General features: G+C 66.6%; 58 protein-coding genes, 2 tRNA genes and 1 pseudogene (1 of these 61 cut by a window edge). 38 read left to right on the forward strand and 23 right to left on the reverse strand.

Going from position 1 to position 55,461, the window contains the following annotated elements; translation table 11 throughout:
• From BACI71_RS10920 to aat, 4 genes are all read left to right on the forward strand, one after another.
• Positions 1-600: the 3' portion of a Y-family DNA polymerase gene (locus BACI71_RS10920; RefSeq protein ID WP_159758530.1), read on the forward strand. Its footprint begins 684 nt before the window's first position; the window shows 600 of its 1,284 coding nt (coding positions 685-1,284); its start codon lies beyond the left edge, outside the window; its stop codon occupies positions 598-600.
• Positions 601-671: 71 nt separating this feature from the next.
• Positions 672-1,058, forward strand: a complete 387-nt coding sequence (locus BACI71_RS10925) for a hypothetical protein (protein ID WP_159758532.1) — start codon at positions 672-674, stop codon at positions 1,056-1,058.
• Positions 1,059-1,270: 212 nt separating this feature from the next.
• Positions 1,271-1,978 carry a ParA family protein gene (locus BACI71_RS10930; RefSeq protein ID WP_159758534.1) on the forward strand — a complete coding sequence of 236 codons (708 nt, stop codon included), beginning with the start codon at positions 1,271-1,273 and terminating at the stop codon, positions 1,976-1,978.
• Entirely contained in the window at positions 1,975-2,700 is a 726-nt protein-coding gene (gene aat, locus BACI71_RS10935) for a leucyl/phenylalanyl-tRNA--protein transferase (protein ID WP_159758536.1), read from the forward strand. The genes BACI71_RS10930 and aat overlap by 4 nt, the downstream gene beginning before the upstream one ends.
• Positions 2,701-2,735: 35 nt before the next feature.
• Here the strand turns inward: aat and BACI71_RS17940 are convergent.
• The 4 genes and pseudogenes from BACI71_RS17940 to BACI71_RS10955 all read right to left on the reverse strand — a co-directional run.
• A pseudogene (locus tag BACI71_RS17940) lies at positions 2,736-3,086 on the reverse strand (DUF2155 domain-containing protein); the annotation flags it as partial.
• A 101-nt stretch (positions 3,087-3,187) separates the two neighbouring features.
• Entirely contained in the window at positions 3,188-3,583 is a 396-nt protein-coding gene (locus BACI71_RS10945) for an NADH:ubiquinone oxidoreductase subunit NDUFA12 (RefSeq protein ID WP_159758538.1), read from the reverse strand.
• 59 nt (positions 3,584-3,642) lie between these two features.
• Complete coding sequence (locus tag BACI71_RS10950) at positions 3,643-4,224, reverse strand: cold shock domain-containing protein (RefSeq protein ID WP_236552956.1); 582 nt, start codon at positions 4,222-4,224, stop codon at positions 3,643-3,645.
• 75 nt (positions 4,225-4,299) lie between these two features.
• Complete coding sequence (locus BACI71_RS10955; RefSeq protein ID WP_159758542.1) at positions 4,300-4,842, reverse strand: regulatory protein RecX; 543 nt, start codon at positions 4,840-4,842, stop codon at positions 4,300-4,302.
• 120 nt (positions 4,843-4,962) lie between these two features.
• On the opposite strand from BACI71_RS10955, the gene BACI71_RS10960 reads away from it, so the two are divergent.
• The 6 genes from BACI71_RS10960 to nusG all read left to right on the forward strand — a co-directional run bounded on the left by BACI71_RS10960 (position 4,963) and on the right by nusG (position 10,862).
• Positions 4,963-6,726, forward strand: a complete 1,764-nt coding sequence (locus tag BACI71_RS10960; RefSeq protein WP_159758544.1) for a fatty acyl-AMP ligase — start codon at positions 4,963-4,965, stop codon at positions 6,724-6,726.
• 276 nt (positions 6,727-7,002) lie between these two features.
• Positions 7,003-9,354 carry a putative bifunctional diguanylate cyclase/phosphodiesterase gene (locus tag BACI71_RS10965; protein ID WP_159758546.1) on the forward strand — a complete coding sequence of 784 codons (2,352 nt, stop codon included), beginning with the start codon at positions 7,003-7,005 and terminating at the stop codon, positions 9,352-9,354.
• Between the two features lie 60 nt (positions 9,355-9,414).
• Positions 9,415-9,490, forward strand: a tRNA-Trp gene (locus tag BACI71_RS10970).
• A gap of 100 nt (positions 9,491-9,590) precedes the next feature.
• The gene (locus BACI71_RS10975; RefSeq protein ID WP_159758548.1) at positions 9,591-9,830 is read left to right on the forward strand and encodes a hypothetical protein; all 240 of its coding nucleotides are present in this window, start codon (positions 9,591-9,593) and stop codon (positions 9,828-9,830) included.
• Between the two features lie 280 nt (positions 9,831-10,110).
• Positions 10,111-10,308 carry a preprotein translocase subunit SecE gene (gene secE, locus BACI71_RS10980; protein ID WP_159758550.1) on the forward strand — a complete coding sequence of 66 codons (198 nt, stop codon included), beginning with the start codon at positions 10,111-10,113 and terminating at the stop codon, positions 10,306-10,308.
• A gap of 17 nt (positions 10,309-10,325) precedes the next feature.
• Positions 10,326-10,862 carry a transcription termination/antitermination protein NusG gene (nusG, locus tag BACI71_RS10985; RefSeq protein WP_022687599.1) on the forward strand — a complete coding sequence of 179 codons (537 nt, stop codon included), beginning with the start codon at positions 10,326-10,328 and terminating at the stop codon, positions 10,860-10,862.
• Between the two features lie 156 nt (positions 10,863-11,018).
• On the opposite strand, the gene BACI71_RS10990 is transcribed toward nusG, so the two are convergent.
• Positions 11,019-11,963, reverse strand: a complete 945-nt coding sequence (locus BACI71_RS10990) for an AraC family transcriptional regulator (RefSeq protein WP_159758552.1) — start codon at positions 11,961-11,963, stop codon at positions 11,019-11,021.
• Between the two features lie 264 nt (positions 11,964-12,227).
• Here BACI71_RS10990 and rplK point away from each other — a divergent pair, with 264 nt between their 5' ends.
• From rplK to dapF, 5 genes are all read left to right on the forward strand, one after another.
• Complete coding sequence (gene rplK, locus BACI71_RS10995) at positions 12,228-12,659, forward strand: 50S ribosomal protein L11 (protein WP_159758554.1); 432 nt, start codon at positions 12,228-12,230, stop codon at positions 12,657-12,659.
• A 1-nt stretch (position 12,660) separates the two neighbouring features.
• Complete coding sequence (rplA, locus tag BACI71_RS11000; RefSeq protein ID WP_159761126.1) at positions 12,661-13,353, forward strand: 50S ribosomal protein L1; 693 nt, start codon at positions 12,661-12,663, stop codon at positions 13,351-13,353.
• A 352-nt stretch (positions 13,354-13,705) separates the two neighbouring features.
• Positions 13,706-14,869 carry an alpha-hydroxy-acid oxidizing protein gene (locus BACI71_RS11005; protein WP_159758556.1) on the forward strand — a complete coding sequence of 388 codons (1,164 nt, stop codon included), beginning with the start codon at positions 13,706-13,708 and terminating at the stop codon, positions 14,867-14,869.
• 65 nt (positions 14,870-14,934) lie between these two features.
• A complete protein-coding gene (locus BACI71_RS11010) occupies positions 14,935-15,390 on the forward strand; it encodes a DUF6456 domain-containing protein (protein ID WP_159758558.1) in 456 nt (151 codons plus the stop codon).
• Positions 15,391-15,430: 40 nt separating this feature from the next.
• On the forward strand, positions 15,431-16,375 hold the full coding sequence (gene dapF / locus BACI71_RS11015; RefSeq protein WP_159758560.1) for a diaminopimelate epimerase: 945 nt from the start codon (positions 15,431-15,433) through the stop codon (positions 16,373-16,375).
• Positions 16,376-16,681: 306 nt separating this feature from the next.
• On the opposite strand, the gene BACI71_RS11020 is transcribed toward dapF, so the two are convergent.
• Together BACI71_RS11020 and BACI71_RS11025 are read right to left on the reverse strand one after the other, a co-directional pair.
• Positions 16,682-17,779, reverse strand: coding sequence for a GGDEF domain-containing protein (locus BACI71_RS11020; protein ID WP_159758564.1), 1,098 nt, complete (start codon positions 17,777-17,779; stop codon positions 16,682-16,684).
• Positions 17,776-19,056, reverse strand: a complete 1,281-nt coding sequence (locus BACI71_RS11025) for an HD-GYP domain-containing protein (protein ID WP_159758566.1) — start codon at positions 19,054-19,056, stop codon at positions 17,776-17,778. Before BACI71_RS11025 ends, BACI71_RS11020 begins: the two co-directional genes overlap by 4 nt.
• 477 nt (positions 19,057-19,533) lie before the next feature.
• Here BACI71_RS11025 and BACI71_RS11030 point away from each other — a divergent pair, with 477 nt between their 5' ends.
• The 6 genes from BACI71_RS11030 to BACI71_RS11055 all read left to right on the forward strand — a co-directional run bounded on the left by BACI71_RS11030 (position 19,534) and on the right by BACI71_RS11055 (position 22,569).
• Complete coding sequence (locus tag BACI71_RS11030; protein WP_159758568.1) at positions 19,534-20,397, forward strand: DUF535 family protein; 864 nt, start codon at positions 19,534-19,536, stop codon at positions 20,395-20,397.
• Between the two features lie 374 nt (positions 20,398-20,771).
• The gene (locus BACI71_RS11035; RefSeq protein ID WP_159758570.1) at positions 20,772-21,143 is read left to right on the forward strand and encodes a helix-turn-helix domain-containing protein; all 372 of its coding nucleotides are present in this window, start codon (positions 20,772-20,774) and stop codon (positions 21,141-21,143) included.
• 98 nt (positions 21,144-21,241) lie between these two features.
• A complete protein-coding gene (locus tag BACI71_RS11040) occupies positions 21,242-21,568 on the forward strand; it encodes an HIRAN domain-containing protein (protein ID WP_159758572.1) in 327 nt (108 codons plus the stop codon).
• A 148-nt stretch (positions 21,569-21,716) separates the two neighbouring features.
• Entirely contained in the window at positions 21,717-21,968 is a 252-nt protein-coding gene (locus tag BACI71_RS11045) for a BrnT family toxin (RefSeq protein ID WP_159758574.1), read from the forward strand.
• Complete coding sequence (locus BACI71_RS11050; protein ID WP_201297358.1) at positions 21,958-22,242, forward strand: BrnA antitoxin family protein; 285 nt, start codon at positions 21,958-21,960, stop codon at positions 22,240-22,242. Before BACI71_RS11045 ends, BACI71_RS11050 begins: the two co-directional genes overlap by 11 nt.
• Before the next feature lie 30 nt (positions 22,243-22,272).
• On the forward strand, positions 22,273-22,569 hold the full coding sequence (locus BACI71_RS11055) for a helix-turn-helix domain-containing transcriptional regulator (RefSeq protein WP_159758578.1): 297 nt from the start codon (positions 22,273-22,275) through the stop codon (positions 22,567-22,569).
• Positions 22,570-22,705: 136 nt separating this feature from the next.
• Here the strand turns inward: BACI71_RS11055 and BACI71_RS11060 are convergent, their stop codons facing one another.
• Positions 22,706-24,073 (reverse strand): GGDEF domain-containing protein, encoded by a 1,368-nt coding sequence (locus BACI71_RS11060; protein WP_236552957.1) that lies wholly within the window; start codon positions 24,071-24,073, stop codon positions 22,706-22,708.
• 403 nt (positions 24,074-24,476) lie between these two features.
• On the reverse strand, positions 24,477-25,397 hold the full coding sequence (locus BACI71_RS11065) for a GAF domain-containing protein (protein ID WP_159758582.1): 921 nt from the start codon (positions 25,395-25,397) through the stop codon (positions 24,477-24,479).
• Between the two features lie 453 nt (positions 25,398-25,850).
• Between BACI71_RS11065 and BACI71_RS11070 the strand changes: the two genes are divergently transcribed.
• The gene (locus BACI71_RS11070) at positions 25,851-26,390 is read left to right on the forward strand and encodes a GNAT family N-acetyltransferase (protein WP_159758584.1); all 540 of its coding nucleotides are present in this window, start codon (positions 25,851-25,853) and stop codon (positions 26,388-26,390) included.
• 467 nt (positions 26,391-26,857) lie between these two features.
• On the opposite strand, the gene BACI71_RS11075 is transcribed toward BACI71_RS11070, so the two are convergent.
• Together BACI71_RS11075 and BACI71_RS11080 are read right to left on the reverse strand one after the other, a co-directional pair.
• Positions 26,858-27,499 (reverse strand): PEPxxWA-CTERM sorting domain-containing protein, encoded by a 642-nt coding sequence (locus BACI71_RS11075; protein WP_159758586.1) that lies wholly within the window; start codon positions 27,497-27,499, stop codon positions 26,858-26,860.
• 349 nt (positions 27,500-27,848) lie between these two features.
• Positions 27,849-28,451, reverse strand: coding sequence for an SOS response-associated peptidase (locus BACI71_RS11080; RefSeq protein ID WP_159758588.1), 603 nt, complete (start codon positions 28,449-28,451; stop codon positions 27,849-27,851).
• Between the two features lie 60 nt (positions 28,452-28,511).
• On the opposite strand from BACI71_RS11080, the gene BACI71_RS11085 reads away from it, so the two are divergent.
• Positions 28,512-29,546 (forward strand): IS110 family transposase, encoded by a 1,035-nt coding sequence (locus BACI71_RS11085; protein WP_159758590.1) that lies wholly within the window; start codon positions 28,512-28,514, stop codon positions 29,544-29,546.
• Between the two features lie 888 nt (positions 29,547-30,434).
• A complete protein-coding gene (locus BACI71_RS11090) occupies positions 30,435-31,631 on the forward strand; it encodes a tyrosine-type recombinase/integrase (RefSeq protein ID WP_159758592.1) in 1,197 nt (398 codons plus the stop codon).
• A 191-nt stretch (positions 31,632-31,822) separates the two neighbouring features.
• Here BACI71_RS11090 and BACI71_RS11095 read toward each other — a convergent pair whose 3' ends face one another.
• From BACI71_RS11095 to BACI71_RS11105, 3 genes are all read right to left on the reverse strand, one after another.
• Positions 31,823-32,560, reverse strand: a complete 738-nt coding sequence (locus tag BACI71_RS11095; RefSeq protein ID WP_159758594.1) for a hypothetical protein — start codon at positions 32,558-32,560, stop codon at positions 31,823-31,825.
• Between the two features lie 31 nt (positions 32,561-32,591).
• Positions 32,592-33,860 (reverse strand): tyrosine-type recombinase/integrase, encoded by a 1,269-nt coding sequence (locus BACI71_RS11100; RefSeq protein ID WP_159758596.1) that lies wholly within the window; start codon positions 33,858-33,860, stop codon positions 32,592-32,594.
• A 160-nt stretch (positions 33,861-34,020) separates the two neighbouring features.
• Positions 34,021-34,106, reverse strand: a tRNA-Tyr gene (locus BACI71_RS11105).
• A gap of 218 nt (positions 34,107-34,324) precedes the next feature.
• Between BACI71_RS11105 and rlmB the strand changes: the two genes are divergently transcribed.
• Positions 34,325-35,092, forward strand: coding sequence for a 23S rRNA (guanosine(2251)-2'-O)-methyltransferase RlmB (gene rlmB, locus BACI71_RS11110; protein WP_159758598.1), 768 nt, complete (start codon positions 34,325-34,327; stop codon positions 35,090-35,092).
• 45 nt (positions 35,093-35,137) lie between these two features.
• On the opposite strand, the gene BACI71_RS11115 is transcribed toward rlmB, so the two are convergent.
• Positions 35,138-35,455 carry a 2Fe-2S iron-sulfur cluster-binding protein gene (locus BACI71_RS11115; protein ID WP_159758600.1) on the reverse strand — a complete coding sequence of 106 codons (318 nt, stop codon included), beginning with the start codon at positions 35,453-35,455 and terminating at the stop codon, positions 35,138-35,140.
• 53 nt (positions 35,456-35,508) lie between these two features.
• Between BACI71_RS11115 and BACI71_RS11120 the strand changes: the two genes are divergently transcribed.
• The gene (locus tag BACI71_RS11120) at positions 35,509-36,135 is read left to right on the forward strand and encodes a DNA-3-methyladenine glycosylase family protein (protein WP_159758602.1); all 627 of its coding nucleotides are present in this window, start codon (positions 35,509-35,511) and stop codon (positions 36,133-36,135) included.
• Between the two features lie 74 nt (positions 36,136-36,209).
• Positions 36,210-37,157 carry a GGDEF domain-containing protein gene (locus BACI71_RS11125; protein ID WP_159758604.1) on the forward strand — a complete coding sequence of 316 codons (948 nt, stop codon included), beginning with the start codon at positions 36,210-36,212 and terminating at the stop codon, positions 37,155-37,157.
• Positions 37,158-37,164: 7 nt separating this feature from the next.
• Here the strand turns inward: BACI71_RS11125 and BACI71_RS11130 are convergent, their stop codons facing one another.
• From BACI71_RS11130 to BACI71_RS11140, 3 genes are all read right to left on the reverse strand, one after another.
• Positions 37,165-37,575: a type II toxin-antitoxin system death-on-curing family toxin gene (locus tag BACI71_RS11130; protein ID WP_159758606.1), complete on the reverse strand. Its 411-nt coding sequence runs from the start codon at positions 37,573-37,575 to the stop codon at positions 37,165-37,167.
• The gene (locus BACI71_RS11135; protein ID WP_159758608.1) at positions 37,565-37,708 is read right to left on the reverse strand and encodes a hypothetical protein; all 144 of its coding nucleotides are present in this window, start codon (positions 37,706-37,708) and stop codon (positions 37,565-37,567) included. Before BACI71_RS11135 ends, BACI71_RS11130 begins: the two co-directional genes overlap by 11 nt.
• 75 nt (positions 37,709-37,783) lie before the next feature.
• On the reverse strand, positions 37,784-38,203 hold the full coding sequence (locus BACI71_RS11140; protein WP_159758610.1) for a DUF2147 domain-containing protein: 420 nt from the start codon (positions 38,201-38,203) through the stop codon (positions 37,784-37,786).
• Positions 38,204-38,227: 24 nt separating this feature from the next.
• Here BACI71_RS11140 and BACI71_RS11145 point away from each other — a divergent pair, with 24 nt between their 5' ends.
• The 3 genes from BACI71_RS11145 (at position 38,228) to ychF (ending at position 41,897) form a co-directional block, all read left to right on the forward strand.
• Entirely contained in the window at positions 38,228-39,118 is an 891-nt protein-coding gene (locus BACI71_RS11145) for a phosphorylase family protein (protein WP_159758612.1), read from the forward strand.
• Positions 39,119-39,424: 306 nt separating this feature from the next.
• Entirely contained in the window at positions 39,425-40,726 is a 1,302-nt protein-coding gene (locus BACI71_RS11150; protein ID WP_159758614.1) for an Nramp family divalent metal transporter, read from the forward strand.
• Positions 40,727-40,796: 70 nt separating this feature from the next.
• Positions 40,797-41,897 carry a redox-regulated ATPase YchF gene (gene ychF / locus BACI71_RS11155; RefSeq protein ID WP_159758616.1) on the forward strand — a complete coding sequence of 367 codons (1,101 nt, stop codon included), beginning with the start codon at positions 40,797-40,799 and terminating at the stop codon, positions 41,895-41,897.
• A 128-nt stretch (positions 41,898-42,025) separates the two neighbouring features.
• Here the strand turns inward: ychF and BACI71_RS11160 are convergent, their stop codons facing one another.
• Entirely contained in the window at positions 42,026-42,283 is a 258-nt protein-coding gene (locus BACI71_RS11160) for a hypothetical protein (RefSeq protein WP_159758618.1), read from the reverse strand.
• 79 nt (positions 42,284-42,362) lie between these two features.
• On the opposite strand from BACI71_RS11160, the gene BACI71_RS11165 reads away from it, so the two are divergent.
• From BACI71_RS11165 to BACI71_RS18150, 8 genes are all read left to right on the forward strand, one after another.
• Complete coding sequence (locus BACI71_RS11165) at positions 42,363-43,709, forward strand: alkaline phosphatase family protein (RefSeq protein ID WP_159758620.1); 1,347 nt, start codon at positions 42,363-42,365, stop codon at positions 43,707-43,709.
• On the forward strand, positions 43,706-44,026 hold the full coding sequence (locus BACI71_RS11170; RefSeq protein WP_159758622.1) for an ArsC/Spx/MgsR family protein: 321 nt from the start codon (positions 43,706-43,708) through the stop codon (positions 44,024-44,026). Before BACI71_RS11165 ends, BACI71_RS11170 begins: the two co-directional genes overlap by 4 nt.
• Complete coding sequence (locus BACI71_RS11175; protein ID WP_236552958.1) at positions 44,023-45,447, forward strand: phospholipase D-like domain-containing protein; 1,425 nt, start codon at positions 44,023-44,025, stop codon at positions 45,445-45,447. The genes BACI71_RS11170 and BACI71_RS11175 overlap by 4 nt, the downstream gene beginning before the upstream one ends.
• A gap of 456 nt (positions 45,448-45,903) precedes the next feature.
• Positions 45,904-48,120, forward strand: coding sequence for a phosphoribosylformylglycinamidine synthase subunit PurL (gene purL / locus BACI71_RS11180; protein WP_159758624.1), 2,217 nt, complete (start codon positions 45,904-45,906; stop codon positions 48,118-48,120).
• A 53-nt stretch (positions 48,121-48,173) separates the two neighbouring features.
• On the forward strand, positions 48,174-49,355 hold the full coding sequence (locus tag BACI71_RS11185) for a DUF418 domain-containing protein (protein WP_159758626.1): 1,182 nt from the start codon (positions 48,174-48,176) through the stop codon (positions 49,353-49,355).
• Positions 49,356-49,407: 52 nt separating this feature from the next.
• Positions 49,408-49,578 carry a (2Fe-2S)-binding protein gene (locus BACI71_RS17945; RefSeq protein ID WP_159758628.1) on the forward strand — a complete coding sequence of 57 codons (171 nt, stop codon included), beginning with the start codon at positions 49,408-49,410 and terminating at the stop codon, positions 49,576-49,578.
• Positions 49,579-49,667: 89 nt separating this feature from the next.
• Positions 49,668-50,183 carry a bacterioferritin gene (gene bfr / locus BACI71_RS11190; protein ID WP_159758630.1) on the forward strand — a complete coding sequence of 172 codons (516 nt, stop codon included), beginning with the start codon at positions 49,668-49,670 and terminating at the stop codon, positions 50,181-50,183.
• Positions 50,184-50,342: 159 nt separating this feature from the next.
• A complete protein-coding gene (locus BACI71_RS18150) occupies positions 50,343-51,236 on the forward strand; it encodes a CatB-related O-acetyltransferase (RefSeq protein ID WP_328804031.1) in 894 nt (297 codons plus the stop codon).
• Between the two features lie 13 nt (positions 51,237-51,249).
• Here the strand turns inward: BACI71_RS18150 and BACI71_RS11200 are convergent, their stop codons facing one another.
• The 4 genes from BACI71_RS11200 to BACI71_RS11215 form a co-directional block, all read right to left on the reverse strand.
• On the reverse strand, positions 51,250-51,735 hold the full coding sequence (locus BACI71_RS11200) for an Hpt domain-containing protein (RefSeq protein WP_201297359.1): 486 nt from the start codon (positions 51,733-51,735) through the stop codon (positions 51,250-51,252).
• Positions 51,736-51,815: 80 nt separating this feature from the next.
• Positions 51,816-53,180 (reverse strand): ribosome biogenesis GTPase Der, encoded by a 1,365-nt coding sequence (der, locus tag BACI71_RS11205; protein WP_159758634.1) that lies wholly within the window; start codon positions 53,178-53,180, stop codon positions 51,816-51,818.
• Positions 53,181-53,389: 209 nt separating this feature from the next.
• Entirely contained in the window at positions 53,390-54,715 is a 1,326-nt protein-coding gene (locus BACI71_RS11210; protein ID WP_159758636.1) for a PQQ-like beta-propeller repeat protein, read from the reverse strand.
• Positions 54,712-55,449 carry a tetratricopeptide repeat protein gene (locus tag BACI71_RS11215; RefSeq protein ID WP_159758638.1) on the reverse strand — a complete coding sequence of 246 codons (738 nt, stop codon included), beginning with the start codon at positions 55,447-55,449 and terminating at the stop codon, positions 54,712-54,714. The genes BACI71_RS11210 and BACI71_RS11215 overlap by 4 nt, the downstream gene beginning before the upstream one ends.
• Positions 55,450-55,461: the final 12 nt, after the last annotated feature.

A 55,461-nucleotide genomic window follows, 5' to 3' on the forward strand; every position in this document is an offset into this window, starting at 1 on the left:
GGCGACCGGCTCTGGTATCTGCTCCACGGTGTCGATCTGGCCGAGAAGGCGACACAGAGCCGCACGATCGGGCACAGCCACGTCCTGTCGCCCGGCAAGCGCGGCTATGGCGCGGTGCGGCTCACCGCGCGGCGGCTGGCGCTCAAGGCCGCGAGCCGGCTGCGCCGCAAGGCGTATCGGGCGCGGCTGCTGGTCCTCCATGCGCGGTTCGAGGATGACAAGAGCGTGTGGCGCACCTCCGCGAAGCTACCGGCGACGCAGGACAGTTTCGCCGTATTGTCGGCGCTGGACACGCTGCTGCCACGATTGCGCGCGCAGGAATTGGTGCATCGCAGCGGTTGCCGGATGATCGGCGTGACGCTGGCGGAAATCGAGCCCGTCACCGCCGAGCAGCATTCGCTGTTCGCGCATCTGCCCGCCGACGATCCGCTGGCGCGCGAGACGCGCGGACTGGCGCTGAGCCGCGCGATGGACCGTATCAACGAGCGATTCGGCCGCCATGCGGTGTCAGTCGGCGCGATGCACGGAGGTCGGCTTGATCGCGTGGGTACGAAAATTGCGTTTGGACGCATCCCGGACAGGGATGAATTCCACGAATGACCCAAAGTCTGATGCACCGCAACAAACCGTGACTTGACGGAGTAAAGCGCATCGGCGAAGCGGCACATACTATGCAGAAGCTTTTCCCCCTCTCGGTGGCCGCCGCCCTGCTGGCGCTGTCGGCCTGCAACTCCGAACCGTCCTCGCCGCAGGTGCTGGACAGCAATCCCGATCCGATGGCCTCGGCACTCGCCAATGCTAAGCCGGTCGAGCTGCCGCCCGCGATCAAGGCCGACAAGACCATGCGCTGCAAGGACCAGAGCCTGGCGTACGTCACCTTCTTCGACGGCGACAAGCAGGCAGTGGTCCGCACTGAAAAGGGCGGCGCCGCCACCACGCTGAAGGCCGAAAAGGCCGGCGATCCGCTGACCGCCGAAGGCGGCTGGAAAATGACTGGCAACACCAGCGAGGTAAAGCTGACGCGTCCGGGCAAGTCCGAGCTGGTCTGCCACTCGTAACGTTCTGATCGGCAGGCTGCGATCGGCCTGCCGTTTTTTGTCGTGCCGGACTTGATCCGGGATGACGGGCGCCAGTGGATCGGCCTGGCGTTTGCGGTCGCAGGCCGTCCCGTGTGACGGTCCTTCGCCGCCTGACCCGCGATGGCGCGGGACGCGTACAATCTACATCATCTTCCTTGCCCTGCGTCCGGCCTGACCGTAGCGTCGCGCGCATGACGACGGTGGCAGTCTACAGCGTTAAGGGCGGGGTCGGCAAAACGACGCTGGCGATCAATCTCGCCTGGTGCGCGGCGACGTTGTCGTCGCGGCGCACGTTGCTCTGGGATCTTGATCCGCAGGGCTCGGCGACCTGGGCGCTCGGCGACGGGCGCGCGCACGATCGGGCCGGGGCGCTGTTCGCCAAGGGCGTCGCCCCCGCCAAGTTGATTGCGAAGACCGCGTTCGATCGGCTCGACCTGCTTCCCGCCGACGCCTCGTTGCGCGACCTCAACCACCAATTGCGCGAACTCGACAAGAAGCGGCGGCTGCGCAAGCTGGTCGCCGAGCTGGGCGATCACGATACGGTGGTGCTCGATTGCCCGCCCGGGCTGACCGAGACCGCCGATCAGGTAGTGCGCGCCGCCGATCTGCTGGTGGTGCCAGTCGTCCCCTCCGCCTTCTCGCAACAGGCATTCGCGACGCTCGATCGCGAGTTCGGCGGGCAGGTCCCGATGCTGCCGGTGCACATGATGGTCGACCGCCGCCGCGCGCTTCATGCCGAGGCGATCGCGCGGCATCCCGACTGGCCGGTCATTCCGATGGCAAGCGCGGTCGAGAATGCGACGGCGCAACGGCTGCCGACCGGTGTCGCGTCACCACGCAGTGCCGCCGCCACCGCCTTTGCGCAGCTGTGGCGGACGATCGAGCTGCGGCGGGCTTGACCGGCCCCGGAACACTCGACCCGGGGCTGTTGCTCGGCGCCTATTCGGTCGGGGTGTTCCCGATGGCCGACAGCCGGGACGCGGCGAGCATCTATTGGGTGGAGCCGCGCCGCCGCGCGATCCTGCCGCTCGACGGCTTCCATCTCTCGCGCTCGCTGCGCCGCGTGATCGTCGCCGACCGCTTCCGCGTGACGGTCGACCGCGCGTTCGGGCACGTCATCGCGCTATGCGCCGAGTCCGCCGACGATCGTCCCGAAACGTGGATCAATGCGATGATCGAGGACGCGTTCGTGCGGCTCCACGCCCTGGGCCATGCGCATTCAGTCGAATGCTGGGACGGCGACCGGCTGGTCGGAGGGCTCTACGGGTTGGCGGTCGGGCGGGCGTTCTTCGGAGAAAGCATGGTCAGTCGCGCGCCCAATGCCTCGAAGGTCGCGATCGCGTCGCTGGTCGCGCGGCTGCACGCGGGGGGCTATTCGCTGCTCGACTGCCAGTTCATGACCGCGCACCTCGCCTCGCTCGGCGCGCAGGAAATCGACCGCGCCGATTACATGGCGTTGCTGGGCGCGGCGCTTTCCTCGACCGGTTCATCGGCGGCATCTTCGTCGACGGCGCCGGCGGAGGCCGGCGGCGGAGACTTCTTCGCGCTCGACGGCGAAGCGGGGGCGGACGGCGCCGTGCCGGGGAAAGTGGTGGCGCAGCTTCTCGGCCAGACGTCATAAACCGGGTGAAGCACGACATTGAGCGCCGGACGCTCCTTGTAGAGCCACCCCGAGAACGCCCGCCGCCAGTGTCCGTCGATTCCGCGCACGTCGAGCTGGACGAACGCCCCGGTCAACTGCTCGGGCTCCCACGGCGCCGTCTTCTCGCAGGCGCGGAGCCGCACGATCACGTCGCCGACCCGCCCCGCCTGACCGGGGCGCAGCGTCAGCGCGCGGCTGACGCCGTTCCGCTTGTTGAGCAACCCCAGCACCGCGACGCGCTGCGCCATCGGGGTGGTGCCGGCGTCGACCGGTATATCCTGCGCGTCGGCACGCACCTCGTCGGCCGCAGGGGGCGAGCCGGCGTCGGGCAGCGTCTCCGGGATCGCCTTGCTCACGATCGGCATGTCCGGCGCCGGCGTGCGGGCACCGGGACGCAGACCCAGCCCCGCCCAGGTCACCCCCGCTGCCGCCACGACCACCAGCCCGCCGATCGCGAGCGGACGCTTCACGCGTCGGGGCTCCACGCCTCGTAATCGCCGGTCGCTGCGGCACGATGACCGCCCTTCTCCAGCGCACCCTGTGGGCGATAGGCGAACGCGGTGCCGGTCATGTTCGGCACGGCCGGCTTCTCCCATTCGCGCGGCGGAGGCAGCACCTCGGTCGGGACGCCGTCCACCTGACGGTGGAGCCAGCTGAACCATTCCGGCGGCACGCGGCTGACGTCGTTGGCGCCTGCATAGATCACCCAGCGGCGCGGCTCGCCCGCGGTATCGCGACCGCCCAGCCAATAGGTGTTGCCGAGATAATCCTCGCCCACCTGACGCTTGCCGCGCAGGCCGTAAAGGATGGTGCCCCAGCTTGCGCCGTTCCACCAGGTGAAGGGGTTGAGATTGATGCCCATCGTGGCGCCTCGCTTACCCGCGTGCGCTCGCCCGTTCAATGCCCCGTCGCACGCGAGAGTCACTCGGGCGCGGCGACCCCGACCGCAAGCGGCCCCTTGCGCCCCTGCACCACCCGCGCGCGCAGCCGTTGTTCGGGCTCGACATCCGCAATCCCGGCGCGGCGCAGCGTCTCCATGTGGACGAAGATGTCGCCGGGACGCGCCAGCGCGACGAGGAAGCCGTAGCCCTTGATCCGGTTGAACCATTTGACGCTGACGTCCTCCCACTCCGCCTGCGCCGCGGCATCGTCGGCGGTGATTTCGGGGGACAGTCGCTCGCGATCGCGGTCGCGTACCGTTTCGGTCGCAGCGGCGAGGTCGAGCGCGGAAATTTCCACCGCCTGCCAGCCGCGCGGCCCCTGCGCCGCCAGCCCCTGCAGGCGCGTTCCTTCGGGCAAGGTTCGGCGACCATAGGCCTGCAACACGCTGAAGTGGAGCAGCACGTCACCCATCGCCGAATCGTCGGGGACGATGAACCCGAAACCGCGCGTGGCATCGAACCATTTGAGCACGCCCGACAGGGCGACCGACGCCGTGACGTCATCGGTCGCTCCGGCGCGAAGTTCCGCGCCCCCGGTCGGTGTGCCAGGCCCGTCGTGCACGTCGCGTCCCGCCCCTTTTTCATCCCCGGTTAACATCGGTGCACTGCACCATGAGCGAAAGCAAGAAGGGATATGTCAGTCTAATGCCGGAATCTCGCCGGGCGCGCTGTCCACCACCCGCCGGGCGATCGTCATGGCGTGCCCGGCACGCAGCAACGCGGCCAGCTGCCGCTCACGAACACGCGGGTCGGCGCGCGCCACGGCGAACGGCCCGATGCGCTTGCGCCGCGCCAGCCGCAAGGCACTTTCCAGCGCCGTCGCGTGCGCCTCATCGATCACCGGAGCACGATCCTCCTCGTCCAGCCCGGCAGCACGCAGCGTCTCGGCGACGCGCCGCGCGCCATAGCCGCGCCGCGCCAATGCCGCGCCTTTCTGCTCGGCGAAGCTGCGATCGTCGACATAGCCGGCATCGGCCATCCGCTGTGCCACGTCGCGCGGGTCGGCGGGCGCGCCGTCCCAGCCACGCTCGCGGATCTTGCGGGCCAGATAGTCGGCCAGCTTGCCACGCGACGTCGCGAACCGCTCGACATAGCGGAGCGCCAGCCGCTCCAGCGCCGCCGCGTCGAGCGGCGGCGGGATGCGACGCGGCGTGCGCGCGGAGGGGGGTGTCGGAGCCACGCCTTGATTGTGCCACACTGACCGTGGATTCTAACGCTCAAAATTTTAACACATCCGGCAAACCGCCATTTTTGCCGGTCAACCATTGCGCACGCGTGACAGGTGCGACAGGAACACAGGATGACGATCGACCCCGCCACGATGACCGCTCCCGCGACGGTTGCGCCGACGGCCACCCCGACCGAGGATCGGCTGCCGCGCCGCTTCTCGGATTTCACGACGCTGGGCGAGGCACTTGATTACGCCGCATCAGGCGTTCGCGGACTGAACTTTCACGACGCGCGCGGCATGCTGGTGCGCGGCTATCCCTTCGTGCAGCTGCGCGCCGACGCGCACGATGCCGCGCTGCGGCTGATCGCCGCCGGGGTCGCGCCGGGTGATCGCGTCGCGCTGGTCGCCGAGACGAGTGCCGAATTCGGCGCGCTGTTCTTTGGCGCGGTGCTGGCGGGCGCGTGGCCGGTGCCGCTGCCGCTGCCGACCTCGTTCGGCGGGCGCGAGTCCTATATCGACCAGCTCCGCGTCCAGCTCGCGAGCTGCGACCCGACGATGCTGATCTATCCGGGCGAGCTGGCGCAGCTGGCCGGTGCCGCCGCCGAGGCGTCCGGGGTGACCGGGGTCGACTGGGCCGAGTTCGCGACGCGCCCTGCCCCGCGCGCGGACCTGCCTGCCGCCGACGCCGACGACGTCTGCTACCTGCAATATTCCAGCGGCTCGACACGCTTCCCGCATGGCGTGGCAGTGACGCACCGCGCGCTGCTCAGCAACCTCGCCGCGCATGCCCACGGGATGGAGATCGTCGAGACCGATCGCTGCGTATCGTGGCTGCCGTGGTATCACGACATGGGTCTGGTCGGCTGCTTCCTGTCGCCGCTCGCCAACCAGGTATCGGTCGATTATCTGAAGACCGAGGACTTCGCGCGCCGCCCGCTGTCGTGGCTCGACCTGATCAGCCGCAACACCGGTACGACGCTCAGCTACTCGCCGACCTTCGGCTACGACATCTGCGCGCGGCGTATCTCCAGCCAGACCAAGGCGTCGGATCGCTTCGACCTGTCGCGCTGGCGCGTGGCCGGCAATGGCGCCGACATGATCCGCCCGGATGTGATGCAGGCGTTCGTCGACGCGTTCGCGGATGCCGGTTTCCAGGCGACCGCCTTCCTGCCCAGCTACGGCCTCGCCGAAGCGACGCTCGCCGTATCGCTGATGCCGCCGGGCGAGGGGATCCGGGTCGAGCTGGTCGAAGAGACCGAGCTGTCAGGGATGCACCATGGCGAGGATCGCCCGCAGCGTTATCGCGCGATCGTGAACTGCGGCAAGGCGGTTCGCGACATGGAGATCCAGATCCGCGAGGAAGACGGCACCCCGTTGCCCGACGGCGCGATCGGGAAGGTCTGGTGCCGCGGGCCGAGCGTGATGGTCGGCTATTTCCGCGATCAGGCCTCGACCGACGCGTGTCTGGTCGACGGCTGGCTCGACACCGGCGACATGGGTTACATGTCGGACGGCTACATCTTCATCGTCGGCCGCGCCAAGGACATGATCATCATCAACGGCCGCAACCATTGGCCGCAGGATATCGAATGGGCGGTCGAGCAGCTGCCCGGGTTCAAGGCCGGCGACATCGCCGCGTTCGCGATTACCGCACCCGGCGGCGAGGAGACCCCCGCGGTGCTGGTGCAATGCCGCAGCTCCGACGAGGCCGAACGCGTCCGGCTACGTGACGAGATCCGCGACCGCGTGCGGTCGGTGACCGGCATGAATTGCGTGGTCGAGCTGATCCCACCGCGCACGCTGCCGCGCACCAGCTCGGGCAAGCTCAGCCGCGCCAAGGCGCGCAACCTGTATCTGGCCGGCGAGATCAAGCCCTACGATCTGGCGGCCTGAAGGCACGCGGGGATCGCCGCCGTCCGGCGATGCCCCGGGACCGTCGCGGCGACGTCGCGGCGAAATATTTTTCACGTCACCGCGGCCGGCACGGCGAGGGTGATATAAGTATAAAACATTGAGATGCCGACATAGGTCGGGCGATCGCTTAACCGCCGTCGCCCGCCTTGTCTTTGATTTTGCACCAATTTGCCTGAACCGAGCTGCTCAGGCGCGCTGTGATCCACATTGTGCCGGGCAACGCTTCGTCAACCAGACCGTGCGTAAGACCGGCGCGTGACGACCTTCTCCGCTTCCCCGCTCGCGCACCAACCACCGCTTGCTGCGCTCTTCGGGCTCAGCAACGGCGACGACCCCGATCTCTGGGGGCGGATCCGCGCGGCGCAGTTGCTGGCGGCGCGGCAACAGGCATTGCTGCTGCTGGCGGCCAACCTGACCGGGGCCGCACTGGTGGTGATGGTGCTCAACGCCTGCGTCGCGGTGTCGTGGCTGGCGGTGTGGGCGATCGGGGTCGGCGTATTGGCAGTCGGCGGCGCGGTGCGGCGACTGCGGAGCCCGGCGCAGGTCGGCGGCTATGCCGATCTTGCCGCAATGCACGCGCCGGTGGTGGAGAGTGCGGCGCTGGCGCTCGTATGGAGCGTGGTGCCGGTGCTGTTCGGCCCATACCTCCACGTCACGACCGCGCTGGCGATGCATATCGTGCTCGCAGTGCTGATGGCCGCCTATGCGATGGCGATGGTCTCGGTGCCGCTCGCGACCATCGCGTTTATCGGCACGACGACGCTCGCCGCCGCGATCATCCTGTTCATCACCGGCCATGCCGCGGTCGCGGTCGCCGATCTGTTGTTCGCTGCCTTGCTGTGCCTCAGCACCTTCGACCGCGCCCGCGCGCTGGCCATGCTCCACGCCGCCGGGGTGACGCTGGCCGAGCGCGACGGAACGATCGGGCTGCTGCTGCGCGACTTCGATGAAACCTCTCCCGACTGGCTCTGGCAGACTGACGCCTCGCGGCGCATCGTCGAGCCGAGTGCCCGCTTCGCCGCCGCCTGCGGGGTCGAGCGCGACCAGCTCGCCGGGCGTCCGCTGCTGGAGGTGCTGGCGGGTGCGGGGTGGGACAGCGGGCAGGTCGCGCCCGTGCTGCGCGAGCTGGCGACCCGACTGCGCAACCGCGAGGCGATCCGCGACCTCAATCTGCCGGTTGCGGTACATGGCGAACAACGTTGGTGGCGGATCGCCGCCTCGCCGCGTCGCGATGCCGATGGCCATTTCGGCGGATTTCGCGGCGTCGCGTCGGACGTCACCGAAGAACGCGCCTCCGCCGAGAAGATCGCGCGGCTGGCGCGGTTTGACACGTTGACCGGTTTGCCCAACCGCCTTTCGGTCAACGAGGCCCTGGCGGATGCCGTCGCCACGGCGGAACGCGAGCGGGCGCGCTGCGCGCTGATGATGATCGATCTCGATCGCTTCAAGGCGGTCAATGACACGCTTGGGCATCCGGTCGGCGACCGGCTGCTCGGCAAGGTTTCGGAGCGGCTGGCAACCCTGCTGGCCGATCGCGAGATCGTCGGGCGGCTGGGCGGCGACGAATTCGCCGTGGTGGTGCGCGATGCGTCGGACCCGCGGCGGGTCGAGCGGTTGGCGCGCGCGATCATCGAGACGCTGTCGCGCCCCTATGAGGTCGACCAGCACACGCTCTACATCGGTGCGTCGGTCGGCGTGGCGACGTCGCCGCGCGACGGGCGCAGCGCCGAGACGCTGATCCGCTCCGCCGATCTCGCGCTGTATCGCTCGAAGGATCAGGGTGGCGGCGTCTTCCACGCCTATGAGCCCCAGCTCCACGCTCAGGCAGAAGAACGCCGCGTGCTCGAGATGGCGCTGCGGCAGGCGCTCGCGAACGAGGAGCTGTCGCTTGATTATCAGCCGGTGGTCGATGCCACGTCCGGGGCGCTGCGCGGGTTCGAGGCGCTGCTGCGCTGGCGCCATCCCGGTTTCGGACTGATCCCGCCGTCCAAGTTCATCCCGATCGCCGAGGAGGCGCGGCTGATCGCGCCGATCGGCGAATGGGTGGTGCGCACCGCCTGCGCCGAGGCGGCGGGCTGGCCCGACAACGTCCATGTCGCGGTGAACGTCTCGCCCGAACAGCTTCACAATCCGCAGTTCGTCACGATCGTCGCCGAAGCGCTCGCCGATAGCGGCTTGCCCGCGCGGCGGCTCGCGCTGGAGGTGACCGAGAGCGTGTTCCTGCGCGAGGGCACCGGCGCGACGCGCGTGCTGAGCGAGATTCTCGCGCTGGGCGTCGGGCTCAGTCTCGACGATTTCGGCACCGGCTATTCGTCGCTTGGCTATCTCAGTTCGACGCGCTTCTCGTCGATCAAGATCGACCGCAGCTTTGTCCAGACCGCCGCCGCCGGCCGGGCCGAAGCGATCGCGATCATCCGCGCCGTGGTGGCGATGGCTGACAGCCTCGACATGACCACCACCGCCGAGGGCGTCGAGACGGAGGCCGAGCTACGGCTGGTCCAGGATCTGGGGTGCCGCAGCATTCAGGGATATTACTTCGGCCGACCATTGCCGGTCGTCGAGGCGCGCGCGCTGGCGATGCGTGAGTTGCAGACGCACGCCGCGTAACGTTCGTTCGAGCAATCGCTTGACGAACGCCGCGGATACGTTCAACAGCAGCGCCCGCACAGGAGTGTAGCTCAGTTGGTAGAGCATCGGTCTCCAAAACCGAGGGCCGTGGGTTCGAGTCCCTCCACTCCTGCCAGAAACCTTTTGTAAACCTGGAGCCAATACGCCGCTTGCGTGTTGTGCCGCACAGCGCCATAGCGCGATCTGGGTTAATGCCACCTAAGGGAGTTCTACATATGCGTTCGATCCTCGCCGGCGCCGCCGCGCTCAGCCTCATCGCCACCCCGGCGCTCGCCGCGACCAGCAACCCGGCCGCCAGCCTGTCGGTTGCGCAGTCGCGCGCTGCTTCGCCGTCGGCCAAGAAGAGCGAGCTGGCCGGTGCCGGCCTGTTCGGCGTCATCATCGCCGCCGGCATCGCCGCGATCGGCGTGATCGCGATCGTCAACGACAGCAACGACGATTCCGACAGCAACTGATCGGACGCGCATGCTGCCATGATGGCGGCGTGCGACGAAGGTGACGAAGGGCCGGGCGCACCGCGCGCCCGGCCCTTTTTCGTGTGCGTCGCCCGGCGCGCGGGCACCCGTCTGCCCCGCTTGCCTTTTGCGGTGCACGATCCTATGTCCGATGCCACATCCGACAGCGCGGACGGCTTGCCATCCGCTTCCCGGTCTCGGACCGGGCAGCGGTAGCGATCCTATGCCGGGACTTCATTTTCAGGCTCAACCGGGCCGGGCTCAACGAGGGCGCAGTTTCGTGGCGAAGACGACCCCGATCGAATTCATCCGTCAGGTGCGGACCGAGACCGCCAAGGTCGTATGGCCGACCGGGCGCGAGACGGTGATGACCGGCGTGATGGTTGTCATCATGACGACGGTGCTCGCGATGTTCTTCCTCTCGGTCGATTCGATCTTCAACGCCGTTGTGAAGGCGTTGCTGAGCCTGGCGCAGTAAGGACGGAATTCCAAAAGATGGCGCGCTGGTACATCATCCACGCCTACTCGGGCTTCGAGGGCAAGGTCCGCGATTCGATCATGTCGGAGGCCACCCGCATGGGCCTCGAGCAACTGGTCGAGCAGATCGAGGTGCCGACCGAGACGGTCACCGAGGCGCGCCGCGGCAAGAAGATTGCGGTCGAGCGCAAGTTCATGCCGGGCTACGTCCTCGCCAAGCTGGCGATGAACGACGACGTCTATCACCTCGTCAAGAACACGCCCAAGGTCACCGGTTTCCTTGGTTCGTCGGGCAAGCCGCAGCCGATCTCGGATGCCGAGGCGGCGCGGATGCTGAACTCGAAGGAAGAGGCGGCCGCCGCCCCGAAGACCAAGGTCAAGGTCGATTACGAGATCGGCGATGCGGTCAAGGTTCTGGAAGGTCCGTTTGCCAGCTTCAACGGTACCGTCGAGGAACTCGACTTCGACAAGTCGAAGGTCAAGGTGTCCGTCAGCATCTTCGGCCGCGCGACGCCGGTCGAGCTCGACTTCGAGCAGGTTGAGCGCAGCAAGTAATTCGGCGTTCGTCGCCCCGGGCTCAAGCCGGGGCACGGCTTCTTGCCGCCTGAGCTGGCCGACTCACCAAATCTCGTCATTGCGAGCGTAGCGAAACAATCCAGCGCCGGATCAGGACGCTCTGGATTGGTTCGCTACCCTCGCAATGACGTACGCCTACACCCCCGCCCGCTCGCCGCCGCCATCACCCGCCCCCGCTTCATCGCGCCACGGTGCGTCGACGAGATGCGGGGCGAGGTCGACACGCTTGCGCTGCTGGCGCACCTCCAGGCCCGGGGTGAACAGCATGGTCTGCGAGCGACGAAACTGTGCCGGCGTCATTTCCACGAATTGCCGAAACTCGCGATTGAGGTGCGACGCGTCGTAAAAACGCAGCTCGGCCAGTTCGTCGGCGGTCGGCACCGCCAGCCCGCGCATCACCGCCGCCATGTCCAGAAAGCGGCTGCGGCGCAGCACGGTCTTGGGCAGATGCCCGAAATGCGCGCGTACCGTGCGATCGAGCCGCCGCCCCGACATGCCGAACTCAGCCGCGATGTCGGCGACCGCGCGCACCGGATCGGCCCGCGCGATCCGCTCGAACGCGGTGCTGACCGGATCCGGCGGCGTCGCCCGGACGACGACGCGTTCGAGCACCACCTGCTCCATGCGTGCGAACGTCTGCTCGTGATCGTAGACGTTCTCGGTCGCCCAGCGTAGCGCCGCGCCCCAGTCGCCGCCGATCGGCGCCAGCCGATCCGCCATACGATCCGCGGGCGCCTCGCAAAACGAGAACCATGCGCCCGGCCGGATCATGAACCCTGCTGCGATGATCGGACCGCGGCAGCGCACCGCGAATCGCCGCTCCTGCGCGCCGAACAGCATCGGCCCTTCATAGGCGGTCCAGCAATCGTCGATCAGCGTTTCCCACGCGCCGACCACCGGCACGCGGACATAGGCGTTTTCATGGAGCAGGAAGTCGTCGAGCAGCGCTTCCGCGGGACGCTCGATAACCGTTACGAAAAAGCGCGCGATATGATCGGCGAGCGCAGCCGGAGGCGTCCGGCTCAGCGACAGCGGCGCCCCGCCGAGAGATGCACCAGTACGCGGAATCGCCCCATTCATTGTTGGTGGCTACGACAACCAGCACGATTGCGGCAGCGAAAAGCTGAGCAGGGTTAACCAATATCCGGCCATTGTGTCGTGTGCGCCACATGTCGCACGATCCGGCGGTTGCGTTTTCGGGGGCGATCCGCTAACGGCGCACGCTTCCCTGTCATCATAGACCTGGAACGTGCGGGAGGGTGTCGCCACGGCGGCGCCCGGACGAACCGCTAGACTTGAACCGGGCGCAGCGGCGACGTTGCGCCCCGTAACAGAGTGAGACGCATGGCAAAGAAGATCACAGGCTATATCAAGCTGCAGGTCCCGGCCGGTTCCGCCAACCCCTCGCCGCCGATCGGTCCGGCGCTGGGTCAGCGCGGCGTGAACATCATGGAATTCTGCAAGGCGTTCAACGCACAGACCTCGGAGATGGAGAAGGGTTCGCCCCTCCCCACCGTCATCACCGTCTATGCCGACCGTTCGTTCTCGTTCGTGACGAAGACGCCGCCGGCGACCTTCCTTATCAAGAAGGCGGCGAACCTGAAGTCGGGCTCGAAGGAGCCGGGCAAGGTGTCGGCGGGCAAGATCAAGCGGTCGCAGCTGGTCGAGGTCGCGCAGGCGAAGATGAAGGATCTGAACGCCAACGACATCGAGGCAGCGACCAAGATCATCGAAGGCTCGGCCCGCGCGATGGGCCTCGAAGTGGTGGAGGGCTGAGATCATGGCATTGAGCAAGAAGCAGAAGGCCATCACGATCGATCGTGAGAAGCTGCACGGCGTCGACGAGGCGATCGCTTTGGCGAAGTCGGGGGCGACCTCGAAGTTCGACGAGACGATCGAGGTCGCGCTGAACCTGGGCGTCGACCCGCGTCACGCCGACCAGATGGTCCGTGGCGTCGTCACGTTGCCCGCCGGCACCGGCAAGACGGTCCGCGTCGGCGTGTTCGCGCGTGGTGCGAAGGCCGACGAGGCGCGCGCCGCCGGTGCGGACGTCGTCGGTGCCGAAGACCTGATGGAGACCATCCAGGGCGGCACGATCGATTTCGATCGCTGCATCGCGACCCCGGACATGATGGGCGTCGTCGGTCGCCTCGGCAAGGTGCTGGGTCCCAAGGGCCTGATGCCAAACCCGAAGCTGGGCACGGTGACCATGAACGTCGCGGAAGCCGTCAAGGCGGCCAAGGGCGGTCAGGTCGAGTATCGCGTCGAGAAGGCCGGCATCATCCACTCCGGCATCGGCAAGGCGTCGTTCGCGCAGGAAGACCTGCGTCGCAACTTCGACGCGCTGGTCGACGCGGTGGTGAAGGCCAAGCCGTCGGGCGCGAAGGGCAAGTATGTCCGCAAGGTCGCCGTCAGCTCGACGATGGGCCCGGGCATCAAGGTCGACACCGCGGAAGTCGCGGGGGCGTAAGCCCGACGCGACGGCCGAGGTCGTCAGAAAAGCCGGCGTGCTCGCAAGAGTGCGCCGGCTTTTTCGTGTCTGTTTTGAACACAGCGACGTCGGGTGATGTGGCGACGGCACCGACGGAGGCGATTGACATGGGCCCCTGCCTTCGCAGGGGCGACGGTGCCTCACTCAGCCGTCGCCCCTGCTCAGGCCGGGGCCCATGTCTCTCTCGTTCAGCGCGACGTAGCGCCAAGACGCAACTTCCCTGTGTCAAATCGTGGGAAGATTACCCCGCCTTTCCAACGCTCCACCCGCCGCATCGCTGTCGACAAGCCTGCCGCGGGCCGGCACTCTCCGCCGCCATACGGAGAGGATCATGCCGCATTACGGCGACTATCAGAACGCGATCTATTTCGCGGGCCTGTCGGGAATCATGCCGGAGTGGCCGGTCGATTATGCCGGGCTGCGCGCGCGTGCCGAGGCGCATTGGTCGCCGTCGATCCGCGATTACGTGCAGGGCGGCTGCGGGGATGAGCGGACGCAGGACGTCAACGCCGCGGCGTTTTTGCAATGGGGCATGGTGCCGCGGATGATGGTCGACACCACAACGCGCGATCTGTCAGCAACCTTGTTCGGTCGCACGCTCCCCTCACCGTTGTTCATGGCGCCGATCGGGGTCAACGGCATCTGCACCGACGACGGGCATGGCGATCTCGCCGCGGCGCAGGCGTCGGCCGAGACCGGGGTGCCGTTCTGCGCCTCGACGCTCGCCAACGATCCGCTGGAGGATGTCCACGCAGCGTGTGGCGAGACCCCCGCCCTGTTCCAGCTCTATACCTCGCGCAACCCCGATGTCGCCGCCAGCATCGTCGCGCGCGCCGAGGCAGCAGGGTACGCCGCGCTGGTCGTGACGCTCGACACCTGGGTCACCGGCTGGCGGCCGCGCGACCTCAACACCGGCAACTTCCCGCAATTGCGCGGGCAGGTGCTCGCCAATTACTTCACCGATCCGGCGTTCCGCGCCTTGCTCCCCCGCCCGCCCGAGGACGATCCGCACGCCGCGGTCGCGACCTGGGCGGCGACGTTCGGACACGTGCTGACGTGGGACGACATGGCGTGGCTGCGCTCGCTGACCAAGATGCCGATCGTGTTGAAGGGCATCTGCCACCCTGACGACGCGCGCCGTGCGCTGGATTGCGGCGCCGACGGCATCTATGTGTCCAATCACGGTGGGCGACAGGCCAATGGCGGCATCGCCGCGATCGATCTGTTACCCGACATCGCCGCTGTGGTGGCCGGTCGGGTCCCTTTGCTGTTCGACAGCGGCGTGCGTTCGGGCACCGATATGGTCAAGGCGATTGCGCTCGGGGCCGATTTCGTCGGTGTCGGGCGCCCCTATTGCTACGGACTGGCGCTCGGCGGCGCGGCCGGGTGCGCGCATGTGCTCAAATGTGTGCTCGCCGAGGCCGATCTGTTGATGGCGGTCAACGGCTGGCCGACACTGGCCGCGGTTCGCGCGGCGGGCGCCCGGCGCGTCTGAAACCCGCTGTCCTACATCCTCCAACATCTGCGAGCCCACGCGCATCGGCAGGCACGGAGCACATGATGCAGGAACTGGTGGAACAGACGATCGACGCGCACGGGCGGCGCGGAACCGGCGGGGCGCGGCGGGTGACCGTCAACCGCCGCGAATCGCCGCTGGCGTGGCTCGCGGCGCGGCAACTGGTCAGCAGGCGCCAGAACGAAGCCGGCGAACGGCTTCAGCAGGATTACGAACGCGCAGCACTGGGCGTGGCGGTGACGATGCGCTGGACGCAGCGCATCGATGGCGGCGCGGGCGAGCGCCCGGAGCCGGCCGCCGCGCAGCTCGCCGCCAAACGCCGGTTCGACGCTGCGATCACCGCGGTCGGCCCCGGGCTGTCGGACGTGCTGTGGCGCGTCGTCTGCGCGGGCGAGTCGCTGCCCGACAGCGAGCGCGCGCTCGGCTGGCCATCGCGCAGCGGCCGGCTGGTGCTGACGCTCGCGCTCGACCGGCTCGCCGATCACTATCGCCTGCCCTGACCCACTTGCCGCCGGGCGCTCGCGTCAGCAGATAGGGCGGATGGAGATACGCTTCACCAAATGCCACGGTTCGGGCAACGACTTCCCGCTCGTCGACGGACGAACGCTGACGTTGTCGGAGCCGGATTGGGCGCAGCTCGCACGCGCGCTTGCGGACCGCACCGGACCGGTCGGCGGCGACGGGCTGCTGGTTCTGACCAACGGCGACGCGCAGGCACCGTTCGGGATGCGGATGTTCAACAGCGACGGGTCGGAGGCGGAGACCTGCCTCAATGGCCTGCGCTGCGTCGCGCGCGCCGGGTTCGAGGCGCTGGCGATCGACCGTGCCACCGCGCGGCTCAAGACCAGCCACGCCACGGTCGCTTGTGCCGCCCCGCTTGCCGAGTCAGTCTATACCGTCGAGGAGACCGCCGGCCCGGCGACCCTCGACCTCGCACGCTGGCCGCTGACCGGTGCGGGCGAGCGGCTGGTCGATGCGCCGCTCACGACGCTGCCCGGCGATCGGCGTTTCACCGCGGTGGCGATGCCCAACCCGCATCTCGTGACGTTCGTCGACGCCGTCGACGAGGCGGAACTGGTCGCGATCGGCGAGGTGTGCGAGGCGGCACCGATCTGGCTGCCCAACCGCGCCAACGTCTCGTTCGTCGAGGTGCGTGACGACGATACGCTGTTCGTGCGCACCTTCGAGCGCGGCGTCGGGCTGACCGACAGCTGCGGCAGCGCGATGGCCGCCTCGACCTACGCCGCATGTCTGACCGGACGGATCGGCTACGACCATGACGTGACGGTGCTCAATCGCGGCGGGCTGGTCCGCGCGCGCGCGACCGGGGCGGCGATGGTGACGCTTCACGGTAATGCGACATGGGAATGGGACGGCGTGGTCGCGGTCGATCTCGCACGGGCACGCGCCGGCGACCTCCGCGTGCTCCGCCATTATGACGCGGAGATCGCCGCCTGGGCGCGCGTCGCCGACGCAGCGCGCTGAGCGGGACCTGCAGGATCGCACCAGCGGAACAACGGCCAGAGCATGTGCAAGCACGGAGGACGCGAAGGGGTGATCGGGCGGCGCGGCAGCTCCGCGCCCCCACGTGAGATTTCACCGGACACCCGACGGTAAGCCTCCCGTTCGGTCATCCCGGCCTTGATCCGGGATCCCGCTCTTGACCGAGGTCGCGGGAACAAGCGGAACTCCGGATCAAGTCCGGCGCGACGGTCGGGGGAGCGGTTCGTACCCGATCGCCGGGCTGCGCCCGCCGCGACGGTCGGGACTCGCCCTGCAATATCAGCCGTCTCAGCGATCGGCGCGGGCGATCTGGTTCTTGCCGCGGTTCTTGGCCGCGTAGAGCGCCGTGTCGGCGGCGGTCAGCGCCTCCTCGCCCGCAACCATCGCGATCCCCGCCGAGAAGGTAATATGCCCGATCAGCTCGCCGCTGTCCTGATGCACCAGCGAGCGCTGCGCGAGCCGCTCGCGCACCGTGTCCAGCGCCGCGACGGCCTGATCGAGCGACATCCCTTTGAACAACAGCGCGAACTCCTCGCCGCCATAGCGGGCCAGCAGCACATCGCGCGGCAGCCCGGCGCGGACGAACGCCGCGAAGAACCGCAGCACGCGATCGCCGGCCGGGTGCCCGAACCGGTCGTTGACCTGTTTGAAATCGTCGATGTCGATCAACGCCACCACCGCGGCGGTCTCGTCCGTTCCGCCGATGCTCTCGCGCAAGCGCTGCTCGAAGTTGCGACGGTTGGGCAGCCCGGTCAGATGGTCGTGTTCGGCGGCCTGCCGGGCGCGGTGCAGTTCGTTGCGCAGCGCATCGGCCTCCTCGCGGGCATGGTGCAGCTGCCCCTCGACCAGCCGTGCCGCCGCCACCGCGGCCTCGGTCAGCCCGATGATCCGCGAAATCGTGCCCTTGGGATCGCTGCTCAGCCGCCCCGCCTCGACGTGCAGCGCGTTGCCGAACGTCTCCGCCGTACCGCGCGATTCCCCGACCGCCGCCAGACAGTCGCCGATCCGTTCTTCCAGCGCATCGGCGATGCGGCTGAGCGCGCCCGCCTGCGCCTCGTCGTCGCGCGCCGCGATCCGCGCGAGGCTGGCGTCGGTCAGCCCCTGACCGCTGCGCAGTTGCTCGGCGACCGCCGCGCCCGTTCCCGGATCCTCGCCCGAGACATAGGCGTGGAGCACGCCATAGGCGCACGGCGACGGCGTCAGCGCATGTGAAAAGATCAGCGTGCCGATGTCGTCGAACAGCCGGCGGAACACCGTCGCGCGCTGTTGCGCGACGGTGCCGGTCGCCGGGGCGGTCGTCTCCGCCGTGGCGTCCTCGGCGCCGAACCAGCCCAGCACGCGACGGCGGCGGCGCGCCGCGACGGGGATCGAGGACGACGAGGTCACGACAGCACTCCCTTCGACATGGCGGCGGCCGACGGCGCGGGGCGCTCGCCGAGGATTTCGGACTCAAGCGTCGTCCAGCGATCCCCGAACCACCGCTGCCCGCATTCGGCGCGATGGATCGGATCGTCCGCGATCGTCGCGGCGAGGTCGTGCGCCGGGATGAAGCGCTGGGCGGGGATATCGTAGAAGACCCGGACGATCGGCTGCGTCGGCTCACGGTCGTTGCCCTCGATGACGATCGCCAGCCGGCTCGATTGCAGCCGCACCAGTCCGCCGACCGGGTGAATGCCGATACTTTCGATGAAGCGATCGAGCAGCTCGGCATCGAAATGCCCGCTCCACGACCGCATCCGTGACAGCGCCTCGCTCGGCGACCAGGGTCGCTTGTACGGCCGTTGCGACGTGACCGCGTCGTAGACGTCGCAGATCGAGCTCATCCGCGCGGCGAGCGACAACTGGTCCCCACGCAACCCCTCGGGATAGCCGCGCCCGTCATACCGCTCGTGATGGTGGAGGCACACGTCGAGCACGACCGGCGGCAGCGCGCGGCCGGCGCTCAGCAGGGCGTACCCCTTTTCCGGATGGTGGCGCAGCACCGCCATCTCGGGCGGTTCCAGCTTGCCCGGCTTGTCGAGCAACGCCTTGGGCACCCCCATCTTGCCGATGTCGTGGAGCAAGCCGGCGAGACCCAGCGCGCTCACGTCCGCATCGGGCAGTTTCAGCGTCTGCGCGAAATGGATCAGCAGCGCGGCGACCGCGATCGAATGGACATAGGTATATTCGTCCTTCGACTTCAGCCGCGTGACGTTCAGCATGGCCGCGGCGTCGCGCGTCACCGATTCGACGATCTGTTCGGCGACCGGGGTCAGCGCCTGCACGTCGACCGCCCGACCCAGCCGCACCTCGTCGAACATCGCCTGCACGATCACCTTCGAGGCATCGACGACGGCCTGCGCCCGCTGCTCGGGCGAGATCGCACCGCGCCGGCGGCGGGACGGCAGATGCGGTTCGTCAAGGGCCGCCAGCCCGGCATCGGGCGCTGCATCATCGGGCCCGGCCAGCACCGAGCCCGGCGCCGGCGGCGCGGCGGCGGGGCCGATCCCCCTGGACAGATCGATGACCAGGCCGACGACGCCGCTCTCACGCAATTTCTTCAGATCGGCCGCGGTGTCGAGCATGAAGTGCCGGCGCCAGAACGGGCTGGCCATCCACCCGCCCTTGACGGCGTGTACGAACATGCCGAGCCGCGCATCCTCCGTCTTGATCGTTACCAGCACCGCTACCCAAGCCCCCCTGCTGACCGGGCTTTGCAGCAGATGTGATTAAGGACCGGTGTGGAAGATCAAGAATTCAGGTCAATATGCTGCCGTCGCTTGCATCGGGCGCCGCCTCGACGACGCCGATATGCCGGCCCGCCGCATGGCGGCGCGCTCGCCGGCCTCGCACCGTGCGCGTCGCTCTTTTCCGGGCACCGGATTGCCCGATGGATGTCAGCCCGTCGCCCGGCTCGCCTGCCGAAGGGAAACGATCATGGCGGAAGCGCCCTATTCGCCCGAACCGGCGAAGCCACGGCGATAAAGCCTTGTATTTACTTCCGCACTGCAACATAAACTTTCTGTGAAGATCGCGTTAAACCGATCTGGACCTAATCTACATCAGGAAACGGACCGCATCGATGAGCTGGGCGCCTGATCGGGTGAACATGCGTGCCGGCATTTAAACCCTCGCGTCGCCGGTTGCGTCAGCTGGGCAGCTTGCTCCGGCATCCCGGCGATCACCTGCGGTTGTACCGGACATTGTCGCGCGCCCGCGCCGCAGGGGCCAGCGCGCCGCGCGCGTCGTACAAATATGTCGGGCAGTACCTCGCCGCGTCGTTGACGCGGCAAACCCGGCTCGCCGCGATCCTTCACCATCACGATCTGGTCGCCCGCCTCGCCGCGCAGCACGGCAACACGTTGTGGCGCGAACCGTTCGTGCTCTGGCAGCACGATGACGAACACGGTCGCCGCCATGCGGTCTCGCTTCATGCCGCCGGACTCGCCCCCATGGAGGGCGAATGCGAGCTGGCATATTGCCTTGACGGAAAGCGCCTGTTCACGCTGACCTTCGCCTTCGTCGGCGGCGAGATCATCGGCGAGGCCGAAGGGACGCTGCTCTTCGTCGGCGGATTGCAGGGCGCCTATTACGCACGCGAGGAGCTGCGCTACGCGGCCCGCGCGAACGGCGAGATCGCCGCGCCGACGCTGCTCCTGCTCGCGGCGGCCGCGCTTGCCGAGGCGCTCGGCATCGTCCGGCTCGCCGGCCCCTCCCGGCGGACGCAGGCGTCGGCGACCTACGTCGTGGACGGTCGGTCGAGCTCGCTCGATTACGACGAACTGTGGGCCGGGCTGGGTGGCGAGCCGACCGCGCGCGGCTTCTTCATTGTCGATTCCTTGCGCGATCCTGCGGCGACGGCCGAGGTGTCGGGCAAGCACCGCTCCCGCACGCGACGCCGGCGGCGACTGCGCGCTGCCATTCGCGCCGAAATGCTTGCGACGATCCAGACGGCCTTGAACCAGCCCGGGCGGCCGGCACGCCCGGGATGGAGCACGCCGGTGCTGGCCGGATCGAACGCGTGACCTTCGCGCAGCCCCGGCAACGGAAAGCTGCTCCCCGCCGCTCTCGCGATAGACCCATTACAGCTTCGGACCTTGGCAGGAGCGGCCCCTGCGATCGCAGTATCAAGTGTCCGCTCTTCGACCGGTTTCTCCCCGACATCGACGCGCTACAGGGTGTAACCCATTTCCAAACCGCTGGTTGTGTCACCCCGAAGAGCGACGCGAGCGCGGCTTGAGACCCAAGCAATTCGAGCGCTCGAATCATAGCTTCATATGGGCCGACCTGCGTCATAACTCTGGCTATGACTATCCTACGTTGCAGTAAATAGGACTCTACGCTTCTCCGGTATTACAAAAGTAATATTTTGGCTCGCGTGAGCTTGGTTGGTTCCCGCTTGGCTGAACGTCTAGACGCTGCGTCTCTGACGCAGACCGAGCTGGCGCGTCGGATCGGCGTGACTCAAGGCACGATTGCTCATCTCATTCGTGGTCGGTCGAGCGGGTCGACGCATCTTCATCGGATCGCGCGGGAGCTTCATACCACGCCGGGCTATCTCTCGGGTGAGATTGATGACCCAGATGAAGGCGCGGACGTGGGGCAGCGATTGTCGAGCGATGAACTGGAATGGCTCGAAATTTACGCCCGCATGACCGCCTCTCAGCGGCGTTTGGCTCGCGGCCTGCTTGGAGAGCTGGTGAAGGCGAACGCTCCATCTAACCAGGACCAAACCGAACGGGATGATCTTGGAAAATCGGATCCGGCATGAGCGATGTCATAATTCCATGCAGTCGGTGCCGAAGGATCTTGCTTGGTTGATGTCGAAGTTGCCGTCGAGTTTGAGATAGCGACGATCGGAGCAGTAAGGTGAGCTACAGCGTCTCTCTGGTCGGCACGACGCATTACCAGCCTTCCATCCGTATGCTCCGCAGAGGCAATTCGGTCCGCATTTGCCGGAAAATTGGCAACCCTCATGATAAGGACGCCATCGTTGCCGTGAGCAGTGGCGGAAAGCGAATTGGCTACATCGCCCGCGATAGCTGGATACAACGCTTAGCTTACGAGGAAGCGAAGTCCTGCAGCGCGTTTTTGACCGATACGCCCAATGTCGGCGATGGGTTGTTGGCGGTGGTTTTGAGCGTTCGGATTTCACCTGAGCCGATGGAAATCGTTCACTACCTCAACCTGAAGTAGCCTGCCTGTGGAGCGATCTTGGCCGTGAGCCGGTCCGCGCGCGGGTGGTAATTCAGTGGCGTGCTTATGGCGGCGATCAGATGTACCGCTTTAATCCGTAGCTACAGATAATCCTTGCGCGCGCATTTCTTTGTAGCTACAAAGAAGCATGGATATCGAGTTCGACCCCGCCAAGGATGAAGCGAATATCGCCAAGCATGGCATCTCGCTGTCCCGCGCGGCCGAGCTGGCCGGTGTCGTCGTTGTGCAGGATGACCGGTTCGCCGAACCGCGCTTCCGCCTGTACGGCGAGATCGACGGCCTGTCCTATTGCGCGGCCGTGACGATGCGCGGCGAGGTCGTGCGCGTCATAAATCTGCGCCGTGCCCATGCGAAGGAGATGCGCCGTCATGGCTTCTGAAAAACCCCCCGTCGTGTTCGACGACGACAATCCGGAATGGACGGAGGAGGACGTCGCGCGCGCACGGCCGATCGCCGAGTTCCCGGCGCTGGCGAAGGCGTTTCCGAATGGCAGCAAGCCGCGCGGTCGACCGAAGGGATCGACGACATCGAAGAAGTCGCAGGTCACGCTCCGGCTCGACACCGACATCATCGAGCGGTTCAAGGCCGACGGGCCGGGCTGGCAGTCGCGCATGAACGCGGCGCTGCGCGCGGCGGTGACCGGCCAAGAGTGAGCCGGACACGGTAGTGGCGAGGACGGGAACATGGCGATACCGACGACGCCGTTCGATGCGGCGAAGTACCTGACCGACGCAGAGTCGCAGCTCGAGCTGCTCAACGAGGCGCTGGACACCAAATCCGCGCCCGTCGTCGTCCATGCAATCCGCACCATCGTGCGCGCCCGCGGCATCGCAGAGCCGACGACCAAGTTGGACATCGATCCGACGGCGCTTTCAGAAGTGGTCGCCGAAGGCCCTGACCCGACGATCGCGGCGACCCTTGCGGTGCTGCACGGCCTCGGTTTCGAGTTGCAGGCGCGGATTAAGTCGAAGGCGACCTGATCGGCCCTCGTGCCCGTAGCGGCATGGCTACGGGTATCGCGCGGGTACAGCCTCAATTCGGCGCGTGCCTTCAGCATTTCCGCGGAGCCGCGATGACGGAGGTGGAGGGCATCTCCGCCTCAATGTCCGCGTCGGCCTAAGATGCGAGGCGTATAGCGTTCCGGCCTGCCTTCTTGGCGGCGTAGAGCGCTCCATCGGCGCGACGAGCGAGATCCACAAACTGGTCGTTTGGTGACGCAGCCGCAACACCGATGCTCAGACTGAGCAATGTCACTGAAGTCTGATCAATCGACAGCGGCTCGCGGCGAATGGCGGTAGCGATCCGCTGACCGACGACGCTCGCCTCATGAAGGTCGCTGGCGGGGAGGAGAATCAAGAATTCGTCTCCGCCAGGCCGGCCGATGACGTCCATCGGCCCCACCTCTGCCTTGAGCACGCTTGCAAGATGGCGCAGGGCGAGGTCGCCCACCTCATGCCCCCAGCAATCGTTGATCGATTTGAAATAATCGAGGTCGACAGCGATCAGGCTGATCGGCTGCTTCTCGTCGCGGTTGTCAAACGCGCTTGCCACCATCGATCTAAAGCCGCCGCGATTGAGCAGTCCGGTCAGGGGATCAGTGGTCGCCTGCTTCATCATTTCCCTGTCATGCTCGGCCAGCGCGGCGGTGAGACGCGCGCGTTCCGTCACTTCAGCGGCAATGGGCAAGCAGGTGACGAGCAGAACGCCCAAAAAGGCCTGAAACAGAAGCGCTTGAGCCACTGCGCCATCGGCGAGGATCGCGATCGGTCCGTGTGTGCTCATAGTCGCGATCCCGCCGATAAGCGCGACGATGACCACCGCTGCCTTCGTACCCAACCGACCGACGCGGAACGTGACGAACAGGATCGGCGGGAAAAGCACGAAAAGCATAGGCCGCGCAGCGATGAAGAAGACGCCGTAAGCGATGAGCGCGGTACAAGAGAGCAGCGCGATTGTCTCGAATCGCTGCAGCCAAGTCCTCCCACGAAAGCAGGTGATGAATTCGCCCCTGAAAACGGCAAGAACGACAGGTGTGAAGACGATGAGGCCCAAGCCATCGCTTAGCACCCACACCAGAAAGGATTGCCCGATCGGTTCTCCAAAGACGAGGAAGGCGGTTCCCGCGCCGATGAGCCCGCTCACTCCGGGAGCTATGACCCCGGCTGCAGCCAGAAAGCGCAGCGAATTTTTCGTGGATTGCAGCAACCCTCCCATCGCGCTTGATGCGCCGATCAGCTTTGCAGCAATCGCAATTTCGATGACATTAGCTACCGAATACAGAAGCGGTGCAGAAAGCGTGCCACGCGTCAGATAATTGGCGACGACGTTGCCGAAGAAACCTGCGCTGAGAGTGGTCAGCCAATGCGGTTCTTTGTCTAGAAGAAGGAACGCGAGCAAGATGGCATTGGCAGGCCAGATCGCCGCGATGTCACGCCCGTTGCTTGTCAGGTGGATCGTTGCGGCGGCGGCGCAGAAGTAAAGCATGGCAGCGAGCAGCCACCGCCGAAACTCGGCGGGTATCTGGACAGCCGATGTCTCCCCTATATTCATAGCGCTAACGGTGGTCTGCGTTGGTGAAGGTTTGGTTAACGCGAGTGCTATCTGCTTGCCCGAGCACCACAAATGAAAGGCATGCGAGCGAGGATGGCACCAGCCTCGGCAACCAGAGGGTTCCAATGAGAGCGTGGGCGGGCGAGTGCGCCCGGGTATTCGGCGGGTATATTCGGCTTCAGTCTCCCTCATCCCCGAGGAGAAATCGCGATCGAGGCGGAGGACGCCTCCGCCTCAATGTCCGACTTTGGTGGTAAGCAGACATTCCCGTCCGCACCCTACTAGGATGATCCGCTTGGAAACCTGCTCAGCTATCGCTTAAGCGGGCTAAAGGTGTTCAAGCCCCGGACATCAACCAGTCCATTGCGTCCGCTTTACAGTCAAACGAGCGATGCTCTGTTTCATTTGCCAGCCGCTTCATTTGAAGATTAGAATTGCCTTTCGGTAGAACCACTGCGGCCTTTGCGTTGAACATTCTCTTCTCGATTTTCATAGCATCTGCGTGGCCCCGTGCTACGGCAGGCGTTTGAAGTTTGTAGTGTGAAGCGTCAACAAGTGCCCCCTTGTAATAGCCTCGCTCCGCCATTCTCAGGGTCTCAGAACGAAGGTCATTAAGATAGAGCTTAATTAATCTGTCACTCCAGAACCTGCTAAGCTCGATTTTTAAGTGCTTATCTTGCTCGACAGCAGTAATCGTGTGACCGGTCGATCTTTCCGGAATGAGCGTGATCGGCGCAACGCTCAAGGCGTCGGCAGGCGACGCCACCTTTACAACAATCCGAGACAGCCGCCGGTTCATGGCTTCCGCAATTTGAGCGGCAAAACCTTCCATCTGCGTTATCTGAGAAGGAGACAGCCCACTTCGGGGGCGGGTATCGATCACGCACAATGTCCCGACGCGCGCGCCGTTAGGTGCTCTCAGCGGGGCTCCAGCGTAGAAGCGGATGTATGGAGCGCCAGTCACCATAGGGTTCTGCGCGAACCGCTCGTCTTTGGCCGCGTCGGGTATGATAAGCATGTCGGACTGGTAGATGGCGTGGGTACAAAATGAAATGCACCGCGGAGTCTCTGCCACATTTAAACCTACGCGCGCCTTGAACCACTGCCGATCTTCGTCAATCAACGACATCAAGACAATCGGCACGTTAAGTGCAGCCTTGGCTTTATTAATAATCGCATCGAATTCAGGTTCATTCGGCGTGTCGAGGATGCCGTAGCCTCTCAACGTCTGGAGCCGCGCCGACTCATCCTGCTGCATAGATTTATTCACATTTACGACGGTGACAATTTCGCGTTGCTCATCAGTAAGTCTCGCTGGTAAATTTCGCTTCGCCTTCTGCGTAAAGGAACGATTATAGCGACCCGCTCCGTAGCACCAGTTCGACGCAAATCGCCGTGCTAGGCTAAAGGATTACCTGCGGCTTCTGGGCAGGACTTCGCCGGAACGGCCGAGCGACGAAGGCTGCGACGTCAGTTAAGAATCAAGAGATCAGATCAAAAAGCGACTTGCGGATCTTCTCCTCACGATAACAAAGACCGGCGATGTCCGCTGTTGGTCGACAGCGGAATGATAGCTTCTCCGCCCGATAGCGGTTTGTCGGCTTTCGGGAGTTCCGGTCGATTCGGGAGCCTCGCAACCGCGCTGCCCGTTGGAGAGCGGACAGGCCGGTGGTGGTTAGCAATAAGCCACCGGCGGGCGTAACAACGCCGGATGAAGGCAACGATCACAGTGCGAGCAGAGCGGCCCGCCGACGGCCCCGCGATTTCGGAGGTCGTGCGGCGCGCTTACACCAACGTGGCCTATAGCGATCACCGCGAGCATCTGATGATCGAGCGGCTCCGCGGCACCGACGCCTGGATCCAGGCCCTGTCCCTTCTCGCCGAGGTTGACGGCGAAGTCGTAGGGCACATCCTGCTGACGCGAGCTACGATCCACAATACGCAACCAAGCGTCGTGACGCTCGCTCTTGCGCCTTTGTCGGTTGTCCCCAAACACCAATGTTCGGGTATAGGCAAACGGCTGGTGGAGGCGGCTCGTCAGAAGGCGATCGAGCTCGGCTTCGAGACCATCCTTCTGATCGGTCTTCCATCCTATTACCCGCAATTCGGTTTCGAACCGCTAAGCCGCTACCCAATCACGCTGCCATTCGACGCGCCTGATGAGGACTGCATGGTACTTTGCCTGAGGTCGGGAGCGCTCGACGGCATTGCAGGCGTGGTGGAGTATCCCGACGGCTGGCTCGAGCACTGAACGCTGCTTGCGGCTTCCTGTCGACCGACCCCGTACGTCCAATATTGGGCGTTTTCGGACGTCGCGCCGGGTGATCGCGTCGGAGGATGCCTCAGCCTTGATGGCCGCGCTTCACCGAACGATGATCACCCTGTTACTCCAGATGAGGCCAAGAACGGGCGGAGGTTTGACGCAACAGGGTGAAGCAATTTCAACCAGCGTGCAAGGGACACGCTATGAGCGGATCCGAAAGCCGCATTCATTCCGCACCTGACGTGCAGGTAAGGTACCTATACCCAGATTTTTCACCCTGTCTAGCAAATGCGTCATAACAAACTGGGACAATTAGGGTTTTTGATTCAAGGTTACCGCTGCGAAGGAAGGCGCATCACGTCTTCTTCATTTGGATCGGCATTCAAGCAGGGAACGTAGAGAAGCCGCCAGTCTTTCGACCGGCGGCTTCTCTTCTATCCTGCGCGAAGCAAGCTTCAGGCGAGGGCAGCCGTCGTGTTGTTACGACGCTTGCGGACGGCGGCGCCCACCATGGCGAAACCGACAAGCATCATCGCCCAGGTACCGGGCTCAGGCACGGCACTCGTGATCGCCGAAGCATTGCTGGTGAAGGTGAAGTTGACGTCGCTCGACATGCCATTCTGCGACGATGTGGCCAGCGAGAACATACCAGCCGTGGTATCAGCGGCGACGCCGTTGCTGAAGACGCCCTGGCCAGTAATCGTCACGCTGGTGCCAAGAGGCGAGCGCGTCACCGAAGCATTATCGAAGCTGAAGATGATGTTGCTGGCGCTACCGAACTGGATGAACGGGTTCTGGGTATACGCATTCGCGACATCACCCAAGAGAGAGATATCCGAAATGCTCGCGAGCAAACCGTTCAGGCCGGCGAAGCTGCCCTTCGCATTGCCGATCAGGGCACTGCCATTGACACCGTAACCGTTACCGGTTCCACCAAATGCGTTGCCGAAATCCAAGCCGGTGGCGTTGACTGCGGTGCCGCCAGTGTAGCTACCGGCGAACGACGTCAGGCTGAAAGAACCGATGATCGGCGCAGCCGAAGCCGGAGAAACAGCGAGCAAAGCAGTAGCTGCGAGCAGCACCTTCATCATCTTCATGTTTAAGAATCCCTGTCCAGATCCGGGGGCTCCGGCCGTTAAGTAGCCGATAAGTCGAGTTTTCCTCGCTGTCGTGGCTTATTCCCCGCGCAAGAAGTGGTTAACGTCTCGCTGTGGGATTCTACTTGATAGGGTTCGATGTGCGGCAATGGTTCGTCGAATGGCGCGGCACGCTGGGTTTTGACCGAGCGCGGACGTAACTGCCCGGCGTCCTCGATCCGTCGAGACGCCTGGCCCGCATCCTCCTGCATCGATACCTGATTGGCGGAAGTTTCCCGCTCGAAAGCACGAGCGAAACCACCGGCAACTACCGTAACGCCTGAAGCAGGGTCGGCGGTTCGCCCTTTGCTTACTCCGGTGCGCCAACCGTCATCAACTGAGCGGGAAGTGGCGCCACCAAATCATTCAGCTCGCCATTGAGCCAGCGCGCCTCGTCCTCTTCGTGCAGGATCAGCGGCATCGCCTTCGGATGGATAGGCGCTACAACGCTGTTCGGATCGCACGTCAGGAACGCGAACACCGCGCCTTCGACCGCCGGTCGCCAGATGCCGGCAAACGAGAAGATTGGACGCGACGGCACGTCAAACCAGTACAGTGGAAGGTTGCCTTTCTCGCCCGGGCCGTACTCGCTGAACGAGGTGACGGGGACGAGGCAGCGCTGCGTCGGCTTCGACAGGGCGTTGCGCCACATCGGGCTTTCGAGGTTGCGGACGTTCGTCACCTGCGTCTCGCGTGGGCCGCGCGCACCCGGCACCGTTCGTGGCCAGCCCCACGTCATCACGTCGAGGATTCGCTCGCCCACCGCGTACCGCACCGTCCACGCCGCCCGCTTGGGAAACAGCTCGGGCAACGGGATCGTCAGGTCTGGCGGATACTCCGCTGTGACGCCGTAGCGCGCCGCCAGCGCTGCCTGCGCTTCCGACATCCGGTAGGTGGGGTGATTGCGGTTCACACTCTTCGAAGCGCACCGTGATCTGGGCCGGCATGGGGCCGGCAGACGCGGAGTGATGCCATGTTGCAGTATGTTGGGCTCGACGTCTCGCTGGCCGAGGTGGCGATCTGTGTGATTGACGAGAACGGGGCGATTGAGTTTGAAGGCACTGCTCCGTCTGAGCCCGACGCCATTGTCGACTGGCTGCTCGAACATGACGTTCATCCCGAGAAGGTCGGGTTGGAGATCGGCGGCTTGGCGCGCTGGCTGTATTCCGAGCTGGCGGAGCGTGGACTCCCGATGATCTGCATCGACCCGCGCCGGCTACGCGCCCTGACCAAGACGATGCCGGTGAAGACGGACCGCAACGACGCGCGCGCCATCGCCCAGGTGATCCGCGTCGGCTGGTACCGTCCGGTTCACATCAAGAGCCCGGTCGGCCAGGAGCTGCGGATGCTGCTGGCGAACCGCAAGACGCTCCTGGTAAAGTACGGCGACATTGAGAACGAAATGCGCGGCACGCTTCGCGCCTTTGGCCTGAAGCTGTCGGGCCGGATCGCCTCGGGGCAGTTTGAGCCGCGTGCCATGGAGCTGGTCGAGGATCGACCGAGGCTCGCAGCCATGGTGAGGCCCATGCTCATCGCGCGATCGGCGTTACGCGAGCAGTGCGCCGTGCTGCACAAGATGCTGCTAGATGCCGTCGCCCGCGACGACACCTGCCGGCGCCTCATGACCGTGCCGGGCGTCGGCGCCGTGACGGCCGTCACCTTCCTCGCCGTGATCGATGATCCGAGCCGCTTTCAGCACTCGCGCGATGTAGGTGCTCACCTCGGCATGACGCCGCGCAAGTATGCGAGCGGGGAGACGGATCGGAACGGATCGATCTCGAAAACCGGCGACGCCCTGATGCGCACGACGCTCTACCAGGCGTCGCTGGCGCTACTGACTCGATCGAAGCGGTGGTCGACGCTGAAGGCGTGGGGCATGGCCGTTGCGAAGCGGCGCGGTCTGCGCGGGGCTATCGTCGCGGTCGCGCGTAAGCTGGCGATCGTCATGCACCGCATTTGGGCCGACGGCACCGAGTTCCGGTGGACGCGTGAGGAAGCCATCGCATGACGGCCTGATCTCCGCTCCACCTTTACCAGCTCCGCCGCAAGGCGGGGGCAGCCCGAGAGAACGAGGTCGAGGCGACTGCGCTGTAACCGGAGTGCCACCAGAGCCCGTCCAAGGTAGATAGCAGCCCTCGATCAGCCATCGAACGACCCATGGTGAGGCGGCCCAGCGCCGACCTCGGACACAAGCTCGAACCTCGGAACGCCCAACAACGATCGACGCGATCAGCCATATTCGCTGATCGCGAACGGCGGCGCCTTCTCCGCGCCGAACGTGGCCTACAATAAAGACCTAACCATCACCGATCATCGGTGAAGTGCCCGTGAACGATAGACCGCATCGCTGCTCCACGGATCGGTTTGCTCGTACCAGTAGTGGAACTACTTGACGTTGCTCCTCCGGGGGTATCCTCGTCCCAATTTTTCCCCATTCGTGCCAATAGTGGGTGGCGCCGCTTGGTTGTTCTGCAATGTCGAGTGTATAGCCGCCAAGGAAGGACGGGTCAGAGTAATTGAACTGTGTAACAATGATCCCGCGCTCAAACCCACGGGGACCATTCCCGTCCGATTGGTAGGAGCCTCGTCTCACATCCGGCGCGACGGCACGTAACGCCTTCTCGACGCAGTCGTAATCAACAGTGCCGCGGAAGTCTTTTTCCCAGGCGACGTGCACACCCGGATCACACCCAGCTACTCCGGCCATCATAATCATGGCAGCCGTGCGCGCACCGAAAGATCGTATCTTCACGGTCCGAAACTGATCGAGCTCGCGCAGAATCGCAAGTGGCCGTAAACCGTCAGCAGGCTTTCCGCTTGCGGCGGGGACCGCAATCACACAACCGATTGCACATCGTGCGGCCTCCCTGATCCCATCGCTCTGGATAACAGCCTCATGCTCACCAGCGACGCCGTCAAGAAGGCGCGCGCTAAAGCGCGCGCTTACAAGATCGCCGACGAGCGCGGCCTGCATCTGTTCGTCGCACCGACCGGTCGCAAGTCGTTCCGACTGCGCTTCCGCTTCGCGGGGCAGGAGCAGCTGCTGACGATCGGCCAGTGGCCGGAGGTCTCGCTCGACGACGCGCGTGCCCGCGCCACGGCAGCGCGCGCGCAGCTCGCCCGCGGTGTTGATCCGCGCACCGCACCGCAGGTCATGACGTTCGAGCGCGCCGCCCGTGCCTGGCACGAGCGACAGCAACCCGGCTGGACTGCGGTCCACGCGGCTGACGTCCTCGCCAGCCTTGAGGCCGACGTTTTCCGCGCGATCGGCACCGACGCGCTGGACGCTATCGACGCGCCAGCGGTGTTGCGGATCGTGCGCGCGATCGAGCAGCGCGGCGCGATCCACACCGCGCGCCGCGTCCGCCAGCGGATCTCGGACGTGTACGCGCTCGCAGTCAGCGAGGGATGGGCGAGCAGCGACCCGGCAGCGATCGTCGGCCGCGCGCTGACCCGCACGCCGGCGGCGCGGCACCACCCGGCGCTGACGTCGATCGACGAGGCGCGCGCGCTGCTCGCCGCGGCCGACCGGGTCGACGCGCGGCCGGCGGTGAAGCTCGCCTCGCGCTTCGTCGCGCTGACCGCGGTCCGGCTCGCCGCAGTGCGCGGCGCGCGCTGGGATGAGATCGAGGAGCTGGACGGCGCGCCGGTGTGGCGCGTGCCGGCGGCGCGGATGAAGCTGGCGGCGGCGAAGAAGCGTGACGCGGCGAACGACCATCTGGTGCCGCTCGCGCCGGCGGCGGCCGCGGTGCTGTGCGCGGCGCGGGCGCTCGACCCCGGCGCCGCGGCCGGCGGGCTGATCTTCCCGGGCCGCAATGGACGGACGGCGATCGGCGAGGGCACGATCAACGCGCTCTACGCGCGCACGCCGTTCGCCGGCCGCCACGTCGTGTACGGCTGGCGGGCGACGTTCTCGACGGTGATGAACGAGCGGCGGCCGGCCGATCGCACGGTGATCGACCGCGCGCTCGGCCATGTGCTGAAGCACGGCGACGGGACGGTCGCGAAGGTGGAGGGAGCGTACAACCGCGCGCAGCACCTCGCGCCGCGCCGCCGCCTGTTCGACGAATGGGCGGCGATCCTGACCGGCTGACCGCGCCGCGAGCGGGACGACGCAGGGGAGGGTGGCACGCTTCGTGCTCCATCCCCCCAGGCAGCCCGGGGCGGCGCAAGCCGCCACGCTCGACCGCCGGGCCTTGGCGGTCGGGTCGATGGGGCGGGGCCTTTCGGCACGGGGGGGATCAGCGAATTCGATGCATGGGATCGCCTCGGCGATCCCATTCCTTATCCTTCAACCCCTGAGAGGGGGTACTGACCGTATGGTGGACTCGCGTTCACCCCTTCGGACGCGCGCGCGATCCCGGCCTCCATCCGGTCGAGGAGGTCGCGCAGCTCGGGGCTCGACGGTTGCGCGAACGCTTTCCGACTGCCCGGCGGCATCGTGCCTGATCGTCGCAGCCGGCGGCGGGCGAGCAGGTCGCGCAGGCGCTGCGCCACGCGCGCGGGGAGCGCCTCCGGGGTGAAGAAGTAGGAATTGGACACCTGACGGCGCAGCGGGCCGAACGACCCGTCGTTGCCCGTCCGCTCGGTGCGGCGGATCCAGTCGAGGACCTTCATCGCCTTCAGCCGGGCGAGCGCCCGAACGACCGTCGTCTTCGTCACCTTGGCCGCGCGCGCGATCGTCACCAGCTGCGGGTCGAGCCGGCCGGATCTGAAATCGATGGCAACCTTGCCGCGCCGGCCAAGGATCGCCTCGAGCACGCGAAGGCCATGCAGACCCAGGGGGCGCGCCCCGCCCCTCGCCCGTTCTTCGTCGTCCCATTCCGAGACGGCCTTCAACAGGCAGTCAATCCAGCTCAACGCGCCGGCGGTCGTGCCGTCGCCGATCGGCCGCGAAACGCGAGCCCGACGATCGTCGACGTCAATGCTGTGACGGCGGACCTTCCGATCGGTGCCACGCTCTTGCTTTCCTGTCAGGCAGGCGGTGAAGCCTTTCGTGAGCTGGCGCGCCTGACGCCCCATCGATGCCGCCGTCACGCGCGGCCCCCGAGGCTCAGGCGTGCTGTCGCTTGCCCTCGAGCAGCGTCGCCGGCGGCGCGAGGCCGTTGGTCAGCATGTCCGCCCATTGCTGCGCGATCTCGCGCCGGCGCGGCATGTACGCGGCGCGATTGTAGTCGGCCTCCACCCCGGACGGGACGTGGGCGAGCATGAGGTCGATGACGGCGCGGTCGCCATCCCTGCCCTCCTTCTTCACCCGCTCGTTCATGATCGTCGAGAACGCGGCGCGCCACCCGTGCGGCACATGCACGCCCGAGAAACCTGCCTCGCGGTACGCCTTGCTCAGCGTGCTGTCGCTGATCGGCTTGCGGGCATTGCGGACGCTGCGGAAAATCAGCCCCGTCGCGTTCCGCCCCGAGAAGGCGATCGCCACGTTGACGGTTTCGACCGCCTGGCGCGACAGCGGGACGATGAATTCGAAGGCGTCGTCCTGCTTGCGCTCGACGCCCAGCTTCATCTTCCGCGCCGGGATGCGCCAGATCGGCGCGTCCCCGTCGAGGTCCTCGAATTCGTGCACCTCGGCATGGCGCAACGTCGCCGAGCGCACCGCCGTCAGCGCGAGCAGCCGGGAGGCGAGCTTGGTAAGCGGATGACCCGGCTGGCGTTCCGAAGCGGTCAACACCGCCTGCGCCTGTTTGATCGTTCGTGCCGCTGGAAACTTGCCCTTCGGCTTGCGGCCGAGCGCGCGTTTGGTGACCGCCGCAGGATCCGCCGACGCGATCCCCGCGCCGATCGCGGTGGCGAACACTTCCGAGATCCGCTGACGCACCCGGTGCGCGGTCTCGACGGCGCCGCGCGCCTCGATCGGCTTCAGCACCTCCAGCACCAGCGGCGTCGTCACCGCTGTGATCGGGAGCTTGCCGATCTTCGGGAAGACGTCGTTGACGAAGCTGTTGAGCACGATCGCCGCATAGCGCGCCGACCAGCCCGCCTCCTGGCTGGCATGCCACCCGCGGGCCACCTTCTCGAAGGTGCTGTCCGCCATCGCCGTCTGCTCGGCCGCGCGCTGGCGCTTGCTGACCGCCGGATCTCCGCCATCGCGCAGCACCCGGGCCGCCTCCTCGCGAAGCTGACGCGCCTTTGCCAGCGTGATCTCCGGATAGCCGCCGAATACCAGCCGCTTCTCCTTGCCGCCGAAGCGGTACTTCCACCGCCACGACTTGAACCCGCTGGGCAGGACGTAGAGGTAGAGGCCGTGCGCATCGCCAAGCTTGTACGGCTTGTCCTTGGCCGGCGCTTTCCGACAGGCGACATCGGTCAGCACCCGGTGCCCCCAAGCCTGCTGGATCGTGCCCCCAAAGTGCCCCCAGAATCGACGCGCTGCATGGGTTCCATCTGGAACCATGCGGGACGACGGACAAGCCTTCCCACGAGGGGAATGGGGGCATCGGAGGAGTGTTGGGGAACCGTTCGGATCGAAGGGTTGGTGGAAGGGACTGGATTCGAACCAGTGTACACTTGCGTGGGCAGATTTACAGTCTGCTGCCTTTAACCACTCGGCCACCCTTCCACGAGCGGCGCTGTCAAAGCGAGGGGGCCCAATGCCCGCGCATCGCCGACCTGTCAACGCCTGTGTCGCGATGCCGCAACAATTTGCGGGACGGTTGCGCGCGCTGCGCGTGACGCATAGCGTCCGCCACCGCTCATTCCTGATCGACAATTACGGACCCGACCCGTCATGCGCCCTTTCCCGACCGCCACCGCCACATCGCTCCGGGGCCACCGCTGATGGCGCGCCGCGGCCATCGCCCGAGCCAGGCGCAGGGCAATCGTCCCCGGTTGTGGGGGCGCCACGCGGTCACCGCCGCGCTCGCCAACCCCGAACGGACGGTGCGCAAGATCTGGGGCACGCGCGAGGCGCTGTCGTCGCTCAGCCTGCCGCCGGTGCTGCCGGTAGTCTATGCCGACGTCGCGGATCTCGGCCGGCTGGTGCCGTCCGACGCACCGCACCAGGGACTGGTGGCGGAGGTCGACCCGCTCGAGGACGTATGGCTGGGCGACCTGCTCGAACAGGGCAGCACCGACGATCCCGAGCGTCCGCGCCCGCTGGTGGTGCTCGATCAGGTGACCGACCCGCACAATGTCGGCGCGATCCTGCGCTCGGCCGCCGCCTTCGACGCGCTGGGCATCATCACGCAGGACCGCCACGCGCCGCCCGAATCGGGCGCGCTCGCGCGCGCGGCAAGCGGCGCGCTGGAAACGGTGCCGTGGGTGCGGGTCGTCAATCTGGCGCGCGCGCTGGAGGAGATGGCCGAGGCGGGCTGCTGGCGGATCGGGCTGACCGGCCATGCGCCGCAGACCCTGCAGCAATCGCTCGCCGACATCGGCCCCGGCCGCCGCATCGCGATCGTGGTCGGTGCGGAAGGCGAAGGAATGCGCCAGAACACCGAGACGCATTGCGACGAGCTGGCGAAGCTGCCGATCTCGGGCAAGGTCGAGAGCCTCAACGTCTCGAACGCCGCCGCGATCGCGCTCTACGCGGTGACCGCGCGCTGACCTTCTCCGTCGTCCCCGCCCTGGGCGAGGGCGACGGATCGCGGCTCAATCCTCCGCGGCGATCCGCACGCGCAGGCCGTCCAGTGCCGGGCCGAATTCGATCTGGCACGACAGCCGCGAGGTCGCGTCGCGGTCCGCCGCGGCGTCAAGCAGGTCATTCTCGTCCTCGCTCATCGGCGGCAGCCTGTCGGCGAACGCCGGATCGACATGGACATGGCAGGTCGCGCAGCTGCAACACCCGCCGCACAACGCCAGCACCTCGTCGATCCCGCCGTCGCGGATTACTTCCATGACCGAAAAACCCGCCTGCCCTTCGAGTTCGCGTTCTTCCCCGTTGCGGGTCTCGACGATAAGCTTGGCCATATGAACTCCACCGATAATCGCCCCGCCCATGACGGCAAGCCAGAGCCCGCGCAATGGGGCTGAGCGCCGCCGACCTCAACGCCGGCCTCGACGCGCTCTCCGCGCGCGAACCCGCCTTCGCCGCCGCGCTGGAGCGGGTCGGCTACCCCGCCCCGCGCATCCGCGCGCCCGGCTATGCCACGTTGCTGCGCACGATCCTTGGCCAGCAGGTGAGCGTGAAGGCCGCCGATGCGGTGTGGCGCAAGCTGGAGGCGCTGGGCGACCCGACCGACCCCGCGATGATCGCGAAGCTGGACGACGACATGCTGCGCGCCTGCGGCTTCTCGCGCCAGAAGAGCGGCTATGCGCGCAGCCTTGCCGAAGAGGTGCTGAGCGGGCGGCTCGATCTCGGCAACCTGCCTGCCGATGACGAGGAAGCGATCGTGCAGCTCGTCCGCGTGAAAGGGATCGGGCGGTGGTCGGCGGAAGTCTATCTGCTGTTCGCCGAAGGCCGCCCCGACATCTGGCCAGCGGGCGATCTGGCGGTGCAGATCGAAACCGGGCGCATCCTCGGCCACCCCGAACGCCCCGGCGAGAAGTTGACCCGCGAACTGGCGGAGCCGTGGCGCCCCTATCGCGGCGCGGCGGCGATCTTCACCTGGCATCATTATGGCGCCGGGGCCGACGCCGCGCCGGTCTGATTTTCCGGGCATTTACGTCACTTTAACAATGCTGCCGAATAGAGGGATCGAACCGAGCTGCGGAAGAAGGGGCGATGAGGACAGCGTTCGATCGCGCGCGCCGCGCGCTCAACTTCCTCGAACTGCATCAACTCGACCCGTCGCCGTCGCATTATGAATTTGCGCTGGCGGTGATCGGCGCGCCGGGGTCGCGCCTGTCGGAAGCGGTCGCCGCGCAGACCGATGGCGGGCTGCGGCTGACCACCGCGACCGTCCAGACGCTCGTCGACCATTACCTTTCCCCGCCGCGCGAACAGACGCTCGATCGTCGCGAACGCACCGTGATGCGACAGGCCCAGGAACTCGGCACGCTCACCAGCGACGCCCACGACCTGACCGAGGCGCTCGGCCGCGACATGGGCGCGTTGGTCGGCACCGCCGACATCGCGCCGCCCGACGCCACCGCGTTCATCGACCGGCTGTCCGACGCCGAGCGCGAGCTGGCGGCACTACGCAGCGAGGTGATCCAGCTGCGCGACAATATCGTCCCCTCCCCGCCGCCCGAGGACAGCGGTCGCGACAATCTGACGCAGGCGCTCAACCGCAGCGGCGCGCGTGACGTGATGGCGCGCGCGGATGCGGGCGGCGAGGCGCATGTCGTGCTGGCGTTCAGCGTCGACACGCTGGAGGCCATCAACGATCGTTTCGGCCGCGCGGTCGGCGACAATGTCCTCAACGCCTTCGCCGCGACGCTGCAGCAGACATTCGCGGAGGAAGAGCTGATCCGCTGGAGCGGTAACGAATTCGTCTTCATCACGCGCGGGATGCCGGTTGCGACCGCGCGCGTGCTGACCGATCAGGCGCTGTCCTCGTTCGCGGCGCGGCGGCTGCGGCTGCGCGGCTCGGGTGAGCCGATCGGCACCGTCACTGCCTCCGCCGGCATCGCGACCGGTGCGGCGGGCGGACAGGAAGGCTCGCTGATCGCTGCCCGCGCCAATGCCGCGCTGGCCGCCAGCCACGGCGGGAACCAGCTGGAGGGGTGAGCGGGCTTTAGGCCACCGGGTGCAGATAGTTGATGAAGCTGGCGTAGACGTTCGGAAGCGACAGGCCGCCGATGGTCAGCAGTTCGACCATCTGGCCCAGCATCGGTGCTTCCGCATCATCATCAGGCATGATCAACTCGTGGCCGTTCAGTTCGAGGAACATGAGCATCGCCACGGCGGCAGTGCGCTTGTTGCCGTCGATAAAGGGGTGGTCTCGCGCCAGTGCCCGGCACAGGACCAGCGCCAGCATCAATAGGTCGCGTTCGCCTTCGTAATACGCGACATGCCGTGGCGACATGACGGCGCTTTCGACCAGCCCGCAATCCTTGATGCCGTCCAAGCCGCCATAGCGGGCAATCTGATCCTCATGGATAGCCAGAATGTCCGCCGTCGTGAGCCAGATCGGCTCAACGGCCAAGATAGCGCAAGCTGTTCTCGTACCGCGCGTTTACCCGATGCAATATCGACGCGCGATCAGCGTCGGGACGCGGCTGCGCTTCCACCGCCGGCGACTGCGGCTCGTCGACAGACGTCTTCTTGGCTTGGCTCATGACGACATCCTCGTTAACCGGGTCACAGCGAAGATACGCTCTCGCCCAGCCGGACGCAACGAGGACGCCAAACGCCTACTTCGCCGGGCGCCACGTCTGCGTTTGGCAGAAGAAGGCGATGCAGCCCTTCACCGCCAGCGTGCCGTCGGCGTTCTTCGCCACGATCGACTTGTAGGTCTTGCCGTTGCGCGGATCGTAGATCTTGCCGCGCCAGTCCTTGCCGGCATCCTTGAACTCCGACAGGATCGGCATTCCCAGAACGGGACGCGTACGCAGGCTCGCGTCGCTGTTGTTGACGTCGGTGTCGGGGGCGCCGGGGCGCTTCTTGAGGATCGTCGTCAGCTTGCCGCAGGTCACGCTGCCGCACGGGCCGACCGTGATGACGCCGGCGCCGTCCTCGGTGACGTAGCGTCCGGCGATCGGGGTGGCGGCGGAGGCGGTCGCGGGGACGACGGCGGCGAGCAGCGCAAGCGCGGCGGGGAGCATGATACGCATGTGCGGAACTATCGGAGATCAGTGATGAACGCGCAATGGACGATCGGGATCATCGGCGGCTCCGGCCTCTACGCGATCGACGGGCTGGAGGACGCCGAATGGCGCCCGGTCGACACGCCCTGGGGCACGCCCAGCGACCAGATCCTGTTCGGGCGCATCGGGGATGTCGCGATCCGCTTTCTGCCGCGTCATGGGCGCGGACATGTCCACCTGCCCGGCGACATTCCGGTGCGCGCCAATATCGACGCGCTGAAGCGTGCGGGCTGCACCGACCTGCTCGCCACCTCCTCGGTCGGGTCGCTGCGCGAGGAGCTGCCACCCGGCACGTTCGCGATCGTCGACCAGTTCGTCGACCGCACCGTGCAGCGCGCGGCCTCGTTCTTCGGCAGCGGGCTGGTCGCGCATGTCTCGCTCGCCGATCCGACCTGCGAGCGGCTGGGGGCGTTCGCCGCGGCGGCGATCACGGCGGCGGGCGGGCGCGTCGCCGAGGGCGCGACCTATCTGGCGATGGAAGGGCCGCAATTCTCGACCCGCGCCGAAAGCCGCCTCTACCGCGACTGGGGCTGCGACGTGATCGGCATGACCGCCATGCCCGAGGCGCGCCTCGCGCGCGAGGCGGAGCTGCCCTATGCACTGGTCGGGATGGTGACCGATTACGACTGCTGGCGCGACGATCGTGCGGCGGTCGATGTCGCCGAGATCGTCGCGCAGATGGCCGCCAACGGCCGGATCGCGCGCGCGGCGGTGGCGCATCTGCTGCGGCATCTGCCGCCAGAGCGCACGCCGTCGCCGATCGACACCGCGCTGGACGGCGCGATCATGACCGCGCCGGCGCAGCGCGATGCGGTGCTGATCGCGCGTAACGCGGCGATCGTGGCGCGCGTGCTGGGGCTTGCGGCCGCGGCGACAACATGACTCGCGTTCGGATACTCGATCGTCATTGCGAGCATAGCGAAGCAATCCAGAGCCGGGCCAGGACGCCCTGGATTGCGTCGCTACGCTCGCAATGACGGGTGGGGTTGACCCCATCCCGGTTAAGGCAAACCGTCCGCCTCACTTCCGTCATCCCGGACTCGATCCGGGATCCCGCTTCTTCTCCCTCGATCGTCGGCGAGAAGCGGGGCCCCGGATCAAGTCCGGGGCGACGAGAGGGGCGGGTTGACGAATGTCGATCGGTCTTAAGTTGAAACCCTCGCGCTTCTCCCGCATTCCTCCCCGCGCATGACGCTCACCACCCGCTCGCTCGGCGACAGCTTCGCCTCCGTGCCCGTCCCCAAGGGCGCGGGCTTCTGGCGCAAGCTGCTGGCGTTCGTCGGGCCGGGCTGGCTGGTCGCGGTCGGCTATATGGACCCCGGCAACTGGGCGACCGACATCGCGGGCGGCTCCGCGTTCGGCTATACGTTGCTCAGCGTGGTGCTGCTGTCGAACCTGATGGCGATCGTGCTGCAATCCTTGTCGGCACGGCTCGGGGTCGGCGCCGGTCTCGATCTGGCGCAGGCGTGCCGGCAGCATTCGTCGCGCCCGGTGGCGTGGATCCTGTGGCTGCTCGCCGAGATCGCGATCGTCGCCTGCGATCTGGCCGAGGTGCTCGGCACCGCGATCGCGCTCAAATTGCTGTTCGGGATGCCGCTGATCTACGGCGTGCTGGTCACCGCGCTCGACGTGTTCCTGATCCTCGCGCTCCAGCGCTACGGTTTCCGCCGGCTCGAGGCGTTCATCGCCGCGCTGCTGATCGTGATCGCCGGCTGCTTCGGGTTCGAGCTGTTCTGGGCGCACCCGGACTGGAGCGCGGCGGCGGCGGGGCTGGTCCCCTCGCCCGAGATCGTCCGCAACCCGGCGATGCTCTATATCGCGATCGGCATCCTCGGTGCGACCGTGATGCCGCATAATCTCTACCTGCATTCGTCGATCGTGCAGACCCGCGCCTATGGCAGCGACGAGGCCGACCGGCACGAGGCGCTGAAGCTCGCGACGATCGATTCGACCGTCGCGCTCGGCCTCGCCTTCTTCATCAACGCCGCGATCCTGATGCTGGCGGCGGCGGCCTTCCACAGCGCCGGGCGGTTCGAGGTCGCCGAGATCGAGGATGCGCACCGGCTGCTCGCGCCGATGCTCGGGGTCGGCGCGGCGAGCGTCTTGTTCGCGGTCGCTTTGCTCGCCAGCGGGCAGAACTCGACCGTCACCGGCACGCTCGCCGGGCAGATCGTGATGGAGGGGTTCCTCGACATTCGCCTCGCGCCGTGGCTGCGGCGGTTGATCACGCGCGCGATCGCGATCGTGCCGGCGGTGGCGGTGGTCGCCTCGGCGGGCGACCGCGGCGCGACCGACCTGCTGGTGCTGAGCCAGGTGGTGCTGAGCCTGCAACTGCCGTTCGCGGTGATCCCGCTGGTGCTCTACACCGCGAACCGGCGGCTGATGGGCAGCTTCGCCGCGCCGCGCTGGCTGGCGGCGCTGGCATGGGTGATCGCGGCGGTGATCGTGGTGCTCAACGGCTATCTGCTGTGGGGGATGGCGGCGGGCTGAACCGCCCCCTAGCCACGGCCCGCGCGCTGGCCTATCTGGCGCGCTTTCCTCATCACACAGGTTTTCCCCAATGGGTTTCCGCTGCGGCATCGTGGGCCTGCCCAACGTCGGCAAGTCCACCCTCTTCAACGCGCTGACCGAGACGGCCGCGGCGCAGGCGGCGAACTACCCGTTCTGCACGATCGAGCCGAACGTCGGCAACGTCGGCGTTCCCGACCCGCGCCTGTCGAAGCTGGCGGCGATCGCCGGCTCGGCCAAGATCATCGAGACGCAGCTCGGCTTCGTCGACATCGCCGGCCTCGTGCGCGGCGCCAGCAAGGGCGAAGGGCTCGGCAACCAGTTCCTCGGCAACATCCGCGAGGTCGACGCGATCGTCCACGTGCTGCGCTGTTTCGAGAATGACGACATCCAGCACGTCGACAACCGCGTCGACCCGATCGCGGATGCCGAAACGGTCGAGACCGAGCTGATGCTCTCCGACCTCGAAAGCCTCGAGAAGCGCGTCCCCAATCTGGCCAAGAAGGGCCAGCAAGGCGACAAGGAAGCCAAGCTCGGCGCCTTGGTGCTCGGCCGCGCGCTCGACCTGCTGCGCGACGGCAAGCCCGCGCGGCTGACCGTCACCAACGACCCCGACGAGAAGCGCGTGCTCGATCAGGCGCAATTGCTCACCGCCAAGCCGGTCCTCTACGTCTGCAACGTCAACGAGGAGGATGCGGCGAACGGCAACGCGCTGTCGCAGAAGGTGTTCGACAAGGCCGCTGCCGAGGGCGCGCAGGCCGTCGTCGTCTCCGCCGCGATCGAGGCCGAGATCGCGACGATGCCGCACGAGGATCGCGGCGAATTCCTGTCCGAGCTCGGGCTGGAGGAAACCGGGCTGACGCGCGTGATCCGCGCCGGCTACGAGCTGCTCCACCTGCTGACCTTCTTCACGGTCGGCCCCAAGGAAGCGCGCGCGTGGACGGTTGAGGCCGGATCGAAGGCCCCGCAGGCGGCGGGCGCGATCCACTCCGACTTCGAGCGCGGCTTCATCCGCGCCGAGACGATCGCGTTCGACGATTATGTCGCGTTCAACGGTGAGGCCGGCGCGCGCGAGGCGGGCAAGCTGCGGCAGGAGGGCAAGGAGTATGTCGTCCACGACGGCGACGTGCTGCTGTTCCGCTTCAACGTCTGATCCGTTCAAGCGGACGCGGCAGGCAACTCGTCATTGCGAGCGTAGCGAAGCAATCCAGTGCCGGATCAGGACGCCCAGGATTGCTTCGCTATGCTCGCAATGACGGGTCCGGCAGACACCATCCGGCCCTAACGTTGCGTCCCGCCCTCCACCACTGACCGGTCGAGCGTGCCGCCATACGGCGCACGCACCGCCGCGCCCTTGTGTGGCCGGGGTTCCAGCCATGCAGGGGTCGCGCCCGGCGCGGGAGTGATCTGCATCACCGGGGTGCGCGGCGCGGGGGCGGTGGCGGTCGGGAGCGGGGCGGGTGGCGGCGACTTGTCCTCGCCGCCCTTGTCACAGGCCGCGATCGACAGGCACAGCAAGGGCAGCAGCGCGCGGATCATGCGATCACAAAGCGCGAGGCGGCGCGCACGTTCCGCGAACGGTCTTTGTTCTGCAAGATGCGATGCGTAAGGGCGTGGCATGATGTTCCGCGTCCTACCGTTCGCCGCGCTTGTCGCGCTGTCCGCCTGCGCCTTCCGCCACGATCCGCCCGCCTTGCCGCCGGTCACCCGGCCTGCGCCCGTTACGACGACGGCCGTGCCCTCCACGGAGCGTGCCCCGGTCACGATCCTGATCTCGATCGACGGCTTCCGCCCCGACTATCTCGACCGCGGCGTCACGCCGCAGCTGTCGCACCTCGCCGCCACCGGCGTCAGCGCGGCGATGCGACCGTCGTTTCCGTCGAAGACCTTTCCCAATCACTGGACGCTCGTCACCGGGCTGGTCCCCGATCGCCACGGCGTCACCGCCAACAACATGGAGGATGCCGCGCGGCCCGGTGAGAAATTCACGATGGCCACCGACGATCCGTTCTGGTGGAACACCGCCGAGCCGATCTGGGTCACTGCCGAGCGTGCCGGCATCCGCACGGGCACGATGTTCTGGCCGGGCTCCAGCGTCGCCTGGGGTGCGACGAGAGCGAAGGACTGGCCACACGAAACGACCGGCGGCACGCGTCCCCACGACTGGCAGCAATATGGCGAGGCGGTCGACGATCGCCAGCGTGTCGACGGCATCATCGACTGGCTGCGACGCCCCGCCGTGACGCGACCCGGCTTCCTGACGCTCTACTTCGACGAGGTCGATACCGCCGGGCACCAGTTCGGCCCCGCCGATCCGCGCACTTTGCAGGCGGTCGCGAAGGCCGATGCGGCGATCGGGCGGCTCGTCGCCGAGCTGGCGACGCTGGGACAGCCTGCCAATCTCGTCATCGTCTCCGACCATGGCATGGCGCCGACCGATTCGCGACGCACGATCGCGCTCGACACGATCGTTTCCGCCACCGACGCGCGCATCGTCGACACCGGTCCCTATGCGACGCTCGAGCCGCTTCCGGGGCGCGACGCCGCGGTCGCGGCTGCGCTGCTGCGTCCGCATCCGCACATGCAATGCTGGCGCAAGGGGCAACTTCCAGCGCGCTTCCGGTACGGCGGGAACCCGCGTATCCCCGCCTTCCTGTGCCTCGCCGACGACAGCCCCGGCGGCGCCTGGGAAATCGCCAGCACCGCGCCGACGAAGCAGGTCTCGGACGGCGCGCACGGCTTCGACAATGACGCGCCCGACATGCGCGCGCTGTTCGTCGCCAACGGGCCCGCCTTCCGCGCGGGCAAGCGGCTGGCGACCTTCGACAATGTCGATGTCGCGCCGCTGCTGCGCGATCTGCTCGGCCTGCCCGCCGGCCGGGGGCTGGACGGCAGCGACCGCGCGTTCCACGGCGTGCTGATCGCTGGACCGCAGCGCCGCACCCTGCCAAACGCAGCCGGATGAACGCGACGATCCTCCACAACCCGCGCTGCTCGAAATCGCGCGCGGCGCTGGCGCTTCTTACTGGGGCCGGTGCCAACGTGACGGTCGTAGAGTATCTCAAGACCCCGCCGTCGCGCGACGAACTCGCGCGGCTGTGCGCGCGCGCCGGGATCGCGCCGCGCGCCGCGCTGCGCGCCGATGCCCCCGCCATCGCAGACGATGACGCCGCGCTCGACCTGATGGCGCGCGATCCCGCCACCATCGAACGGCCGTTCGTGGAGACAGAAAAGGGCGCGCTGATCGCCCGCCCGCCCGAGCGCGTGCGCGACCTGCTGTGAAGCTCTCCGAGGATACCCGCTGGCGCGTCGCGCGCGCGACCCGCGCCGCCGCCGTCGTCGACGCCGACAATTATTTCCGTGCCGCGCGGCAGGCGATGCTCAAGGCCAAGCACCAGATCCTGCTGGTCGGCTGGGACTTCGACGCGCGCATCCGGCTCGCCTGGGACGACGATCATCCCGAGGCGCCCGCCGACGTCGGCGCGTTCATCAGCTGGCTGGTGAAGCGAACGCCCGGTTTGCAGGTCCATATCCTGCGCTGGGACACCGGCGCGATGAAGACGCTGGGTCGCGGCAAGACGCTGTGGACGTTGCTCAATTGGCGGTGGCGACAGCCGCGCATCCATCTGAAGCTCGACGGCCACCACCCGATGGCCGCATCGCAACACCAGAAGATCGTCGTCATCGACGATTGCCTCGCTTTCTGCGGCGGAATCGACATGACCGACGAGCGCTGGGACACGCGCGAGCATCAGGATGACAATCCGCACCGCCGCTCCCCCAACGGCTTCCGCTACAAGCCGTGGCACGACGTCACCACCGCCTTGCAGGGGCCGGTGGCGAAGGCGCTCGGCGATCTGTGCCGCACCCGCTGGGAAATCGCGGGCGGCGCGCCGATCACCCCGCCCTCGCCCGCACCGGGCATTGATTGCTGGCCCGAAAGCCTGCCGGCGCAGTTCACCGACGTCGAGGTCGCGATCTCGCGCAGCCAGCCCGAGCATCAGGGCCAGGAGCAAGTGCTCGAGATCGAGCGACTGTATCTCGCGCTGATCGCAGGCGCGAAGAAACGCATCTACGCCGAAAGCCAGTATTTCGCGTCGCGCCGGATCGCGGAGGCGATCGCGAAGCGGCTGGTCGAGGACGATCCGCCCGAGATCGTCATCATCAATCCCGTCACCGCGCAAGGCTGGCTGGAGCCGATCGCGATGGACACCGCGCGCGCCCGGCTGGTCGCCGAACTCCGCAAGCGCGACCGCCACGGCCGCTTCCGCATCTATCATCCGGTCACCAGCGGTGGCGAGGCGATCTATTGCCATGCCAAGGTGACGGTGATCGACGAGGTGGCGATCCGCATCGGCTCCTCGAACTTCAACAACCGCTCGCTGCGGCTCGACACCGAATGCGACGTGACGATCACCGAAGAGCCCGAGACGATCGCCGCGATCCGCGCCGACCTGCTCGCGGAGCACCTTGGTGCCAACATCGAAGAGGTTTCCGCGCGGATCGAGCGCGACGGGCTGATCGCGACGATCGAGGCGCTGCGCGGGTCGGGGCGGACGCTGGTGCCGTATGAGATCGACGACCTGAACGGCGTCGAGAAATGGCTGGCGGACAATGAGGTGCTCGATCCCGAGGGGCCGGGCGAGATGTTCGAAAGCTTCGAAAAGCGCGGGCTGCTCCGGCGCTTGCGGCGGCGGCGCTGACTTCGTCATTCCCGCGCAGGCGGGAATCCAGAACCTCCGACGTCGCGGCTCTCACGAAAACCTGCGCGTCTGGATCGCCGCCGTCGCGGAAATGACGAAGCGGGAGTTGGAAGGCGGGCGCGCCACCGAAGAAGGCCACGCCCCTTCACCGTCGCCCCTGCGCAGGCAGGGGCCCATGTCTGCATCGTCCATTAAACCGGCCTGACACACGCCCGACGCGAATGTGTCAGGCATTCCGCCAACACGAAACAGCCATAGCCCCCTGCCTCCGCAGGGGCGACGGCGTATGCCGGCTGTCCTACATCCTCCAAGATTTGCTACCCTTGAGCCGCGCCGAAACCCTCGCCGCTTCTCCCGAACCGCCCACACACCGCGTTTGGCGCAAACATCGCCAACATCCACCGGCGGCCACGCCGCATCTGGCATCGCGGCCCCCGTCCCGCTATGCGCGCGGGCATGACCGTCATCACGCCCCAGATCGTCGCCGACCACGGCCTGTCCCCCGAGGAATATGACCGTGTCCTCAACGCGCTCGGCCGCGAGCCCAATCTGGTTGAACTCGGCATCTTCTCGGTGATGTGGTCCGAGCATTGCAGCTACAAGTCGAGCCGCATCCATCTGAAGAAGCTGCCGACCGAGGGCCCACAGGTCATCTGCGGCCCCGGCGAGAATGCCGGCGTGGTCGATATCGGCGACGGGCAGGCCGCGATCTTCAAGATGGAGAGCCACAACCACCCCTCGTACATCGAACCCTATCAGGGCGCGGCGACCGGGGTCGGCGGCATCCTGCGCGACGTGTTCACGATGGGCGCGCGGCCGGTCGCCAATCTCAACGCCTTGCGCTTCGGCCGGCCCGATCATCCGAAGATGCGCCACCTGATCTCGGGCGTCGTCCACGGCATCGGCGGCTATGGCAATTGCGTCGGCGTGCCGACCGTCGGCGGCGAGGTCAATTTCCACCCCGCCTATGACGGCAACATCCTCGTCAATGCGATGACGGTCGGCGTCGCGGATACCGACAAGATCTTCTATTCGGCCGCTTCCGGGATCGGCAATCCGATCGTCTATGTCGGATCGAAGACCGGGCGCGACGGGATCCACGGCGCGACGATGGCCTCGGCGGACTTTGGCGAGGATGCCGATGCCAAGCGCCCGACCGTGCAGGTTGGCGACCCCTTCACCGAGAAGCTGCTGATCGAGGCGTGCCTCGAGCTGATGGCCTCCGACGCGATCGTCGCGATCCAGGACATGGGCGCGGCGGGCCTCACCTCCTCGTCGGTCGAGATGGCGTCAAAGGGCGGCGTCGGGATCGAGCTGGTCATGGACGACGTGCCGCAGCGCGAAGAGGGCATGACCCCCTACGAGATGATGCTTTCCGAATCGCAGGAGCGGATGCTCATGGTCCTCAAGCCGGGCCGCGAGGATTTCGCGCGCGCGATCTTCGAGAAGTGGGAGCTGGATTTCGCGGTGATCGGTCATGTCACCGACACCGGGCGCATGGTGCTGAAGTTCAAGGGCGAGACCGTCTGCGATATCCCGCTCGGCCCGCTCGCCGACGACGCGCCGCTCTACGATCGCCCTCACGTCCCCACCCCCGCGCCTAAGGCATTGGTCGATGTGCCGGAGAGCAAGGACCCCGCCGCCGACCTGCTCGCGCTGATGGCGTCGCCCGACATCGCCAGCCGCCGCTGGATCTGGGAGCAATACGACCACATGGTCGGCGCCGACACCGTCCAGCGCCCCGGTGGCGACAGCGCGGTGGTGCGCGTCCACGGAACGAGCAAGGCGCTGGCGATGACCACCGACTGCACCCCGCGCTATTGCTTCGCCGATCCGGTCGAGGGCGGAAAGCAGGCGGTCGCCGAGGCGTGGCGCAACCTGACCGCCGTCGGCGCGACCCCGCTGGCGATCACCAACTGCCTCAACTTCGCCAATCCGCAACGCCCGGAGATCATGGGCCAGATCGTCGGCTGCTTGGACGGCATGGCGCAGGCGTGCCGCGCGCTCGACTTCCCGATCGTGTCGGGCAACGTCAGCCTGTACAACGAGTCGAAGGCGACCGGCGGCGGCTCGGCGATCCTGCCGACCCCGGCGATCGGCGGCGTCGGGCTGCTCAAGGACTGGCAGAAGAACGCAACGATCGCCTTCAAGCAGACCGGCGACATCATCGTCGTGGTCGGCACGCGCTCGGGCCACCTCGGCCAGTCGTTGTGGCTGCGCGAGCTGCACGGGCGCGAGGAAGGCCCGCCGCCGCGCGTCGACCTCGATCTGGAGCGCCGCACCGGTGACTTCATCCGCCAGCAGATCGCCGCCGGCCATCTCGGCGCAGTCCATGACGTGTCGGACGGCGGGATCGCGGTGACGATCGCCGAAATGGCGCTGGCGGGCGGGATCGGCGCGATGATCGATCGCGCGCTGCCCTATGACACCGCCGCCTCGCTGTTCGCCGAGGATCAGGGCGTGTACGTCGTGACGGTACACGACCATGCGCTGCTCGACTTCCTGCAGGCGGCGCTGGATGCCGGCGTCGAGGCCGAGCCGCTCGGCCGCACGATCGGGACGCGGATCATCTTCGAGCTGGCGGGCGGCGACTTCTGCGTGCCGCTCGACGCGCTGCGCGCCGCGCACGAGGGCTTCTTCCCCAAGCTGATGAGCGTCGAGGCAGCGCTGTAGGTCAATCTTCGTCATTCCCGCCTTCGCGGGAATGACGGCCTGTGGGTAGAACCGTGACCGACACCCCCGCGCCCCGCATCGTCGCACTCGACCATCTGCGCGGCGCGGCGGTGCTTGGCATCCTGATCGCCAACCTGCCCGGCTTCGCGCTGCCGGTCGCCGCCTATTTCTCCCCCGCGGCCTGGGGCGGGACGACGCCTGCCGACGTCACCGCCTGGGCGATCACCTATGTGCTCGTCGAGGGCAAGATGCGCGGGCTGTTCGCAATGCTGTTCGGTGCGTCGATGCTGCTCGTCATCGAGCGCGCCGACGCGCGCGGCGGCAACGGCGCGGCGCTCCACCTGCGCCGCATGGCGACGCTGTTCGCGATCGGCTGCGCGCACCTCTATTTTGTCTGGAGCGGCGACATCCTCAGCCTGTACGCGCTGGTCGGCTGCGTCGCGCTGCTGTTCACCGCCGCGCCGCTGCGGCTGCTGCTGTTCGCCGCCGCCGCCTGCCTGTTGCTCGCGCTGGCCAACGGACTGGCGATCGCGGGGCTCGGCACGGTCGTGGAGCGCGTGTTCGGCCGCTCCACGCCGACCGATCTGGCGCGCGAAATTGCCGCGATGCGCGGCGGCTGGCGCGGCACGATTATATGGCGGTGGCGCGAGGAGGCCGGGCCGTTCACCGCCTTTCTCGCCAATGGTCCCGAAACGCTCGCCTATATGCTGCTCGGCATGGCCGGATTGCGTAGCGGCTTCCTGACCGGTGCATGGCCCCGCCGACGTTACACCGTGATCGCCGCCGTCGCGCTACTCACGACGCTGCCGGTCTTCGCGCTGATCGCCGCGCGGACGATCGCACGCGACTTCGACGCCCACACGATCGTGCTCGCCAGCTTCGTCGTCCCCCCGCTGCTGCGACCCATCGGGGTGGCGGGCTACGCAGCGCTGTTGCTGCTGACGGTACGCAACGGCCGCCTCGCCGCGGCCGGCCGTGTCGCACTCAGCAACTATTTGGGATGCAGCCTCGCGCTCACCGCACTGTTCTACGGCTGGGGCGCCGGGCAATTCGCGCGCTGGGACCGGGCGGCGCTTTACCTGTTGCTGCCACCAATGTGGGTCACGATGCTGGCATGGCCGCGCTGGTGGCTCGCTCGTTTTACACACGGTCCGGCCGAGTGGCTGTGGCGCTGTGCAGCCCGCGGCACATGGATCACGCTTCGTCGCGAACATTGCGAACGCGACGCAAATTAGCTTGCGATCCATTCTCATTATCGCTACTCAGGAGCTGAGAAGAGGAGCGATTATGGTCGTTTGCGTTTGCAATGCGATTCGCGAATGTCAGGTCCGCGAGGCGGCCCGCGCTGGCGCGACCACCGCGTGTCAGGCGTATCGGAATTACGGTCGTCAGCCCAAGTGTGGACAGTGCGTCGCCTTCGCACGTGAGATCATCAACGAAGAACGTGCGGCTGCGTAGCGCTCTCATCTTCATGTCGTAGAGTTTTCAGGCTTCCGTCGAAGCACCCGTCGCTGTATCCGGCCTTCATTCTATTGGAGGCTGACACAATGAAGGGTGATCCGAAGGTCATCGAATTTTTGAACGAGTCGCTCAGGAACGAGCTGACGGCGATCAATCAATATTGGTTGCATTACCGGCTCTTCGATCATTGGGGCGTTTACAAGCTCGCCGAGTTCGAGCGCCACGAATCGATCGACGAGATGAAGCACGCGGACTGGCTGGCGGAGCGCATTCTGTTCCTTGACGGCTTGCCCAACTTTCAGCTGCTCGGCCGGTTGCGGATCGGTGAGACGGTCGAGGAAGCGCTCAAGGCCGATCTGGCGATGGAGATCGAGGCGGTCGCGCAGCTGAAGGCGGCGGTCGCGTACAGCGAGGAAGTGAAGGACTTCGTCAGCCGCGATCTCTTCGCGCGCATTCTCGCCAGTGAGGAAGAGCATGTCGATACGCTTGAGCGCCAGTTCGAGATGATCGAGCGGATGGGCATCCACAATTACATTCAGCTCAACTCGATCAGCGAGCATGACAAGCCGCAAAGCGGCGCGGCGCCCTACCTGAAGGGGTGACGCCACCATCCGGCCGCGCAGGCTGATGCGGGGCCGGCAGCGACCTCGACCGCTGCTGGACGGTCGAGGTCGCTTCTCGGGAGATCGCTGAACCTCCGCTGCCCGCTTTGCTGAAATCTCGTCTCAGCATCTAACACCCTACAGCAACGCTCCGGGTTCTTGTCCGCCTATAAAGGAGGGGATGCCGAACTCATCCTCGAGCAGGGCCACGTCACTAGGTCGATCGGAATGTCTTTTACCGTAAGCTTGAGCCATCGAGCTCGGGAAGTCTGCAAGAGCCAATGCCTCGATATCGACCCTGCGGCGAGATTCATTTTTTGGGACCCCGGCGCATCAGTCCTGATCGAGACCCCCGGTCGCCTGCTGGAAGGCGAGTATGAACTCGGCTTCATGGGTGCATTCAGCTACATCGAGGGGCCAGCCAATGTGCAACATGTGGGAAGCATCGGTCGATATTGTTCGTTGGCGATCAATCAAGTCATCGGACAATCGGAACATGCGACCGACCTGCTTTCGACGCATCCAATTCTCACAAACCTGAAGTTCGACTCACCTTCGGAGCATCACTTTCGACAGAAGAACGCCGATATGCTCGTGCAATCTCGCGCCGCCGTTGAACACCTGTGGGCCACACGCTACCGGCCAATTACAATCGGCAACGATGTCTGGATTGGTGAGGGCGCATTCGTTCGACGTGGCGTGACGATTGGGGATGGCGCGATCATCGGTGCGCGCTCAGTCGTGATGAAGGACGTCCCGCCTTATGCGATCGTGGCAGGGTCGCCGGCGAAGGTCATCCGCTACCGCTTTACGGACGCGATCATACGGCAATTGCTTGAGATCGGGTGGTGGCGCTATGACCTTGCCATTCTTGAAGGTGTCGATTTTACCGACATCGATCAAGCTGTCGACGCGATGCAGCACAATCTCCTCGCCGGCGGTATCGATCTGCTTAATCCACCAATAGCGCGGATCGACGCTGCCGGGGAGGTTCACTATTGTCGCTACTGCGCAGCCACCGGCATGATCCATGAATGCGATGATGATTTATAGTGATAGTGGGGCGTCACACCTTGCGCCCGAACCCCCCGGGCGGGCGGGGGCGTCCTCCGAGCGATGACAGAACGACGGGTCGCACGACCGGTGTTGGCTGCGCGACCTCCACCGGCATCACCGGCGCCGCCGCGACGGTCACCCCCGCCTCGCGCTCCAGCAACGCCAGCGTTTGCAACAGCACCGGGCGTAGCGCGACAACATCCTCGATCGCGCCCTCGGGCGAATCGTGATGCTCGATGCAGAGCCGCGCGTGATCCTCGATCTTTTCGGCGAGCGTCGCCAGCGCCAGCGCGCCGAACTGCCGCGCCTCGCCCTTCAGCGTATGCGCCGGGATCACCATCGCCACCGCATTGGCCTTGCGCACGGCTTCCTCCAGCGCGGTCAGCGACTTGATGCCGTCCTCGCGGAAATAGCCGAGGATGCGCGCGAAACCGGTACCCAGCTCGGCACGGGCACGCGCCAGCGCCGGACCATCGACCAGATTGCTCGTTTCCATCGACACCTACGTCTCCCGCTGCCCTCCGGACACCTGCGGCCCGGCATAAGCGCGAACGGTAAACGTGCGGTAAGCGCGGCTTATTTGCCGAAGGGATTCTTCGGCGCGCGCAGCATCAACCGCACCGGTACCGCGCCGAACCCGAGATCGCGGCGAATGCCGTTGATGAGGTAGCGTTGATAGCTCGTCGGCAGTTCGTCGACGCGCGTACCGAACAGCACGAAGCCTGGCGGCCGGGTCTTGGCCTGCGTCAGATAGCGCAGCTTGATCCGCTTGCCGCCCGGCGCGGGTGGCGGGTTGGCCTCGATCGCGCGCTCGAACCAGCGGTTGAGCTCACCGGTACCGACGCGCCGCGACCATGCCTCGCGCGTCTCGAACGCCGCCGCGATCAGCTGGTCGATGCCCTTGCCGGTTGCCGCCGACACGGCGAGCAGCGGCACGCCCTTGACCTGCGCCAATCCCTCATCGAGCGCTTTCTTGACGCCGTTGAACAGGCTGGAGGCATTCTCTGCGACATCCCATTTGTTGAGCGCGATCACCAGCGCCCGGCCCTCTTCCAGCACGCGATCGGCGATACGAAGGTCCTGCGACTCCAGCCCGAGCGTCGCATCGAGCAGCAACACGACCACCTCGGCGAAATCGACGGCGTGCAGCGCATCGGCGACCGACAGCTTTTCCAGCTTGTCCTGCACCTTGGCGCGCTTGCGCATGCCGGCAGTGTCGATCAAACGCACCTGACGCGGACCGTCCGGCCCTTCCCAGAGCCAGTCGATCGCGATCGAGTCGCGGGTGATCCCCGCCTCCGGCCCGGTAATCATCCGGTCCTCGCCGAGCATCCGGTTCACGAGCGTCGACTTGCCCGCGTTGGGTCGCCCGACGATCGCCAGCTTCAGCGGCGCATCGGGGCTCTCGATGTCGATCGGCTCCTCGGGCTCGGGCTGAAGCGGGTCGAGATGCGGCAACAGCGCTTCGAACAGCTCGACCAGCCCCTCACCATGCTCAGCGGAGAAGGCGACCGGATCGCCGAAGCCGAGCGCCATCGCCTCGTAAAAGCCGCCATCGCCCGCGCGCCCCTCGGCCTTGTTGGCCAGCAGCACGATCGGCGTGTCCGATCCGCGCAGCCAGCGCGCGATTTCCTCGTCGAGCGGTACGACGCCGGCGCGCGAGTCGATCACGAATAACGCGACGTCGGCGGCATCGACCGCAGCCTGCGTCTGCTGCCGCATCCGGCCCGGCAGCGAATCAGGGTTCTCTTCCTCGTAACCCGCGGTGTCGATGATGCGGAAGTCGAGTCCGATCAGCTGCGCATCGCCCTCGCGGCGGTCGCGCGTAACGCCCGGCCGATCATCGACCAGCGCGAGTTTCTTGCCGACGAGGCGATTGAACAGCGTCGACTTGCCGACGTTGGGACGGCCGACGATCGCGACGGTAGGGAGACGGGACATGCGGGTGCCCTAAAGATTTATCGGCGCGGGCGATAGGGGCGGCTGGCGATGCGGGGTGGGGAAGCGCCTTTCGGCTCTTACCCCGCGCCGCCGTCACACAGCGGAACAAGCAACGTCAGCACCTTACGCTCGTCATTGCGAGCGTCGCAAAGCAATCCGGCACTGGATCAGGACGCCTCGGATTGCTTCGCGACGCCCGCCACGACGCATCAACGCCAGGCGGTGATCACGCCCTTCTCGTCGAGCGTGTAGAGCGTCTGGTTGGCGACGATCGGCGCCATCGAGAACTGATCGCCGGCCTGAATCGTCGTCTGCACGCTGCCGTCGGTCACCGACGTCGCGACCAGATCACCGCGCGAATTGGTGAGCCACAGTCTGTCGCCGGCCAGCACCGGCCCGAACCAATTGTACGGATCGTTGCGCTTTTCCTCGTTCTTGAATGCGCGCAGCTGGCTGATCCAGCGGAGCTTGCCGTTGGCACGCGACAGGCAGACCAGCCGCGCGTCGTCGGTGACGAGGAAGATCCACTCGCCCGCCACCCATGGCGTCGAGATACCGGCGAGATTCTGCTCCCACGCCCGCTGACCGGTCGCGATTTCCAGCGCGACCATCCGGCCGCCCTCACCGATCGAATAGACGCGGCCATCGTCGATCACCGGATCGGCGTCGATGTCCGCAAGGCTCGAAACCGACGTGGTGATCGAGGTGCGCGAGAGCGCATCCTGCCACAAGGTACGGCCATTCTCGTATCGATAGGCGTTCAGCTCGCCGCTCGAGAAACCGGCGATCACCGTCCCCGAGCTGGCCGCCGGCGCGGCGACCCCGAAGACGCCCTGCGTCTCGAGGCTTGCCGACTGCGTCCACACGACCTTGCCGTCGCCCTGGTCGAGCGCGAAGATCTGATTGTCCTGACTCAGCACATAGACCTGGCCGTTGGCGACCGTCGGCGCGCCACGCAGCGGCCCGCCCGGCTTTGCGCGCCACAGCACCGCGCCATCCGCCGCGTTTACCGCGACAACGTCACCGAGCCCGTCGGTGGCATACAGCTTGCCGTCGTCATAGCTGACGCCGCCACCGAAGCGCGCGTTCTTGTTCTCGTCATTGTCGGGCAGCACGCGCGTCCACAGCTTCGCGCCCGTATCGGCGGTGAAGGCGTGCAACGTCGCATCGACGTCGACGACGAACAACTTGTTGTCGGCGACCACCGGTCCGGCGGCGAGGCGTGCGCGGTTGGTGCCGCCGTTGATCTGCGCGGTCCACGCCTTCGCGGGGGTCGCCGCGCCGAGCAGCAGATTGCCCATCGACTTGGCGGCGTTGCCCCCCGGCTGCGTCCAGGCGTCATTGGCGACGCCCACCGGCAGCGTCACGGGAACGTTCTCCAGCCCCTTGTCGACCGTCGCCTGATTCTCCGACATCAGGATCGGAACGCGCTGCCCCACGGTCGGGGTCTTCTTGGGCCCGCCCTTGAAGATGCCGCAGCCGCTCAGCCCCACCAGCGCGGCGAGCGCCAGGCCGGTCGCCACCCGTGTCGTCATCGCGTCGTGTTACCTTCGTTTTTGGCCGGAACAGCGGCACCGGCGGCCGTCGGCGACGCAGGCGTCGCCTTTTCGTCCAATACGCCCGCCATCTGAACCGCACGTTGACGCAGCGAGGATGGCACCTGCGTGTCTGCGGCGATGCGTGCGAAGACCTGCCCGGCCAGATCGCGACGACCCTGTTGCAGATAGGCGGCGGCCATCAGCTCGCCCGCGCTGCCCAGCCACGGATTGCCCGCGACCGCCAACGGCCGCATCCGCTCCGCTACCACGTCGGGCTTGAGCGTGTCGAATTCGGCGCTGGTCTGACGGATCAGCGCGAGATCACGAAACGGCTGCGCCACCGACGAGTCCTGGGCGATGCTGGCGAACTTGGCCGCCGCGCCCTTCAGGTCGTTCTTCTGGAGCAGCACATCGGCCTGCGTGAACGTGGCCAGCACACGGTAACCGTCGCGCTTCGACTGCGTCAGCGTTGCTAGCGTGTCGCCGGCCGATCGGGTGTCGTTGGCGGCGAGCGCGTCATAGGCGGTCTGCAACTGCTCGCCCTCGCGCCCGGCGGCCTGTTCCTGACGATGTTGCCAGAACAGATAGGCGCCGAACGCCGCAAGCGCGACAACGACGGCGACGATCAGCGCGACGCCGTAGCGGCGCCAGACGTGCAGTGCCTGGTCGCGGCGCAGCTCGTCGTCGACCTCGCGCAGGAACGCTTCATTGTTTTGCGGCGTCAGGGCCACCGAATACTCCGG

Origin of the sequence: Sphingomonas sp. 8AM, assembly GCF_902506455.1 — a bacterium.
Lineage (GTDB): Bacteria > Pseudomonadota > Alphaproteobacteria > Sphingomonadales > Sphingomonadaceae > Sphingomonas.

Excerpts from the sequence above, each read along its gene's own strand:
- BACI71_RS10925 (WP_159758532.1), top strand. The coding sequence starts at position 672 with ATGCAGAAGCTTTTCCCCCTCTCGGTGGCCGCCGCCCTGCTGGCGCTG.
- BACI71_RS10930 (WP_159758534.1), top strand. The coding sequence starts at position 1,271 with ATGACGACGGTGGCAGTCTACAGCGTTAAGGGCGGGGTCGGCAAAACG.
- BACI71_RS10945 (WP_159758538.1), bottom strand. The coding sequence starts at position 3,583 with ATGGGCATCAATCTCAACCCCTTCACCTGGTGGAACGGCGCAAGCTGG.
- BACI71_RS10960 (WP_159758544.1), top strand. The coding sequence starts at position 4,963 with ATGACGATCGACCCCGCCACGATGACCGCTCCCGCGACGGTTGCGCCG.
- BACI71_RS10975 (WP_159758548.1), top strand. The coding sequence starts at position 9,591 with ATGCGTTCGATCCTCGCCGGCGCCGCCGCGCTCAGCCTCATCGCCACC.
- nusG (WP_022687599.1), top strand. The coding sequence starts at position 10,326 with ATGGCGCGCTGGTACATCATCCACGCCTACTCGGGCTTCGAGGGCAAG.
- BACI71_RS10990 (WP_159758552.1), bottom strand. The coding sequence starts at position 11,963 with ATGAATGGGGCGATTCCGCGTACTGGTGCATCTCTCGGCGGGGCGCCG.
- rplK (WP_159758554.1), top strand. The coding sequence starts at position 12,228 with ATGGCAAAGAAGATCACAGGCTATATCAAGCTGCAGGTCCCGGCCGGT.
- BACI71_RS11005 (WP_159758556.1), top strand. The coding sequence starts at position 13,706 with ATGCCGCATTACGGCGACTATCAGAACGCGATCTATTTCGCGGGCCTG.
- BACI71_RS11010 (WP_159758558.1), top strand. The coding sequence starts at position 14,935 with ATGCAGGAACTGGTGGAACAGACGATCGACGCGCACGGGCGGCGCGGA.
- dapF (WP_159758560.1), top strand. The coding sequence starts at position 15,431 with ATGGAGATACGCTTCACCAAATGCCACGGTTCGGGCAACGACTTCCCG.
- BACI71_RS11045 (WP_159758574.1), top strand. The coding sequence starts at position 21,717 with ATGGATATCGAGTTCGACCCCGCCAAGGATGAAGCGAATATCGCCAAG.
- BACI71_RS11050 (WP_201297358.1), top strand. The coding sequence starts at position 21,958 with ATGGCTTCTGAAAAACCCCCCGTCGTGTTCGACGACGACAATCCGGAA.
- BACI71_RS11055 (WP_159758578.1), top strand. The coding sequence starts at position 22,273 with ATGGCGATACCGACGACGCCGTTCGATGCGGCGAAGTACCTGACCGAC.
- BACI71_RS11060 (WP_236552957.1), bottom strand. The coding sequence starts at position 24,073 with ATGCTTTACTTCTGCGCCGCCGCCGCAACGATCCACCTGACAAGCAAC.
- BACI71_RS11065 (WP_159758582.1), bottom strand. The coding sequence starts at position 25,397 with ATGCAGCAGGATGAGTCGGCGCGGCTCCAGACGTTGAGAGGCTACGGC.
- BACI71_RS11070 (WP_159758584.1), top strand. The coding sequence starts at position 25,851 with ATGAAGGCAACGATCACAGTGCGAGCAGAGCGGCCCGCCGACGGCCCC.
- BACI71_RS11075 (WP_159758586.1), bottom strand. The coding sequence starts at position 27,499 with ATGAAGATGATGAAGGTGCTGCTCGCAGCTACTGCTTTGCTCGCTGTT.
- BACI71_RS11085 (WP_159758590.1), top strand. The coding sequence starts at position 28,512 with ATGTTGCAGTATGTTGGGCTCGACGTCTCGCTGGCCGAGGTGGCGATC.
- BACI71_RS11090 (WP_159758592.1), top strand. The coding sequence starts at position 30,435 with ATGCTCACCAGCGACGCCGTCAAGAAGGCGCGCGCTAAAGCGCGCGCT.
- BACI71_RS11095 (WP_159758594.1), bottom strand. The coding sequence starts at position 32,560 with ATGGGGCGTCAGGCGCGCCAGCTCACGAAAGGCTTCACCGCCTGCCTG.
- rlmB (WP_159758598.1), top strand. The coding sequence starts at position 34,325 with ATGGCGCGCCGCGGCCATCGCCCGAGCCAGGCGCAGGGCAATCGTCCC.
- BACI71_RS11115 (WP_159758600.1), bottom strand. The coding sequence starts at position 35,455 with ATGGCCAAGCTTATCGTCGAGACCCGCAACGGGGAAGAACGCGAACTC.
- BACI71_RS11120 (WP_159758602.1), top strand. The coding sequence starts at position 35,509 with ATGGGGCTGAGCGCCGCCGACCTCAACGCCGGCCTCGACGCGCTCTCC.
- BACI71_RS11125 (WP_159758604.1), top strand. The coding sequence starts at position 36,210 with ATGAGGACAGCGTTCGATCGCGCGCGCCGCGCGCTCAACTTCCTCGAA.
- BACI71_RS11135 (WP_159758608.1), bottom strand. The coding sequence starts at position 37,708 with ATGAGCCAAGCCAAGAAGACGTCTGTCGACGAGCCGCAGTCGCCGGCG.
- BACI71_RS11140 (WP_159758610.1), bottom strand. The coding sequence starts at position 38,203 with ATGCGTATCATGCTCCCCGCCGCGCTTGCGCTGCTCGCCGCCGTCGTC.
- BACI71_RS11145 (WP_159758612.1), top strand. The coding sequence starts at position 38,228 with ATGAACGCGCAATGGACGATCGGGATCATCGGCGGCTCCGGCCTCTAC.
- BACI71_RS11150 (WP_159758614.1), top strand. The coding sequence starts at position 39,425 with ATGACGCTCACCACCCGCTCGCTCGGCGACAGCTTCGCCTCCGTGCCC.
- ychF (WP_159758616.1), top strand. The coding sequence starts at position 40,797 with ATGGGTTTCCGCTGCGGCATCGTGGGCCTGCCCAACGTCGGCAAGTCC.
- BACI71_RS11160 (WP_159758618.1), bottom strand. The coding sequence starts at position 42,283 with ATGATCCGCGCGCTGCTGCCCTTGCTGTGCCTGTCGATCGCGGCCTGT.
- BACI71_RS11165 (WP_159758620.1), top strand. The coding sequence starts at position 42,363 with ATGATGTTCCGCGTCCTACCGTTCGCCGCGCTTGTCGCGCTGTCCGCC.
- BACI71_RS11170 (WP_159758622.1), top strand. The coding sequence starts at position 43,706 with ATGAACGCGACGATCCTCCACAACCCGCGCTGCTCGAAATCGCGCGCG.
- purL (WP_159758624.1), top strand. The coding sequence starts at position 45,904 with ATGACCGTCATCACGCCCCAGATCGTCGCCGACCACGGCCTGTCCCCC.
- BACI71_RS17945 (WP_159758628.1), top strand. The coding sequence starts at position 49,408 with ATGGTCGTTTGCGTTTGCAATGCGATTCGCGAATGTCAGGTCCGCGAG.
- bfr (WP_159758630.1), top strand. The coding sequence starts at position 49,668 with ATGAAGGGTGATCCGAAGGTCATCGAATTTTTGAACGAGTCGCTCAGG.
- BACI71_RS11200 (WP_201297359.1), bottom strand. The coding sequence starts at position 51,735 with ATGGAAACGAGCAATCTGGTCGATGGTCCGGCGCTGGCGCGTGCCCGT.
- der (WP_159758634.1), bottom strand. The coding sequence starts at position 53,180 with ATGTCCCGTCTCCCTACCGTCGCGATCGTCGGCCGTCCCAACGTCGGC.
- BACI71_RS11210 (WP_159758636.1), bottom strand. The coding sequence starts at position 54,715 with ATGACGACACGGGTGGCGACCGGCCTGGCGCTCGCCGCGCTGGTGGGG.